At 62.0% G+C, this 55,259-nt stretch carries 60 protein-coding genes and 2 pseudogenes (2 of these 62 only partly in view); 55 read left to right on the top strand and 7 right to left on the bottom strand.

Annotated features, from left to right (window positions below; genetic code table 11):
• The 34 genes and pseudogenes from rpsG to dsbD form a co-directional block, all read left to right on the top strand.
• Positions 1-366, top strand: partial view of a 30S ribosomal protein S7 gene (rpsG, locus tag AAHK20_RS26070; protein WP_027797954.1) — the 3' portion only. Its footprint begins 105 nt before the window's first position; 366 of the gene's 471 nt are visible here — the last part of the coding sequence; its start codon lies off the left edge, out of view; the stop codon is at positions 364-366.
• A 124-nt stretch (positions 367-490) separates the two neighbouring features.
• Complete coding sequence (gene fusA, locus AAHK20_RS26065; protein WP_449184364.1) at positions 491-2,593, top strand: elongation factor G; 2,103 nt, start codon at positions 491-493, stop codon at positions 2,591-2,593.
• A gap of 48 nt (positions 2,594-2,641) precedes the next feature.
• Positions 2,642-3,832 carry an elongation factor Tu gene (gene tuf / locus AAHK20_RS26060; RefSeq protein WP_102645092.1) on the top strand — a complete coding sequence of 397 codons (1,191 nt, stop codon included), beginning with the start codon at positions 2,642-2,644 and terminating at the stop codon, positions 3,830-3,832.
• Between the two features lie 131 nt (positions 3,833-3,963).
• Positions 3,964-4,275, top strand: a complete 312-nt coding sequence (rpsJ, locus tag AAHK20_RS26055; protein ID WP_006998489.1) for a 30S ribosomal protein S10 — start codon at positions 3,964-3,966, stop codon at positions 4,273-4,275.
• Between the two features lie 199 nt (positions 4,276-4,474).
• A complete protein-coding gene (rplC, locus tag AAHK20_RS26050; RefSeq protein ID WP_449184363.1) occupies positions 4,475-5,134 on the top strand; it encodes a 50S ribosomal protein L3 in 660 nt (219 codons plus the stop codon).
• On the top strand, positions 5,134-5,754 hold the full coding sequence (gene rplD, locus AAHK20_RS26045) for a 50S ribosomal protein L4 (protein WP_136899562.1): 621 nt from the start codon (positions 5,134-5,136) through the stop codon (positions 5,752-5,754). The genes rplC and rplD overlap by 1 nt, the downstream gene beginning before the upstream one ends.
• Entirely contained in the window at positions 5,751-6,065 is a 315-nt protein-coding gene (gene rplW, locus AAHK20_RS26040) for a 50S ribosomal protein L23 (RefSeq protein WP_449184362.1), read from the top strand. The genes rplD and rplW overlap by 4 nt, the downstream gene beginning before the upstream one ends.
• Before the next feature lie 2 nt (positions 6,066-6,067).
• Positions 6,068-6,895 carry a 50S ribosomal protein L2 gene (gene rplB, locus AAHK20_RS26035; protein ID WP_449184361.1) on the top strand — a complete coding sequence of 276 codons (828 nt, stop codon included), beginning with the start codon at positions 6,068-6,070 and terminating at the stop codon, positions 6,893-6,895.
• Positions 6,896-6,905: 10 nt separating this feature from the next.
• The gene (gene rpsS, locus AAHK20_RS26030) at positions 6,906-7,181 is read left to right on the top strand and encodes a 30S ribosomal protein S19 (RefSeq protein WP_137334062.1); all 276 of its coding nucleotides are present in this window, start codon (positions 6,906-6,908) and stop codon (positions 7,179-7,181) included.
• A gap of 12 nt (positions 7,182-7,193) precedes the next feature.
• The gene (gene rplV, locus AAHK20_RS26025; RefSeq protein WP_004199272.1) at positions 7,194-7,523 is read left to right on the top strand and encodes a 50S ribosomal protein L22; all 330 of its coding nucleotides are present in this window, start codon (positions 7,194-7,196) and stop codon (positions 7,521-7,523) included.
• Between the two features lie 11 nt (positions 7,524-7,534).
• Positions 7,535-8,347 (top strand): 30S ribosomal protein S3, encoded by an 813-nt coding sequence (rpsC, locus tag AAHK20_RS26020; RefSeq protein WP_137334061.1) that lies wholly within the window; start codon positions 7,535-7,537, stop codon positions 8,345-8,347.
• 2 nt (positions 8,348-8,349) lie between these two features.
• The gene (gene rplP / locus AAHK20_RS26015) at positions 8,350-8,766 is read left to right on the top strand and encodes a 50S ribosomal protein L16 (RefSeq protein WP_121281878.1); all 417 of its coding nucleotides are present in this window, start codon (positions 8,350-8,352) and stop codon (positions 8,764-8,766) included.
• A gap of 10 nt (positions 8,767-8,776) precedes the next feature.
• The gene (gene rpmC / locus AAHK20_RS26010) at positions 8,777-8,971 is read left to right on the top strand and encodes a 50S ribosomal protein L29 (RefSeq protein WP_054918554.1); all 195 of its coding nucleotides are present in this window, start codon (positions 8,777-8,779) and stop codon (positions 8,969-8,971) included.
• Complete coding sequence (rpsQ, locus tag AAHK20_RS26005) at positions 8,968-9,240, top strand: 30S ribosomal protein S17 (RefSeq protein WP_102611090.1); 273 nt, start codon at positions 8,968-8,970, stop codon at positions 9,238-9,240. The genes rpmC and rpsQ overlap by 4 nt, the downstream gene beginning before the upstream one ends.
• 305 nt (positions 9,241-9,545) lie before the next feature.
• Complete coding sequence (rplN, locus tag AAHK20_RS26000) at positions 9,546-9,914, top strand: 50S ribosomal protein L14 (protein ID WP_012402188.1); 369 nt, start codon at positions 9,546-9,548, stop codon at positions 9,912-9,914.
• Between the two features lie 9 nt (positions 9,915-9,923).
• Positions 9,924-10,233, top strand: a pseudogene (gene rplX, locus AAHK20_RS25995) (50S ribosomal protein L24).
• A 16-nt stretch (positions 10,234-10,249) separates the two neighbouring features.
• Positions 10,250-10,789 (top strand): 50S ribosomal protein L5, encoded by a 540-nt coding sequence (gene rplE, locus AAHK20_RS25990; protein WP_449184360.1) that lies wholly within the window; start codon positions 10,250-10,252, stop codon positions 10,787-10,789.
• A gap of 7 nt (positions 10,790-10,796) precedes the next feature.
• Positions 10,797-11,102 carry a 30S ribosomal protein S14 gene (gene rpsN, locus AAHK20_RS25985; protein WP_137334059.1) on the top strand — a complete coding sequence of 102 codons (306 nt, stop codon included), beginning with the start codon at positions 10,797-10,799 and terminating at the stop codon, positions 11,100-11,102.
• A gap of 14 nt (positions 11,103-11,116) precedes the next feature.
• Positions 11,117-11,512, top strand: a complete 396-nt coding sequence (gene rpsH / locus AAHK20_RS25980; protein WP_007730595.1) for a 30S ribosomal protein S8 — start codon at positions 11,117-11,119, stop codon at positions 11,510-11,512.
• Positions 11,513-11,530: 18 nt separating this feature from the next.
• Positions 11,531-12,061 (top strand): 50S ribosomal protein L6, encoded by a 531-nt coding sequence (rplF, locus tag AAHK20_RS25975; RefSeq protein WP_449184359.1) that lies wholly within the window; start codon positions 11,531-11,533, stop codon positions 12,059-12,061.
• Between the two features lie 12 nt (positions 12,062-12,073).
• Complete coding sequence (gene rplR, locus AAHK20_RS25970) at positions 12,074-12,439, top strand: 50S ribosomal protein L18 (protein ID WP_137334056.1); 366 nt, start codon at positions 12,074-12,076, stop codon at positions 12,437-12,439.
• 14 nt (positions 12,440-12,453) lie between these two features.
• A complete protein-coding gene (gene rpsE / locus AAHK20_RS25965; RefSeq protein WP_137334055.1) occupies positions 12,454-12,972 on the top strand; it encodes a 30S ribosomal protein S5 in 519 nt (172 codons plus the stop codon).
• 15 nt (positions 12,973-12,987) lie between these two features.
• A complete protein-coding gene (rpmD, locus tag AAHK20_RS25960) occupies positions 12,988-13,170 on the top strand; it encodes a 50S ribosomal protein L30 (protein WP_004202755.1) in 183 nt (60 codons plus the stop codon).
• Between the two features lie 27 nt (positions 13,171-13,197).
• Positions 13,198-13,632 carry a 50S ribosomal protein L15 gene (gene rplO, locus AAHK20_RS25955; RefSeq protein WP_449184358.1) on the top strand — a complete coding sequence of 145 codons (435 nt, stop codon included), beginning with the start codon at positions 13,198-13,200 and terminating at the stop codon, positions 13,630-13,632.
• Positions 13,633-13,686: 54 nt separating this feature from the next.
• Positions 13,687-15,033: a preprotein translocase subunit SecY gene (secY, locus tag AAHK20_RS25950; RefSeq protein ID WP_449184357.1), complete on the top strand. Its 1,347-nt coding sequence runs from the start codon at positions 13,687-13,689 to the stop codon at positions 15,031-15,033.
• An 8-nt stretch (positions 15,034-15,041) separates the two neighbouring features.
• Positions 15,042-15,260, top strand: a complete 219-nt coding sequence (gene infA / locus AAHK20_RS25945) for a translation initiation factor IF-1 (protein ID WP_004521905.1) — start codon at positions 15,042-15,044, stop codon at positions 15,258-15,260.
• A 20-nt stretch (positions 15,261-15,280) separates the two neighbouring features.
• Positions 15,281-15,397 (top strand): 50S ribosomal protein L36, encoded by a 117-nt coding sequence (rpmJ, locus tag AAHK20_RS25940; protein ID WP_004199844.1) that lies wholly within the window; start codon positions 15,281-15,283, stop codon positions 15,395-15,397.
• Positions 15,398-15,438: 41 nt separating this feature from the next.
• Entirely contained in the window at positions 15,439-15,804 is a 366-nt protein-coding gene (rpsM, locus tag AAHK20_RS25935) for a 30S ribosomal protein S13 (RefSeq protein WP_137334052.1), read from the top strand.
• 28 nt (positions 15,805-15,832) lie between these two features.
• Positions 15,833-16,237, top strand: a complete 405-nt coding sequence (gene rpsK / locus AAHK20_RS25930) for a 30S ribosomal protein S11 (RefSeq protein ID WP_006052224.1) — start codon at positions 15,833-15,835, stop codon at positions 16,235-16,237.
• Between the two features lie 155 nt (positions 16,238-16,392).
• Positions 16,393-17,016: a 30S ribosomal protein S4 gene (gene rpsD / locus AAHK20_RS25925; protein ID WP_449184356.1), complete on the top strand. Its 624-nt coding sequence runs from the start codon at positions 16,393-16,395 to the stop codon at positions 17,014-17,016.
• A gap of 124 nt (positions 17,017-17,140) precedes the next feature.
• Entirely contained in the window at positions 17,141-18,118 is a 978-nt protein-coding gene (locus AAHK20_RS25920) for a DNA-directed RNA polymerase subunit alpha (RefSeq protein WP_137334050.1), read from the top strand.
• Positions 18,119-18,273: 155 nt separating this feature from the next.
• Positions 18,274-18,669, top strand: coding sequence for a 50S ribosomal protein L17 (gene rplQ / locus AAHK20_RS25915; protein WP_136899532.1), 396 nt, complete (start codon positions 18,274-18,276; stop codon positions 18,667-18,669).
• A 171-nt stretch (positions 18,670-18,840) separates the two neighbouring features.
• Positions 18,841-19,173: a divalent-cation tolerance protein CutA gene (cutA, locus tag AAHK20_RS25910; RefSeq protein WP_449184355.1), complete on the top strand. Its 333-nt coding sequence runs from the start codon at positions 18,841-18,843 to the stop codon at positions 19,171-19,173.
• Positions 19,166-21,022, top strand: a complete 1,857-nt coding sequence (gene dsbD / locus AAHK20_RS25905) for a protein-disulfide reductase DsbD (RefSeq protein ID WP_449184354.1) — start codon at positions 19,166-19,168, stop codon at positions 21,020-21,022. The genes cutA and dsbD overlap by 8 nt, the downstream gene beginning before the upstream one ends.
• Before the next feature lie 185 nt (positions 21,023-21,207).
• Here dsbD and hemB read toward each other — a convergent pair whose 3' ends face one another.
• Together hemB and yihA are read right to left on the bottom strand one after the other, a co-directional pair.
• Positions 21,208-22,206 (bottom strand): porphobilinogen synthase, encoded by a 999-nt coding sequence (hemB, locus tag AAHK20_RS25900; protein WP_449184353.1) that lies wholly within the window; start codon positions 22,204-22,206, stop codon positions 21,208-21,210.
• A gap of 247 nt (positions 22,207-22,453) precedes the next feature.
• Positions 22,454-23,104 carry a ribosome biogenesis GTP-binding protein YihA/YsxC gene (gene yihA, locus AAHK20_RS25895; RefSeq protein ID WP_449184352.1) on the bottom strand — a complete coding sequence of 217 codons (651 nt, stop codon included), beginning with the start codon at positions 23,102-23,104 and terminating at the stop codon, positions 22,454-22,456.
• Positions 23,105-23,403: 299 nt separating this feature from the next.
• Here yihA and AAHK20_RS25890 point away from each other — a divergent pair, with 299 nt between their 5' ends.
• The 5 genes from AAHK20_RS25890 to msrQ all read left to right on the top strand — a co-directional run bounded on the left by AAHK20_RS25890 (position 23,404) and on the right by msrQ (position 29,534).
• Positions 23,404-24,063 (top strand): c-type cytochrome, encoded by a 660-nt coding sequence (locus tag AAHK20_RS25890; RefSeq protein WP_449184376.1) that lies wholly within the window; start codon positions 23,404-23,406, stop codon positions 24,061-24,063.
• A gap of 114 nt (positions 24,064-24,177) precedes the next feature.
• Positions 24,178-26,439 (top strand): cytochrome c biogenesis protein ResB, encoded by a 2,262-nt coding sequence (locus AAHK20_RS25885; protein ID WP_449184351.1) that lies wholly within the window; start codon positions 24,178-24,180, stop codon positions 26,437-26,439.
• Positions 26,440-26,443: 4 nt separating this feature from the next.
• Positions 26,444-27,637 carry a c-type cytochrome biogenesis protein CcsB gene (ccsB, locus tag AAHK20_RS25880; protein ID WP_449184350.1) on the top strand — a complete coding sequence of 398 codons (1,194 nt, stop codon included), beginning with the start codon at positions 26,444-26,446 and terminating at the stop codon, positions 27,635-27,637.
• 170 nt (positions 27,638-27,807) lie between these two features.
• Positions 27,808-28,812 carry a protein-methionine-sulfoxide reductase catalytic subunit MsrP gene (gene msrP, locus AAHK20_RS25875; protein WP_449184349.1) on the top strand — a complete coding sequence of 335 codons (1,005 nt, stop codon included), beginning with the start codon at positions 27,808-27,810 and terminating at the stop codon, positions 28,810-28,812.
• A 26-nt stretch (positions 28,813-28,838) separates the two neighbouring features.
• The gene (gene msrQ, locus AAHK20_RS25870; protein WP_449184375.1) at positions 28,839-29,534 is read left to right on the top strand and encodes a protein-methionine-sulfoxide reductase heme-binding subunit MsrQ; all 696 of its coding nucleotides are present in this window, start codon (positions 28,839-28,841) and stop codon (positions 29,532-29,534) included.
• 113 nt (positions 29,535-29,647) lie between these two features.
• Here msrQ and lysA read toward each other — a convergent pair whose 3' ends face one another.
• Positions 29,648-30,910 carry a diaminopimelate decarboxylase gene (gene lysA / locus AAHK20_RS25865; protein ID WP_449184348.1) on the bottom strand — a complete coding sequence of 421 codons (1,263 nt, stop codon included), beginning with the start codon at positions 30,908-30,910 and terminating at the stop codon, positions 29,648-29,650.
• A gap of 9 nt (positions 30,911-30,919) precedes the next feature.
• A complete protein-coding gene (gene lptM / locus AAHK20_RS25860) occupies positions 30,920-31,246 on the bottom strand; it encodes an LPS translocon maturation chaperone LptM (RefSeq protein WP_449184347.1) in 327 nt (108 codons plus the stop codon).
• A 35-nt stretch (positions 31,247-31,281) separates the two neighbouring features.
• On the opposite strand from lptM, the gene cyaY reads away from it, so the two are divergent.
• The gene (gene cyaY / locus AAHK20_RS25855) at positions 31,282-31,599 is read left to right on the top strand and encodes an iron donor protein CyaY (protein ID WP_449184346.1); all 318 of its coding nucleotides are present in this window, start codon (positions 31,282-31,284) and stop codon (positions 31,597-31,599) included.
• A 62-nt stretch (positions 31,600-31,661) separates the two neighbouring features.
• Here cyaY and AAHK20_RS25850 read toward each other — a convergent pair whose 3' ends face one another.
• Positions 31,662-34,064 (bottom strand): penicillin-binding protein 1A, encoded by a 2,403-nt coding sequence (locus AAHK20_RS25850; protein ID WP_449184345.1) that lies wholly within the window; start codon positions 34,062-34,064, stop codon positions 31,662-31,664.
• A 250-nt stretch (positions 34,065-34,314) separates the two neighbouring features.
• Between AAHK20_RS25850 and pilM the strand changes: the two genes are divergently transcribed.
• The 12 genes and pseudogenes from pilM (at position 34,315) to ugpQ (ending at position 46,898) form a co-directional block, all read left to right on the top strand.
• Positions 34,315-35,292 carry a pilus assembly protein PilM gene (pilM, locus tag AAHK20_RS25845; protein ID WP_449184344.1) on the top strand — a complete coding sequence of 326 codons (978 nt, stop codon included), beginning with the start codon at positions 34,315-34,317 and terminating at the stop codon, positions 35,290-35,292.
• Positions 35,289-35,975, top strand: a complete 687-nt coding sequence (locus AAHK20_RS25840) for a PilN domain-containing protein (protein ID WP_449184343.1) — start codon at positions 35,289-35,291, stop codon at positions 35,973-35,975. The genes pilM and AAHK20_RS25840 overlap by 4 nt, the downstream gene beginning before the upstream one ends.
• Entirely contained in the window at positions 35,972-36,895 is a 924-nt protein-coding gene (locus AAHK20_RS25835; protein ID WP_449184342.1) for a hypothetical protein, read from the top strand. The genes AAHK20_RS25840 and AAHK20_RS25835 overlap by 4 nt, the downstream gene beginning before the upstream one ends.
• A complete protein-coding gene (locus AAHK20_RS25830; protein WP_449184341.1) occupies positions 36,892-38,517 on the top strand; it encodes a type IV pilus secretin PilQ in 1,626 nt (541 codons plus the stop codon). The genes AAHK20_RS25835 and AAHK20_RS25830 overlap by 4 nt, the downstream gene beginning before the upstream one ends.
• A 108-nt stretch (positions 38,518-38,625) precedes the next feature.
• Positions 38,626-39,177 carry a shikimate kinase gene (locus AAHK20_RS25825; protein WP_449184340.1) on the top strand — a complete coding sequence of 184 codons (552 nt, stop codon included), beginning with the start codon at positions 38,626-38,628 and terminating at the stop codon, positions 39,175-39,177.
• Positions 39,174-40,250 (top strand): 3-dehydroquinate synthase, encoded by a 1,077-nt coding sequence (gene aroB / locus AAHK20_RS25820; RefSeq protein WP_449184339.1) that lies wholly within the window; start codon positions 39,174-39,176, stop codon positions 40,248-40,250. The genes AAHK20_RS25825 and aroB overlap by 4 nt, the downstream gene beginning before the upstream one ends.
• 246 nt (positions 40,251-40,496) lie before the next feature.
• Positions 40,497-41,645, top strand: a pseudogene (locus tag AAHK20_RS25815) (deoxyguanosinetriphosphate triphosphohydrolase); the annotation flags it as partial.
• A gap of 135 nt (positions 41,646-41,780) precedes the next feature.
• The gene (ugpB, locus tag AAHK20_RS25810; RefSeq protein ID WP_449184338.1) at positions 41,781-43,106 is read left to right on the top strand and encodes a sn-glycerol-3-phosphate ABC transporter substrate-binding protein UgpB; all 1,326 of its coding nucleotides are present in this window, start codon (positions 41,781-41,783) and stop codon (positions 43,104-43,106) included.
• Positions 43,107-43,256: 150 nt separating this feature from the next.
• Entirely contained in the window at positions 43,257-44,141 is an 885-nt protein-coding gene (gene ugpA, locus AAHK20_RS25805) for a sn-glycerol-3-phosphate ABC transporter permease UgpA (RefSeq protein WP_449184337.1), read from the top strand.
• On the top strand, positions 44,138-44,983 hold the full coding sequence (gene ugpE, locus AAHK20_RS25800; RefSeq protein ID WP_449184336.1) for a sn-glycerol-3-phosphate ABC transporter permease UgpE: 846 nt from the start codon (positions 44,138-44,140) through the stop codon (positions 44,981-44,983). Before ugpA ends, ugpE begins: the two co-directional genes overlap by 4 nt.
• 29 nt (positions 44,984-45,012) lie before the next feature.
• Complete coding sequence (locus AAHK20_RS25795; RefSeq protein WP_449184335.1) at positions 45,013-46,098, top strand: sn-glycerol-3-phosphate import ATP-binding protein UgpC; 1,086 nt, start codon at positions 45,013-45,015, stop codon at positions 46,096-46,098.
• A gap of 44 nt (positions 46,099-46,142) precedes the next feature.
• Complete coding sequence (gene ugpQ / locus AAHK20_RS25790; RefSeq protein WP_449184334.1) at positions 46,143-46,898, top strand: glycerophosphodiester phosphodiesterase; 756 nt, start codon at positions 46,143-46,145, stop codon at positions 46,896-46,898.
• 80 nt (positions 46,899-46,978) lie between these two features.
• On the opposite strand, the gene AAHK20_RS25785 is transcribed toward ugpQ, so the two are convergent.
• Together AAHK20_RS25785 and AAHK20_RS25780 are read right to left on the bottom strand one after the other, a co-directional pair.
• Entirely contained in the window at positions 46,979-47,356 is a 378-nt protein-coding gene (locus AAHK20_RS25785; RefSeq protein WP_449184333.1) for an ElaB/YgaM/YqjD family protein, read from the bottom strand.
• Between the two features lie 242 nt (positions 47,357-47,598).
• Positions 47,599-48,321 (bottom strand): OmpW/AlkL family protein, encoded by a 723-nt coding sequence (locus tag AAHK20_RS25780; RefSeq protein ID WP_449184332.1) that lies wholly within the window; start codon positions 48,319-48,321, stop codon positions 47,599-47,601.
• A 187-nt stretch (positions 48,322-48,508) separates the two neighbouring features.
• Between AAHK20_RS25780 and AAHK20_RS25775 the strand changes: the two genes are divergently transcribed.
• From AAHK20_RS25775 to AAHK20_RS25765, 3 genes are all read left to right on the top strand, one after another.
• Positions 48,509-49,216 (top strand): transposase, encoded by a 708-nt coding sequence (locus AAHK20_RS25775; RefSeq protein WP_137334024.1) that lies wholly within the window; start codon positions 48,509-48,511, stop codon positions 49,214-49,216.
• 321 nt (positions 49,217-49,537) lie between these two features.
• On the top strand, positions 49,538-54,241 hold the full coding sequence (locus AAHK20_RS25770) for a glutamate synthase-related protein (RefSeq protein WP_449184331.1): 4,704 nt from the start codon (positions 49,538-49,540) through the stop codon (positions 54,239-54,241).
• A 100-nt stretch (positions 54,242-54,341) separates the two neighbouring features.
• Positions 54,342-55,259: the 5' portion of a glutamate synthase subunit beta gene (locus tag AAHK20_RS25765; RefSeq protein WP_449184330.1), read on the top strand. Its footprint extends 549 nt past the window's final position; 918 of the gene's 1,467 nt are visible here — the first part of the coding sequence; its start codon is at positions 54,342-54,344; its stop codon lies beyond the right edge, outside the window.

Here is a 55,259-nt window from a genome sequence, read left to right as displayed (position 1 = left end):
AAGTCGGTTGCCGAGCGCATCGTGTACGGCGCTTTCGAACAGATCCAGACCAAGGGTGGCAAGGACCCGCTGGAAGTGTTCACTGTCGCGCTCAACAACGTGAAGCCGGTGGTCGAAGTGAAGAGCCGCCGCGTTGGTGGTGCGAACTATCAGGTTCCGGTCGAAGTGCGTCCGTCGCGTCGTATGGCATTGGCGATGCGTTGGTTGCGCGAGGCTGCGAAGAAGCGTAGCGAAAAGTCGATGGCGTTGCGCCTGGCTGGTGAACTGACCGAAGCGGCCGAAGGCCGTGGCGGCGCGATGAAGAAGCGCGATGAAGTTCACCGGATGGCAGAAGCCAACAAGGCGTTCTCGCATTTCCGTTTCTAAGCCGTCGAACCCAGCGGCAACGGAAAAATATCCGGGCGGGTGCGCTTATCGGCGCCTCGCCCGTTTGTGTTAGGGCGCGGAAACTATATACATACTTTTCGCGTCATCCCAATAGAGGATCAAAGTGGCTCGTAAGACACCTATCGAGCGCTACCGTAATATCGGTATTAGCGCTCACATCGACGCCGGCAAGACGACGACGACCGAGCGCATCCTGTACTACACCGGCGTGAACCACAAGATTGGTGAAGTGCACGACGGCGCGGCAACGATGGACTGGATGGAGCAGGAGCAAGAGCGCGGCATCACCATCACGTCCGCTGCTACGACGGCCTTCTGGAAGGGCATGGGTAACAACTACCCGGAACACCGCATCAACATCATCGACACCCCGGGCCACGTCGACTTCACGATCGAAGTGGAGCGCTCGATGCGCGTGCTCGACGGCGCTTGCATGGTCTACTGCGCCGTGGGCGGCGTGCAGCCGCAGTCGGAAACGGTGTGGCGTCAGGCCAACAAGTACAAGGTGCCGCGTCTCGCGTTCGTCAACAAGATGGACCGCACCGGTGCGAACTTCTTCAAGGTCTACGACCAGTTAAAGACCCGCCTCAAGGCGAACCCGGTTCCGGTCGTGGTGCCGATCGGCGCGGAAGAAAACTTCACGGGCGTCGTCGATCTGCTCGAGATGAAGGCGATCATTTGGGACGACGCGTCGCAAGGCATGAAGTTCGACTACCGCGACATCCCGGCTGATCTCGTCGACACCTGCAACGAGTGGCGCGAGAAGATGGTCGAGTCCGCCGCTGAAGCGAGCGAAGAGCTGATGGAGAAGTACCTCGGCGGCGAGGAGCTGTCCCGCGCCGAGATCGTCAAGGCGCTGCGCGACCGTACGATCGCTTGCGAAATCCAGCCGATGTTGTGCGGCACCGCGTTCAAGAACAAGGGCGTGCAGCGCATGCTCGACGCCGTGATCGACTTCCTGCCGTCGCCGATCGACATTCCGCCGGTCAAGGGTGAGCTGGAAAGCGGCGAAGCGGCTGAGCGCAAGGCGTCGGACGACGAGAAGTTCTCGGCGCTCGCATTCAAGATCATGACCGACCCGTTCGTCGGCCAGCTGATCTTCTTCCGCGTGTACTCCGGTGTGGTCAACTCGGGCGACACGCTGCTGAATTCGACCAAGGACAAGAAGGAACGTCTGGGCCGTATTCTGCAGATGCACGCGAACCAGCGCGAAGAAATCAAGGAAGTGCGCGCCGGCGACATCGCGGCAGCCGTGGGCCTGAAGGAAGCAACGACGGGCGACACGCTGTGCGACCCGCAGCACCCGATCGTGCTCGAGCGCATGGTGTTCCCGGAGCCGGTGATTTCGCAGGCCGTCGAGCCGAAGACGAAGGCTGACCAGGAAAAGATGGGCCTGGCGCTGAACCGTCTGGCTCAAGAAGATCCGTCGTTCCGCGTGCAAACGGACGAAGAGTCGGGCCAAACCATTATTTCGGGCATGGGCGAACTGCACCTCGAAATTCTGGTTGACCGGATGAAGCGTGAATTCGGCGTGGAAGCGACCGTCGGCAAGCCGCAGGTGGCATACCGCGAAACGATCCGCAGCACGGCCGCGGACGTGGACGGCAAGTTCGTCAAGCAGTCGGGCGGTCGCGGCCAGTATGGTCACGCGGTCATCACGCTCGAGCCGAACGAACAAGGCAAGGGCTACGAGTTCCTCGACGAGATCAAGGGTGGTGTCATTCCGCGTGAATACATCCCGGCGGTCGACAAGGGTATTGCCGACACGCTCAAGAGCGGCGTGCTGGCAGGCTTCCCGGTCGTCGACGTGAAGGTTCACCTGACGTTCGGTTCGTACCACGACGTTGACTCGAACGAAAACGCGTTCCGCATGGCCGGTTCGATGGCGTTCAAGGAAGCGATGCGCCGCGCGAACCCGGTGATCCTCGAGCCGATGATGGCCGTGGAAGTGGAAACGCCGGAAGACTACATGGGCAACGTGATGGGCGACCTGTCGGGCCGTCGCGGCATCATCCAGGGCATGGAAGACATGGTTGGCGGCGGCAAGATTCTCCGTGCCGAAGTGCCGCTGTCGGAAATGTTCGGCTACTCCACGTCGCTGCGTTCGGCAACGCAAGGTCGCGCAACGTACACGATGGAATTCAAGCATTACGCCGAAGCGCCGCGTAACGTCTCTGAAGCGATCATCAGCGCGAAGTCGAAGTAATCAGTCGGCAAGTCATTCACCGAACAACTTTTTTGAAAGAAGAGAATCATGGCTAAAGGTAAATTCGAACGGACCAAGCCGCACGTGAACGTCGGCACGATCGGTCACGTTGATCATGGCAAGACCACGCTGACGGCAGCAATCACGACGGTGCTGACCGCGAAGTTCGGCGGCGAAGCGAAGGCGTACGACCAGATCGACGCGGCGCCGGAAGAAAAGGCGCGCGGCATCACGATCAACACGGCGCACGTGGAGTACGAGACGGCGAACCGTCACTACGCGCACGTTGACTGCCCGGGCCACGCTGACTACGTGAAGAACATGATCACGGGCGCGGCGCAGATGGACGGCGCGATTCTGGTGTGCTCGGCAGCAGACGGCCCGATGCCGCAAACGCGTGAGCACATCCTGTTGGCGCGTCAGGTTGGCGTGCCGTACATCATCGTGTTCCTGAACAAGTGCGACATGGTGGACGACGCCGAGCTGCTCGAGCTGGTGGAAATGGAAGTGCGCGAGCTGCTGTCGAAGTACGACTTCCCGGGCGACGACACGCCGATCATCAAGGGTTCGGCCAAGCTGGCGCTGGAAGGCGACAAGGGCGAGCTGGGTGAAGTGGCGATCATGAACCTGGCCGACGCGCTGGACACGTACATCCCGACGCCGGAGCGCGCAGTGGATGGCGCCTTCCTGATGCCGGTGGAAGACGTGTTCTCGATCTCGGGTCGCGGCACGGTGGTGACGGGTCGCGTCGAGCGCGGCGTGGTGAAGGTCGGCGAGGAAATCGAAATCGTCGGTATCAAGCCGACGGTGAAGACGACCTGCACGGGCGTGGAAATGTTCCGCAAGCTGCTGGACCAAGGTCAAGCGGGCGACAACGTGGGTATTCTGCTGCGCGGCACGAAGCGTGAAGACGTGGAGCGTGGCCAGGTTCTGGCCAAGCCGGGTTCGATCACGCCGCACACGCACTTCACGGCTGAAGTGTACGTGCTGAGCAAGGACGAAGGCGGTCGCCACACGCCGTTCTTCAACAACTATCGCCCGCAGTTCTACTTCCGTACGACGGACGTGACGGGTTCGATCGAGTTGCCGAAGGACAAGGAAATGGTGATGCCGGGCGACAACGTGTCGATCACGGTGAAGCTGATTGCGCCGATCGCGATGGAAGAAGGTCTGCGCTTCGCAATCCGCGAAGGTGGCCGTACCGTCGGCGCAGGTGTCGTCGCTAAGATCATCGAGTAAAATCGCTGGTTTGCTGTAGCAGTAGAAGTGGTGCCCGGGGCCGGGCGCCAGCTCCCCGCGAGAGCGTCCGGCCTCACGTTCTTTTTTAATCCGGCGGTGCAAGACCGCCTCGCTCTTTCCAAGGAATCGTCATGCAAAACCAGAAAATCCGCATTCGCCTGAAAGCATTCGACTATCGCCTGATCGATCAATCGGCAGCCGAAATCGTCGATACGGCAAAGCGGACTGGCGCAATCGTTCGTGGTCCGGTGCCCCTGCCGACCCGCATCCAACGTTTTGACATCCTGCGTTCGCCGCACGTCAACAAGACGTCGCGCGATCAGCTTGAAATCCGTACCCACCAACGCCTGATGGACATCGTCGACCCGACGGACAAGACCGTCGACGCGCTGATGAAGCTCGACCTGCCGGCCGGTGTGGACGTGGAGATCAAGCTGCAATAAGGCTTTCAGGCGCCGCTGGCTCAGGCCGATGGCGCTAAGTCATTGATTGCTTGCGGAAAACGAAAAGCCTCGCTATAATGCAAGGCTTTTCGCGCATTTGCGCAAAAAAGTCGCCGATTTGGCCCGTGCAATTGGGCTGAAAATCGGCGGCATTTTGTAAATTAGCCCCGACCAATCGCAGTCGGGAATGGAGAAAACGATGAGCCTTGGACTCGTAGGTCGCAAGGTTGGCATGACCCGTATCTTCACGGCTGAAGGGGATTCGATTCCCGTCACCGTGCTGGACGTGTCCGACAACCGCGTGACGCAGATCAAGACTGTTGAAACGGATGGTTATACCGCCGTTCAAGTTGCATTCGGTGAGCGTCGTGCTTCGCGCGTGACGAAGCCGCTGGCAGGTCATCTCGCCAAAGCCGGTGTTCAAGCCGGTGAAGTCCTCAAAGAATTCAAGATCGATGCCGCCAAGGCTGCCGAGCTTTCCGCTGGCGCCGTGATCGGTGTCGACCTCTTCGAAGTCGGCCAGAAAATCGACGTGCAAGGCGTGTCGATCGGTAAGGGTTACGCCGGTACCATCAAGCGCTACAACTTCGCGTCGGGCCGTGCTTCGCACGGTAACTCGCGTTCGCACAATGTGCCGGGCTCGATCGGTATGGCGCAGGATCCGGGTCGAGTGTTCCCGGGTAAGCGCATGACCGGTCACATGGGCGACGAGACGGTGACGGTGCAGAACCTCGAAATCGCTCGCATCGACGCTGAACGCAAGCTGCTGCTCGTCAAGGGTGCCGTTCCGGGTGCTAAGGGTGGCAAGGTTTTCGTGACGCCGGCTGTCAAGGCGCGTGCCGTGAAAGGAGCCAAATAATGGAACTTAAGCTCCTGAACGCAAACGGTCAGGAAGGTGCAGGTGTGACCGCGTCGGACGCAGTGTTCGGTCGCGACTACAACGAAGCGCTGATCCACCAGATCGTCGTGGCTTACCAAGCCAACGCACGCAGCGGCAACCGCGCGCAGAAGGACCGTGAGCAAGTCAAGCACACGACCAAGAAGCCGTGGCGCCAAAAGGGTACGGGCCGTGCTCGTGCCGGTATGTCGTCGAGCCCGTTGTGGCGCGGCGGTGGTCGCATCTTCCCGAACTCGCCGGAAGAAAATTTCTCGCACAAGGTCAACAAGAAGATGCATCGCGCAGGTCTCTGCTCGATCTTCTCGCAGCTGGCCCGCGAAGGCCGTCTGTCGGTCGTCGAGGACATCATCCTCGAAGCGCCGAAGACCAAGCTGCTGGCTGAAAAATTCAAGGCTATGGGTCTCGATTCCGTGCTGGTCATCACCGACACGGTCGACGAGAACCTCTACCTCGCGTCGCGCAACCTGGCCCACGTGGCGGTTGTCGAGCCGCGTTACGCCGACCCGCTCTCGCTGATCTACTTCAAGAAAGTCCTGATCACGAAGGCAGCGGTCGCCCAGATCGAGGAGTTGCTGTCATGAGCGAGATTCGCAAGAACGATCATCGTTTGATGCAGGTCCTGCTCGCGCCGGTGATCTCCGAAAAGGCGACGCTGGTGGCCGACAAGAACGAGCAAGTCGTGTTCGAAGTCGCGCCCGATGCCACGAAGCAGGAAGTGAAGGCTGCGGTCGAACTGTTGTTCAAGGTGGAAGTCGATTCCGTCAACGTCCTGAACGTGAAAGGCAAGGTCAAGCGTAACCGCTTTGGCGTTGGCCGCCGCAAGGACGTGAAGAAGGCGTACGTCTGCCTGAAGCCCGGCCAGGAAATCAACTTTGAAGCGGAGGCCAAGTAATCATGGCAATCGTGAAAGTTAAGCCGACTTCGCCGGGTCGCCGCGCGATGGTGAAGGTGGTCAACAAGGATCTGCATAAGGGCAAGCCGTTCGCACAGCTGCTCGAGCCGCAGAGCAAGGCCGCCGGCCGCAACAACAACGGTCACGTGACGACGCGCCATCAAGGCGGCGGTCACAAGCAGCACTACCGCGTTATCGACTTCCGTCGCACGAAGGATGGCATTCCGGCCAAGGTCGAGCGTCTCGAATACGACCCGAACCGTAGCGCGAACATCGCGCTCGTGCTGTACGCCGACGGCGAGCGCCGCTACATCATCGCGCCGAAGGGCTTGGTGGTGGGCCAACAGCTGCTGTCCGGTTCGGAAGCGCCGATCAAGGCAGGCAACACGCTGCCGATCCGCAACATTCCGGTCGGTACGACGATCCACTGCATCGAGATGCTGCCGGGCAAGGGCGCGCAAATGGCGCGTTCGGCTGGTACGTCGGCCATGCTGCTGGCTCGCGAAGGCGTCTACGCGCAGGTCCGTCTGCGTTCGGGCGAAATTCGCCGCGTGCACGTCGAGTGCCGCGCGACGATCGGTGAAGTGGGCAACGAAGAGCACAGCCTCCGTCAAATCGGTAAGGCAGGCGCGAACCGCTGGCGCGGTATCCGTCCGACGGTGCGTGGCGTTGCAATGAACCCGGTCGATCACCCGCACGGCGGTGGTGAAGGCAAGACGGCGGCAGGTCGCGATCCGGTAAGCCCATGGGGCACGCCGACGAAGGGCTATCGCACCCGCAGCAACAAGCGCACGACGACGATGATCGTCCAGCGCCGTCACAAGCGTTAAGGAGTAGGCAATGGCACGTTCAATCAAAAAAGGTCCGTTCTGCGACGCCCATTTGCTGAAGAAAGTTGAGGCGGCTGCAGCTTCGCGCGACAAGAAGCCAATTAAGACTTGGTCGCGTCGCTCGACGATCCTTCCGGATTTCATCGGCCTGACGATCGCCGTTCACAACGGCCGTCAACACGTTCCGGTGTACATCTCGGAAAACATGGTCGGCCACAAGCTTGGCGAGTTCGCACTGACCCGGACGTTCAAGGGTCACGCGGCCGACAAGAAGGCCAAGAAATAAGGGGCAATCAAGATGGAAGTGAAAGCAATTCATCGCGGTGCCCGCATCTCGGCGCAGAAAACGCGCCTTGTGGCTGACCAGATCCGCGGTCTGCCGGTCGACAAGGCGCTGAACGTTCTGACGTTCTCGCCGAAGAAAGCGGCTGGCATCGTGAAAAAGGTTGTGCTGTCGGCAATCGCGAATGCGGAGCACAACGAAGGCGCCGATATCGACGAGCTCAAGATCAAGAGCATCTACGTCGACAAGGCTGCATCGCTCAAGCGTTTCACCGCGCGCGCCAAAGGCCGCGGCAACCGCATTGAGAAGCAATCCTGTCACATCACTGTGACGGTCGGGAATTAAGGGGTCATACGATGGGACAGAAAATTCATCCGACTGGCTTCCGTTTGGCCGTCAGCCGCAATTGGGCGTCGCGTTGGTATGCGAACAACAACAATTTCGCGGCGATGTTGCAGGAAGACATCGGTGTTCGTGAATACCTGAAGAAGAAGCTGAAGAACGCTTCGGTCGGCCGCGTCGTCATCGAGCGTCCGGCGAAGAACGCTCGCATCACGATTTTCAGCTCGCGTCCGGGTGTCGTTATCGGCAAGAAGGGCGAGGACATCGAACTGCTGAAGTCCGAGCTGCAAAAGCGCATGGGCGTTCCGGTTCACGTGAACATCGAAGAAATCCGCAAGCCGGAAACCGATGCTCAGCTGATCGCCGATTCGATCACGCAACAGCTCGAGCGCCGGATCATGTTCCGCCGCGCGATGAAGCGTGCGATGCAAAACGCGATGCGTCTTGGCGCCCAAGGCATCAAGATCATGAGCGCCGGCCGTCTGAACGGCATCGAAATCGCTCGTACCGAGTGGTATCGCGAAGGCCGCGTGCCGCTGCACACGCTGCGTGCGGACATCGACTACGCAACCTCGGAAGCGAAGACGACGTACGGCATCATCGGTGTGAAGGTGTGGGTCTACAAGGGCGATACCCTGGGCCGCAACGACGCGCCGGTGGTGGAAGAAGTCGCTGAAGAAAAGCGTCCGCGCCGCAACGCACGTCCGGGTGGCGATCGCCGTCCGCGTCGTGATGGCGAAGGTGCGCCGGCAGGTGCTCGCCGCGGTGGTCCGCGTCGTAGCGGTGGTGCTGGCGGCGCCGGCGGCGACGGCAAGACTGGAGAATAACGATGCTGCAACCGAAACGCAGGAAGTATCGCAAAGAGCAGAAGGGTCGTAACACCGGTATCGCGACGCGCGGCAACGCCGTGTCGTTCGGTGAGTTCGGCCTGAAGGCTATCGGTCGTGGCCGTCTGACCGCGCGTCAAATTGAAGCGGCGCGTCGTGCAATGACGCGTCACATCAAGCGCGGTGGCCGCATCTGGATTCGCATTTTCCCGGACAAGCCGATCTCGCAAAAGCCGGCTGAAGTACGTATGGGTAACGGTAAGGGTAACCCTGAGTACTACGTCGCCGAGATTCAACCGGGCAAGATGCTGTACGAAATGGACGGCGTAACCGAAGAACTGGCGCGTGAGGCGTTCCGTCTGGCTGCAGCAAAGCTGCCGCTGAAGACGACGTTTATCGTGCGTCAGCTCGGCGCCTAAGGAGCAAATGATGAAGGCTTCTGAACTTCACCAGAAAGACAAGGCCGCGCTCGACAAAGAGCTGTCGGACCTCTTGAAGGCGCAATTCGGCCTGCGCATGCAACTCGCGACTCAGCAGCTCACGAACACGAGCCAGCTGAAGAAGGTTCGTCGCGACATCGCACGTGTGCGGACCGTCCTGACTGAGAAGGCGAACCAGAAATGAACGATAGCGTAAAAACCTCGCTCAAGCGGACGCTGGTCGGCAAGGTCGTCAGCAACAAGATGGACAAGACTGTCACCGTGCTGGTCGAGCACCGCGTGAAGCACCCGATCTACGGGAAGTACGTCGTGCGTTCGAAGAAGTACCACGCACATGACGATGCGAACACGTACAACGAGGGCGACCTCGTTGAAATCCAGGAAACTCGTCCGATCTCGAAGACGAAAGCCTGGACCGTGTCCCGCTTGGTCGAAGCCGCTCGCGTCATCTAAGGCTGCGGCAGCTTGAGTAGTAGAAGTAATTGAAATCGCAGTAGATTTCGCTTGCAAGACCGAGATTATTTGTTATAATCTCGGTCTTCCCTCTTTATGGGAGCCCCGTCGCGGGCGAAGTTGGTGGGGGAAGCGGATGGGCGCCATGCCTCTCCGAAGGATTCACCTGATTGCGATGGCGGGTTTCGTTTGCCGTCGCTGCTGTTCTGACCCAAGCAGCTGAGCAATGCAGTACGGCTGACGGGACCAAGACTGACCGGATGCGCCATGGTGGTGCAATCGGATTAAGTTGGGAAAGATAAACCATGATCCAGACCGAAACTCGGCTTGAAGTGGCCGACAACACGGGTGCACGTGAAGTCATGTGCATCAAGGTGCTCGGCGGCTCGAAGCGTCGTTACGCCAACATCGGCGACATCATCAAGGTGAGCGTCAAAGAGGCAACGCCGCGCGGGCGCGTGAAGAAAGGCGAAATCTACAACGCCGTGGTGGTTCGCACCGCTAAGGGCGTGCGCCGTCAAGACGGCTCGCTGATCAAGTTCGATGGCAACGCCGCCGTGCTTTTGAATACCAAGCTTGAGCCCATCGGCACCCGTATTTTCGGGCCGGTCACGCGTGAGCTGCGTAGCGAACGATTCATGAAGATCGTTTCGCTGGCGCCGGAAGTGCTGTAAGGAGCCGCGATGAACAAGATTCGCAAGGGTGACGAAGTTATCGTCATTACCGGCAAGGACAAGGGGCAAGCGCGGTGTCGTGCTGGCTGTTGGCGAAGATCGTGTGACGGTCGAGGGCATCAACCTCGTCAAAAAGCACGTGAAGCCGAACCCGATGAAGGGTACGACGGGCGGCGTGGAAGCCAAGACGATGCCGCTGCATATTTCGAACGTGGCTCTGGTCGACGCGAACGGCAAGGCCTCGCGTGTGGGCATTAAGGTCGAGGGCGACAAGAAAGTTCGCTTCCTGAAAACGACCGGTGCCGAGCTGAGCGCCTGACGCTGCGGAGTAAAAAATGGCTCGTTTGCAAGAATTTTACAAAGAGAAGGTTGTACCCGGCCTCATCGAGAAGTTCGGTTACAAGTCCGTGATGGAAGTGCCGCGTATCACCAAGATCACCCTGAACATGGGTGTCGGTGAGGCGATCGCCGATAAAAAGGTGCTCGAAAACGCCGTTGGCGATCTGACGAAGATCGCCGGGCAGAAGCCGGTCATCACGAAGTCGCGCAAGGCAATTGCCGGCTTCAAGATCCGTCAAGGTTATCCGATCGGTGCGATGGTCACGCTGCGTGGCCAGGCAATGTTCGAATTTCTCGATCGTTTCGTGACGGTTGCGCTGCCCCGCGTGCGCGACTTCCGCGGCGTGTCGGGTCGTGCGTTCGACGGTCGTGGCAACTACAACATCGGTGTGAAAGAGCAGATCATTTTCCCCGAAATCGATTACGACAAGATCGACGCGCTGCGTGGGCTGAACATCAGCATCACGACGACCGCGAAGACCGACGACGAAGCAAAGGCTCTGCTCGCCAGCTTCAAGTTCCCGTTCAGAAACTGAGGTTACCGTGGCTAAACTGGCACTGATCGAACGTGAAAAGAAGCGCGCCCGCCTTGCGGCGAAGTTCGCACCGAAGCGCACGGCGCTGAAGGCGATCATCGACGACCAAAGCAAGTCGGAAGAAGAGCGCTATGCAGCTCGTCTGGAATTGCAACAACTGCCGCGTAACTCGAATCCGACTCGCAAGCGTAACCGCTGCGCGATCACGGGCCGTCCGCGTGGCACGTTCCGCAAATTCGGCCTGGCGCGTAACAAGATTCGTGAAATCGCATTCCGCGGCGAGATCCCTGGCCTGACCAAGGCGAGCTGGTAATAGGAGAAACATAAATGAGCATGAGTGATCCTATCGCCGATATGCTGACTCGCATCCGCAATGCGCAGATGGTCGAGAAGGTTTCGGTGACGATGCCCTCGTCGAAAGTCAAGGTTGCGATCGCGCAGGTTTTGAAGGACGAAGGCTATATCGATGATTTCGCGGTGAAGGCTGAAGGCGCGAAGTCGGAATTGAACATTGCGTTGAAGTACTACGCTGGCCGTCCGGTTATCGAGCGCCTCGAGCGCGTCTCGAAGCCTGGTCTGCGCGTGTACCGCGGCCGTAACGACATCCCGCAGGTCATGAATGGCCTCGGCGTTGCGATCGTTTCGACGCCCAAGGGTGTGATGACCGATCGCAAGGCGCGCGCTACTGGCGTGGGCGGCGAAGTCATCTGCTACGTCGCTTAAGCCGAAGGGGAGAGAAACATGTCTCGAGTAGGTAAAAGCCCGATCGCGCTGGAAGGCGCCGAGGTGACCCTGAGCGACGCCCTCATCACGGTGAAGGGCAAGCTGGGCACGATCTCGCAAGCTACGAACAAGCTGGTGAAAGTGGTGAACGACAACGGCACGCTGAAGTTCGAGCCGGTTGGAGAGAGCCGCGAAGCCAACGCGATGTCGGGCACGATGCGCGCAATCGTTGCGAACATGGTGAACGGCGTCAACAAGGGTTTCGAGCGCAAGCTGACGCTGGTTGGCGTTGGTTATCGTGCGCAAGCGCAAGGCGACAAGCTGAACCTGTCGCTGGGTTTCTCGCACCCGGTGGTGCACCAAATGCCGGAAGGCGTGAAGGCTGAGACCCCGTCGCAAACGGAAATCGTGATCAAGGGGATCGACAAGCAGAAAGTCGGCCAAGTCGCAGCCGAAGTGCGCGGCTATCGTCCGCCTGAGCCCTACAAGGGCAAGGGTGTGCGCTACGCCGACGAGGTTGTGATCCTCAAAGAAACGAAGAAGAAGTAAGGGTGCGCAATCATGGATAAGACTCAATCTCGCCTGCGCCGCGCTCGTCAGACGCGTATCAAGATCGCTGAATTGCAAGTCGCGCGCCTGGCTGTGCACCGCACGAACACGCATATCTATGCACAAGTGTTCTCGCCGTGCGGCACCAAGGTGCTCGCCAGCGCATCGACGCTCGAAGCCGAAGTGCGTGCGGAACTCGCCGACAAGTCGGGCAAGGGTGGCAACATCGCTGCTGCGACCCTGATCGGCAAGCGTATCGCAGAAAAGGCCAAGGCCGCCGGTGTCGAATCCGTCGCCTTCGACCGCTCGGGTTTCCGCTACCACGGCCGCGTGAAAGCGCTGGCTGATGCTGCGCGCGAAGCCGGGCTCAAGTTCTAAGGGAAGAATTCGTCATGGCAAAGATGCAAGCGAAAGTTCAGGCTGACGAACGCGACGACGGCCTTCGCGAAAAAATGATTTCGGTCAACCGCGTGACCAAGGTGGTGAAGGGTGGCCGTATTCTCGGCTTCGCCGCACTGACCGTGGTTGGCGACGGTGATGGCCGCGTCGGTATGGGCAAGGGCAAGGCGAAGGAAGTGCCGGTCGCTGTCCAGAAGGCGATGGAACAAGCCCGCCGCAACATGTTCAAGGTGCCGCTCAAGAACGGCACGTTGCAGCACGAAGTGCACGGCAAGCACGGCGCATCGACGGTTCTCCTCGCTCCGGCGAAGGACGGTACCGGCGTGATCGCTGGCGGCCCGATGCGCGCAGTGTTCGACGTGATGGGCGTGCAGAACGTTGTGGCGAAGAGCCACGGTTCGACGAACCCGTACAACCTCGTCCGTGCAACGCTCGACGGCCTGCGCAAGCAGTCCACTCCGGGGGACATCGCGGCGAAGCGCGGCAAGTCCGTCGAAGATATTTTGGGCTAAGCCTAGGTGGTCACCATGTCTGAAAAAACTGTCAAAGTTCAGCTCGTCAAGAGCCTGATTGGGACCCGCGAATCGCATCGCGCAACGGTGCGTGGCCTGGGCCTGCGCCGACTCAACTCGGTCAGCGAACTGCAAGATACGCCGGCTGTGCGCGGCATGATCAACAAGGTTTCGTACCTTGTTAAGGTCATCGGCTAAGCGCTTCAGGCAATCAAGGAGTTGATAATGGAATTGAATAACCTGAAGCCGGCAGAAGGCTCGAAGCACGCGAAGCGTCGCGTGGGTCGCGGCATCGGCTCCGGCCTCGGCAAGACTGCTGGCCGCGGTCACAAGGGTCAGAAATCGCGTTCGGGCGGCTTCCACAAGGTTGGCTTCGAAGGCGGTCAGATGCCGCTGCAACGTCGTCTGCCGAAGCGTGGCTTCACGTCGCTCACGAAGGAATTCGTCGGTGAAGTGAATCTGGCTGATCTGCAAAAGCTGCCGGTCGACGAAATCGATCTGTTGGCTTTGAAGCAAGCGGGTCTGGTCGGCGAGCTGATCAAGAGCGCAAAGATCATCAAGACGGGCGAGATCACTCGCAAGATCGTCGTGAAGGGTCTGGGTGCGACGAAGGGCGCGCGCGCTGCGATCGAAGCAGCAGGCGGCTCGTTCGCCGAGTAATTGGCGCAGTCGAAAGCCGATTGCCGTCAATAGCATTTGCATCGGAGAAGGTACTTGGCTAACAGTCCGAGTCTCGCAAAACCCGGTCGAAGCACTGCGAAGTTTGGCGATCTGCGTCGGCGTGCAGTGTTCCTGCTGCTGGCGCTGGTCGTCTACCGCATCGGCGCGCATATTCCGGTGCCGGGCATCGACCCGGATCAGCTGGCAAAGCTGTTCCAAAGCCAGTCCGGCGGTATCCTTGGCATGTTCAACATGTTCTCGGGTGGCGCGCTTTCGCGATTCACGATTTTCGCGTTGGGGATCATGCCGTACATCTCCTCGTCGATCATCATGCAGTTGCTGGCGATCGTGTCGCCGCAGCTCGAAGCGCTAAAGAAAGAAGGTCAGGCGGGTCAGCGAAAGATTACGCAGTACACACGGGTTTTCACCGTAGTGCTGGCAACGTTCCAAGCTTTCGGTATTGCCGTTGCGCTTGAGAATCAGCCGGGCCTGGTGATCGATCCGGGAATGGTGTTTCGTTTGACGACGGTCGTGACGCTCGTGACCGGTACGATGTTCCTGATGTGGCTCGGTGAGCAAATCACGGAACGCGGCCTGGGCAACGGTATCTCGATCATCATCTTCGGTGGGATTGCGGCGGGCTTCCCGAATGCAATCGGCGGGCTGTTCGAGCTGGTGCGAACCGGTTCGATGGGGCCGGTCTCGGCGATCATCATCGTCGCACTGATTGCGGGCGTGACGTATCTGGTGGTGTTCATCGAACGCGGCCAGCGCAAGATCCTCGTGAACTATGCGAAGCGTCAGGTTGGCAACAAGATTTACGGCGGTCAGTCGTCGCATTTGCCGCTGAAGTTGAACATGTCGGGCGTGATTCCGCCGATCTTTGCATCGTCGATCATCTTGTTCCCGGCAACCATTCTGAACTGGTTCAGTTCGGGGTCGCGTAACAGCTGGTTCGCGGACACGCTGCACAACGTGGCCGAAGCTTTGAAGCCTGGCCAGCCTGTGTACGTGTTGCTGTATGCGTTGGCGATCGTGTTCTTCTGCTTCTTCTACACCGCACTGGTGTTCAACAGCAGGGAAACGGCCGACAACCTGAAGAAGAGTGGTGCGTTTGTTCCGGGTATCCGCCCAGGTGACCAGACCGCACGCTATATCGACCGCATCCTCACGCGTCTGACGCTGGCCGGTGCGATCTATATCGTGTTCGTCTGCTTGCTGCCAGAGTTTCTGGTGCTGCGCTGGAACGTGCCGTTTTATTTTGGTGGAACGTCGCTGCTGATTATTGTCGTCGTCACGATGGACTTCATGGCGCAGGTGCAGTCGTACGTTATGTCGCAACAGTATGAGTCGCTGCTCAAGAAAGCCAATTTCAAGGGCGGCAACATCCCGATGCGTTGAAAGGACTTATGGCCAAAGACGATGTAATCCAGATGCAGGGCGAGGTCATCGAAAACTTGCCCAATGCTACCTTCCGCGTGAAGCTGGAGAACGGCCATGTCGTGTTGGGGCATATTTCCGGAAAGATGCGGATGCACTACATCCGGATCCTGCCCGGCGACAAGGTGACGGTTGAATTGACGCCTTACGATCTGTCGCGTGCGCGGATCGTGTTCCGGGCGAAGTGACTTGAAAAAAGGGTAATATCATGAAAGTGATGGCATCGGTTAAGCGCATTTGTCGCAATTGCAAGATCATCAAGCGCAAAGGCGTTGTGCGCGTGATTTGCAGCTCTGATCCGCGCCACAAACAGCGTCAAGGCTGAACGCCGCGCTTTTGCTTGCGCTTTTTGTTTGAGGAAAAACAATGGCTCGTATTGCAGGGGTTAACATCCCGAACCACCAGCATACCGAAATTGGCCTGACGGCGATCTTCGGTATCGGCCGCACGCGCTCGCGCGATATTTGCGAAGCGGCTGGTGTGGCATTCTCGAAGAAGGTCAAGGATTTGACCGACGCAGATCTCGAAAAGCTGCGTGAGGAAGTCGGCAAGTTTGTCGTCGAAGGCGATCTGCGCCGTGAAGTGACGATGAACATCAAGCGCCTGATGGACCTCGGCTGCTACCGTGGCGTGCGCCATCGTAAGGGCCTGCCCCTGCGTGGCCAGCGTACCCGGACGAATGCCCGCACGCGCAAGGGTCCGCGCCGCGCAGCGCAATCGCTGAAGAAGTAAGCGGGACTGACAGTTACAGGAAAACGTAATGGCTAAGGCTTCGAACAACTCCGCGGCGCAACGCGTTCGCAAGAAGGTCAAGAAGAACGTCGCCGAGGGCGTGGTTCACGTTCACGCGTCGTTCAACAACACCATCATCACGATCACCGATCGTCAAGGCAACGCGCTTGCCTGGGCGACGTCGGGTGGCCAAGGCTTCAAGGGCTCGCGTAAGTCGACGCCGTTTGCAGCTCAGGTCGCAGCCGAATCGGCTGGCCGCGTGGCGATGGAATACGGCGTGAAGAACCTCGAAGTGCGGATCAAGGGCCCCGGCCCGGGCCGTGAATCGGCGGTGCGCGCATTGCATGGTCTTGGCATCAAGATCACCGCGATCTCCGACGTGACGCCTGTTCCGCACAACGGCTGCCGTCCGCCGAAGCGTCGTCGTATCTAAGACGCGCATTTGCAAATTGCCTGTTGTCGCCGATTGAGAAATATCGGCGCCGATGGGCCGTTTGCGCATTGATTGACTAAGCCCACCGTTCGGCCCAAAGGGTACGAACTAGCGCGGACGAAAGTTTGCGTGAATAAACATAGAAGGAATGCAACGTGGCACGCTATACCGGCCCGAAGGCCAAGCTGTCCCGCCGTGAAGGCACTGATCTCTTCCTGAAGAGCGCACGTCGCTCGCTCGCTGACAAGTGCAAACTTGACAGCAAGCCTGGTCAACACGGCCGCACGTCGGGCGCTCGTACGTCCGACTACGGCACGCAGTTGCGCGAAAAGCAAAAAGTGAAGCGCATCTACGGCGTGCTCGAGCGCCAGTTCCGCCGCTACTTTGCCGAAGCCGATCGCCGCAAGGGCAACACGGGTGAAAACCTGCTGCAATTGCTCGAATCGCGTCTCGACAACGTCGTCTATCGCATGGGCTTTGGCTCGACGCGCGCTGAAGCACGTCAGCTCGTGAGCCACAAGTCGATCGTCGTGAACGGCCAAGTCGCGAACATCCCGTCTCTGCAAGTGAAGGCGGGTGACGTGGTGTCCGTGCGCGAACAATCGAAGAAGCAAGCGCGTATTCTCGAAGCACTGTCGCTGGCCGAGCAAGGCGGTATGCCGAGCTGGGTTGCCGTCGACTCGAAGAAGTTCGAAGGCACGTTCAAGCAGATGCCGGATCGCGCAGACATCGGTGGCGATATCAACGAAAGCCTGATCGTCGAATTGTATTCGCGCTAATCGGATTAACGGCCGGGGTAACCTGATTGCGTTGCGCAAGGGGTTGCCTCGGCTGTTTATTTTCAGGTTGTTACCGGTCAGCCTTATCGGTGTAACGAGCCGAGGGTATTGAAGAGGAAAACCTATGCAAACCAGTTTGTTGAAGCCCAAGATCATCGCTGTGGAATCGCTGGGCGAGAGCCACGCGAAAGTGGTCATGGAACCGTTCGAACGCGGTTATGGCCATACCTTGGGTAACGCGCTTCGGCGCGTGCTGCTGTCGTCGATGTTGGGTTATGCGCCCACCGAAGTGACGATCGCAGGCGTCGTGCATGAGTACTCGACGCTCGATGGGGTGCAAGAGGACGTAGTCAACCTGCTGTTGAACCTGAAAGGCGTGGTGTTCAAGCTGCATAACCGTGACGAAGTGACGGTTACGCTGCGCAAGGAAGGCGAAGGCGTCGTCACCGCTGGCGACATCGAGCTCGCACACGACTGTGAAGTCATCAACCCGGATCACGTGATCGCGCATCTGTCGAAGGGCGGCAAGCTCGACGTGCAGATCAAGGTCGAGAAGGGCCGCGGCTATGTGCCGGGCAACGTGCGCCGCTACGGCGAAGAAACGGCCAAGATCATCGGCCGTATCGTCCTGGATGCGTCGTTCTCGCCGGTTCGCCGTGTGAGCTACGCCGTGGAAAGCGCGCGTGTCGAACAGCGTACTGACCTCGACAAGCTCGTGATGAACATCGAAACCAACGGTGTGATCTCGCCGGAAGAAGCGATCCGTCAATCGGCGCGCATTCTGGTCGATCAACTGTCGGTGTTCGCTGCGCTGGAAGGCACCGAAGCTACGGCGGAAGCGCCGTCGCGTGCGCCGCAGATCGATCCGATCCTGCTGCGTCCGGTGGACGATCTCGAGCTGACGGTTCGTTCCGCGAACTGCCTGAAGGCCGAAAACATCTACTACATCGGCGATCTGATCCAGCGTACGGAAAACGAGCTGCTGAAGACTCCGAACCTCGGTCGCAAGTCGTTGAACGAGATCAAGGAAGTGCTCGCTTCGCGTGGCCTCACGCTCGGCATGAAGCTCGAAAACTGGCCGCCGGCTGGTTTGGACAAGTAATCGGGCTTGTGCCCGCGACTGGCGATGACGCGGATTTTCCTTTAAAATCCGCGTCTTGCCTTTTTCTCTACCGGCCCGTGCGCTTTGCCGCTCTCAGCATGAGGGGCAAAGGCGATAGAAGAGCTGGATTAAAACTTTGAATCAAGGAAATTGAAATGCGTCACCGTCATGGTCTGCGGAAACTGAACCGCACGAGCAGCCACCGTCTGGCAATGCTCCGTAACATGTCCAATTCGCTGATCGAGCACGAAGTCATCAAGACCACGCTGCCGAAGGCGAAGGAACTCCGTAAAGTCGTCGAGCCGCTGATCACGCTCGGCAAGAAGCCGTCGCTGGCAAACCGCCGTCTGGCGTTCAACCGCCTGCGCGATCGTGACTCGGTCACGAAGCTGTTCGACGTGCTCGGTCCGCGCTTTGCGAACCGTCCGGGCGGCTACCTGCGTATCCTGAAGTTCGGTTTCCGTGTTGGCGACAACGCGCCGATGGCACTGGTCGAGCTGCTCGACCGTCCGGAACCGGTGGAAGCGGAAAACGTCCAAGAAGCTGAATAAGTGTCTCGGCGTAGGTAAAAAAGGGTCAAGCGCAGGCTTGGCCCTTTTTGTATTGGGGCGGCGCGTGGCGTATGCGCACCTTCGAACGCCGGGTTGAATCCGATCAAAGCGGCGTTGCGTATCGGGGTGTAGGATACGCGTGCCCGAGGGGCCGCTCTCGCAGGAGATTCCGTGACCCAGAATGTGATCCTGATACTGACGACACTGCCCGACGCAGCGGCGGCGCAGAAACTCGCCGATGGCGCGTTGAGCGCGCGCTTGGCCGCTTGCGTCACCGAATTGGGGACGGTGCGTTCCCGCTATCACTGGCAAGGCAAAATCGAATCCGCCGAAGAGATCCAAATGCTCTTCAAGACGAGTGTCGCGCGCTCGCTCGAGCTCGAACAATTCATCGAGGCGAACCATCCGTACGAGACCCCTGAAATCCTGTCCTGGCAGGCCACTGCATCGGCGGCTTATGGGCGATGGGTCACAGCCGAAACACAACGTCCTATCCATGTCTAACGTTTTTCGCGGACGCGCACATGCCGTTGCGCGCTTCTTGGTTTTACTCGTCGCTTGCCTGTGTGCATTCGTTGGAGCGGCGCCGGCCGCGCGAGCGGCGGATGATTTTCTCGATCCGTCGATCGCGTTCAAATTCAGCGCCAGCGAGCAGCCGGGCGAGGTGCTCGTCCACTTCAAAATCGCCGACGGCTACTACATGTACCGTGAGCGATTTGCATTCGCCGTAAAAAGCGGCACGGCGACGCTTGGTGATCCGCAGTTGCCCGCAGGGCACGTGAAATTCGACACGACCTTCAACAAGAACGTCGAAACCTACCGAAACGACCTGACGATCCGCGTTCCGGTCAAGCAGGCCGCCGGCCCGTTCGAATTGGCTGTGACGTCGCAAGGTTGCGCGGACGCGGGTATTTGTTATCCGCCGGCCGAGCACGCGTTTCGCGTCGATGGCGCGGCGCTGCATGCCGCTGCTGAGGGCGCGGCGCCGGCGACAACGACCACGACGGCCGTAACGGATCAAACCCCGTGGTACGAACGCGCGACGAGCGCCGATTACGCGCAGTCGCTGCTGGAGGGGGGCGGTTTTCTTGCGATCGTTGGGCTGTACTTCGTCGCCGGGATCGTGCTGAGCTTACTGCCGTGCTCGTACCCGATGATTCCGATCCTCTCGGCGATCATCATTGGCGAAGGCGCCAAGGTCACGCGGGCTCGTGGATTTGCATTGTCGCTCTCCTACGTGATCGGCATGGCGCTCGTCTATACCGCGCTCGGGATTGCTGCCGCACTCCTTGGGCAAAGCCTCGGAGCATGGCTACAGAATCCGTGGGTGCTCGGGGTGTTTGCGGTGCTGCTGTCGGTGTTTGCACTTTCATTGATCGCAGGCTTCGACATCGCGTTGCCGCAGCGCTGGCAAGATGGCGTGTCGCGCGCGACGGGGCGGCGCTCCGGTGGCAAGTTCGCCGCTGTGGCCGTGATGGGCGCGTTGTCGGCGCTGGTTGTCGGCGCGTGCATGACGGCGCCGCTCTTCGCCGTGCTCGCGTTCATCGCGCATACCGGCAATGCGGTGCTCGGTGGCGCCGCGCTGTTTTCGATGGGTATAGGCCTCGGCGTTCCGCTCCTGATTATCGGACTGGGCGCGGGTACGTTCTTGCCTAAGGCCGGGGCCTGGATGGACGGCGTCAAAGTTTTCTTTGGCGTTGTGCTGCTCGCGGCGGCCTTGTGGATCGTTTGGCCGGTGCTCGGCGCGTCGGCCCAAATGCTGCTTGGCGCGCTATGGCTGCTGATTTCCGCGGCGGCACTTGGCCTATTCACGCCGAACGCGGGTGGACCGTCTGTCTGGCGCCGTCTGGGGCGCGGAATAGGCGCCGCATTGGCGATTTGGGGGGCGGTACTGCTCGTGGGATTGGCCGCGGGCTCGACTGATCCGCTTCGGCCGCTTGCCGTGCTCGCGTCGCATTCCGCTGCGGATCCGGCGGTGGCCGCGCAGCAGGTTGAGCCGGCTTTCGCACCCGTACGCTCATCCGACGAACTCGATCATGTGCTGAAGACATCGGCGCGCCCGGCGATGCTCGATTTCTACGCCGACTGGTGCGTGAGCTGCAAGGAAATGGAGCGCTTTACATTCAGCGACCCGCGCGTGCATGCGCGGCTCCAGCAATTGAATCTCTTGCGTTCCGATGTGACGGCGAACAACACCGACGACCAGGCGCTGCTCAAGCGCTTTAAGCTCTTCGGTCCACCGGGAATCATCTTCTTCGATCAGAACGGCAACGAAACACTGCGCGTCGTCGGTTATGAATCGGCCGATGCGTTCTTGCGGACTCTGGATCGGGCCGCGGCTCCGCAGTCCTGAGCGTATCTCATCGTCGTTTGAATTCGGCGGCGGGGGCAAAGGGCGTTATGCGCGCTACGTCCGCAGTGGCAAGTGACCCGAAGGCAGGCACGGCCGTGAGCTCACCGCTCACTCCGTCCAAACGAAAAACGGCGGCACTCCGTGAGGAGCGCCGCCGTTTTTTCCTAACTATTCAGCCTAGCGAACTACTGTTGTGCGCGCAGCAGTCGGGCTGCGTCGAGCGCGAAATACGTCAGCACGCCGTCCGCACCTGCACGCTTGAACGCGAGCAGCGACTCCATCATCACCTTATCGTGATCGAGCCAGCCGTTCTGTGCGGCGGCTTTGAGCATCGCGTACTCACCGCTGACCTGATAGACGTACGTCGGGAAACGGAATTCGTCCTTCACGCGTCGTACGATGTCGAGGTACGGCATGCCCGGCTTGACCATCACCATGTCCGCGCCTTCCTCGATATCCAGGCGCACTTCGCGCAGGGCTTCGTCGGAATTGGCCGGGTCCATCTGATAGGTCATCTTGTTGCTCTTGCCGAGATTCGTCGCGGAACCGACTGCATCGCGGAACGGCCCATAGAACGCCGATGCGTACTTTGCAGCGTAAGCCATGATCTTCGTGTAGATGTGGCCTTCGCTTTCGAGCATTTCTCGAATGGCGCCGATACGGCCGTCCATCATGTCTGACGGCGCGACGATTTCGACGCCGGCCTCGGCCTGGGCGCGCGCCTGATCCACGAGAATTTCGACCGTTTCGTCATTGAGCACGTAGCCGGCTTCGTCGAGCACGCCGTCTTGGCCGTGGCTCGTGTAGGGGTCGAGCGCGACGTCGGTCAGCACACCCAGTTCCGGAAAGCGCTTCTTGAGCTCGCGGACGGCGCGCGGAATCAATCCTTCGGGATTGGCAGCTTCGCGGCCATCGGGCGTCTTGAGCGACGGCTCAATCGCCGGAAAGAGCGACAGCACCGGCACGCCGAGCTCGACGCATTGCTCGGCGACGCCCATCAGCAGGTCGACCGACACGCGCTCGACACCCGGCATCGACGGCACGGCTTGCCGTGCGTTCGTGCCCTCGGTGATGAACACCGGATAAATCAGATCGTTCGTAGTCAGCAGGTTTTCGCGCATCAGGCGGCGCGAAAAGTCGTCGCGGCGCATGCGGCGGGGGCGGTGATGCGGATAGAAGCTCATATGGAATGTCGTGAGTGGCGAGAAATACTGCGTCGGCCCTGGCGAAATTTTATTGAGACAATGGTATATGATAGCGATCGAGCGAGGCGCTTGGCGCCGAGCTCCCCGCTTCTCCTCCCTGAGCGGGTGCCTGTCGTTTTTCGATTAGGCTGTTAACCCGCCGTTTGTCGGCGGGTTTTTTTATGTGCGAAGGATGTGTCTCGCCGCTGCGTTGCGGCAGAAAGTTGCTCGCACAACATTCGGCCGGTCACTGCGCCTCGTCGTCGCCATTCTCTGCAGGCAAGAGCCAGCTTTCGATCAATTCATGCGCGTCTTCGAGACCGGTGCGCTTGAGCGCCGAAAAGAGTTGTGCGGTCAGCTCCCCCTCGTAGCCGGCGTCTTTATATTCCTTCAAGCCCTTCTGCGTCGCGCGCAGCGCGTTGATGCTCTCCTGTCGCGTCAATTTGTCGCACTTTGTCAGCAGCGTGTGGATCGGTTTGCCGGTTGGGGCGAACCACTCGATCATCCGGCGATCCAGATCGGTGAGCGGGCGGCGCGAATCCATCATCAGGATCATGCCGCGCAGCTGGGCGCGCGATTGCAGGTAGCTCGACAGCAGCGCCTCCCAGTGCGCCTTCGCGGCACCCGGCACTTCGGCGTAGCCGTAGCCCGGCAAGTCGACCAGATGGGCGACCGGCTCCTCGGCCGGGCCGACCGAGAAGTAATTGATATGTTGCGTGCGCCCAGGTGTCTTACTGGCGAACGCGAGGCGCTTTTGGTTGCAAAGCACGTTGATGGCCGTCGATTTGCCCGCGTTCGAGCGTCCCGCGAACGCAATCTCCGGCTGAGCCGTTGGGGGCAGATCGCGCAAGTGGTTAACAGTCGTGAAAAAGCGGGCTTGATGGAGCAGGAAGGCCATGGAGGGAACCAGAAAAGGAGACGCCGGATGGATGGGAACGAATGCGGGGCAAGCCCGACTGGCGTCTAGGCGATTAGCGAGTTATTGTACAATACGATGGTTTACTGAAGACCAGACGGGCGCTTGCGCGTCTCGAAACGCGTGGCCTCGCGGTAGATCGGTCGCCGTCGTATTTTGCAGAACCTCATAGGGGGAAATAGGCGGGCGCAGCTCGGCATTTCCTTGCTCCGTACGGAGTGGCATCGCTTGCGATGTCCTTGAGAGCACTCAATTCTCACAAGACGAAACCGGGTGTGCGAATGAATCGACTGTGCAAGTCTCTGATGGTGCTTCAAGTAACGGTAGCAGCAGGTTTGATGGGGTTGGCAGGGCAGTCCAGAGCGGCGGAAGCCGCCAAGCCGGATTTGAACCGGGGTCAGCAAATCGCCACGCAGGTCTGTGCCGCATGTCATGGCGCAGACGGCAATAGTGCCACTGGCGCATTCCCGAAGCTCGCGGGGCAGCATCAGGAATATCTCGTCAAGCAGCTCAAGGATTTCAAAGTGCAGGCGGGCGCGAAAGTCGCCGCGCGCAAGAATGACGTCATGGCGGGCTTTGCCGGCGCGTTATCCGATCAGGACATGATCAATGTCGCGGCCTATTTTGCCTCGCAGACGTCCAAACCCGGGTTCGCGCACGACAAGAACACTATTGCGCTGGGGCAGCAGATTTACCGCGGAGGCATCGCGGACAAGGGCGTGCCGGCGTGCGCAAGCTGCCATGGCCCGACCGGGCAGGGGATGCCGATCCAGTATCCGCGTCTGTCGTGGCAGTGGCAGGACTACACGGTCGCGCAGTTGACGGCGTTCCAGCAAGGTCCAGGCGCGCGCAACAACAACGAAGCGATGCATACGATTGCGTCCCGCTTGTCGGAGAACGAAATCAAAGCGGTCGCGGATTACATTGCGGGCCTGCATTAGCAGGCTCGTTCAAAATCAAGCCGGGTGAGAGAGCCCGGCAAGAACAAGAAAGGGTGGGGGCTCCGCTTCAAGGCGGTGCCCTTCACCCTTTTTTGCTGGTCAGTCGGAGTTTGAATGAGCGTCACCACGTCGGGTTATGAGATGAAGTCGGGCCAGCGGGCGCTCAAGAGCGCCGTCGAATTGCTGAGTTCGATGCGGTTCGCAATTGCTCTACTCGTGATCCTGTCGATCGCGAGCATCATCGGCACGGTGCTGACTCAGGACGATCCGTACCCCAACTACGTCAATCAGTTCGGTCCGTTCTGGGCCGATATCTTCCGCTCGCTGAGTCTGTACACCGTCTACAGCTCATGGTGGTTCATGCTCATTCTGGGCTTCCTCATCGTCTCGATCTCGCTGTGCGTGCTGCGCAATGCGCCGAAGATGATCGCCGACATGAAGAGCTGGAAGGACAAAGTGCGCGAAGGCAGCTTGCGCGCGTTCCATCACAAGGCCGAGTTCGGTGTGCACGGCACGCGCGCGAACACCGCGGCGACGCTCGGCACGCTCTCGGGTAAGCTCGGCTACAAATTCGTCACGCGCGAGAGCGACGGCGCCACGTTGATCGCGGCCAAGCGCGGTGCGATGACGAGGATTGGTTATATCTTTGCGCACCTCGCGATCGTCATCATCTGCATCGGCGGCCTCCTCGACAGCAACTTGCCCATCAAGCTGCAGATGTGGCTCTTCAACAAGACGCCGGTCGATACGAGCGCGGTCATCAGCGAAATCACGCCGAACCACCGTCTGTCGTCGTCGAATCCGACGTTCCGCGGCTATGCGTGGGTGCCGGAAGGACAACACGTGTCGACGGCGATCCTGAATCAGCCGAACGGCTCGCTGATTCAAGACTTGCCGTTCTCGATTCAGCTGAACAAGTTCATCGTCGACTACTACTCGACCGGCATGCCGAAGCTCTTCGCGAGCGACATCGTCGTGATCGATCACAAGACCGGCAAGGAGATTCCGGCGCGGGTCGAGGTGAACAAGCCGTTCGAGTACGACGGCGTGTCGATCTACCAATCGAGCTTCCAGGACGGCGGCTCGCAGATGACGATGACCGCCTGGCCGATGGTCGGCGACAACGCGAAGACCTATCCGTTCGGCGGGGCGATCGGGGCGTCGGCGCCATTGGGCGCATCGATGGCGGCAATTCCCGGCACGACCGGAGAGACGGTCGAATTCAGCGATTTCCGCGCGATCAACGTCGAAAATGTCACGGATGCGAACGGCAGCAACGACGTGCGCGGCGTCGCGCACAAGACGCTCGCCGAAGAGCTCGACCAGCGGCTCGGCTCGGGTGCGAAGACGCAGAATCCGCTGAATTTGCACAATATCGGCCCGTCGGTGCAATACAAGATCCGCGGCACCGATGGCCAGGCGCGCGAGTTCAACAACTACATGCTGCCCGTCGACGTGAATGGCGAGCGCATGTTCCTGGCCGGCATGCGTACGACGCCGAACGATCCGTTCCGCTATCTGCGCATCCCTGCCGACAGCGGCGGCACGCTCAAGGAATGGATGCAGTTGCGCGCGGCGCTCGCCAACCCGGCGCAGCGAGCTCAAGCTGCTCAACGCTTTGCCGAGCGCTCGGTGACCGATCAGAACGCTGCGCTGCGCGACCATCTGCAGGACAGCGCGCTGCGCGTTCTTACCCTATTTGCAGGCGCGGACAACGGTATCGGCAATGGCGCGGACGGCCGTCCGCTCGGCGGCTTCCAGGCGGTCGCGACCTTTATCGACCGTTCGGTGCCGAAGGATCAGCAGCAAAAAGCGGCGTCCTTGCTCCTGCGCATGCTTGAAGGCGCGACCTGGGACCTCTGGCAGATCGCGCGAGAGCAAGCAGGCGAGGCCGACATGAAACCCGACGCCGAAGCAACCCGCTTCGTCCAAAGCTCGATCAATGCGCTATCTGACAGCTTTTTGTATGGATCGCCGGTCTTCTTGCAGCTCGACTCATATAAGCAGGTGCAAGCTTCGGTATTTCAGTTGACGCGCGCACCCGGCAAAAAAGTGGTGTATCTTGGCAGCCTGTTGCTCGTGCTCGGCATCTTTTCGATGTTCTATGTGCGCGAGCGGCGACTCTGGTTCTGGCTCAAGGACACCGCCACGGGCACTTCCGTGGTGATGGCGATGTCGACGGCGCGCAAGACGCTCGACTTCGAAAAAGAATTCGCGCGCACGCGCGATGCAGTCGGGGCCACGCTGGGCGTCGCAGCTACGGAAGCTGCGGCTAATTCGGCCACGAATTCGACGGTCGAACCGTCCCGTGACGCAAGCGCTCCCCACGACAGAAGCGCCCCGCCATCCTCCGGTTCGCAGAATTCCACTCGGTAACATCATGGATTTGACACAAGTCTCCGCGTCTCAACCCAAGCCACGGCCCGCATCGGCGGCTACGCCTGGCTTCTACGACGAGCGCCCTTTCCTCAAGCGTCTTAACGCATTCGATTGGGTGTTCGCGCTCGCGATGGTCGCAGGAGCGGGGTTCGCGCTGTCGCGCTACCACGGCTTCATGAACTACTACGACAAGCTCGTGCTGGTGTGCTCGGTGCCCGTGTTCGTCGTGCTGGGGTGGCGCTGGAAGCCCGTGCGCTTGCTGATTGCGGGCATCGCCGTGCTGTCGCTGTTCGCGATTCAGACCTACCAGGGCGATCTGACGCGCGCGGATTCGGCGTTTTTTCTGAAGTATTTCCTGTCGAGCCAGTCGGCGATTCTTTGGATGAGCGCGCTCTTCGTGCTCGCTACGTTGTTCTACTGGATCGGCACGCTGTCGCGCTCGCCGTCGGGCGGCGCGATCGGCTCCAAGCTCACCTGGGCCGCAGTGCTGATGGGCTTCACGGGCATGATGGTGCGCTGGTACGAGTCGTATCTGATCGGCGCCGATGTCGGACACATCCCCATCTCGAATCTGTATGAAGTGTTCGTGCTGTTCAGCCTCATCACGGCGCTTTTCTATCTGTACTACGAGCAGCACTACAACACGCGTGCGCTTGGGGCGTTTGTCCTCTTGATCATCAGCGCCGCGGTCGGTTTTCTGATGTGGTACTCGATCTCGCGCGACGCGCAGCAGATCCAGCCGCTCGTGCCGGCGCTGCAAAGTTGGTGGATGAAGATCCACGTGCCGGCGAACTTTATCGGCTACGGTAGCTTTGCGCTGTCGGCGATGGTCGGCGTGGCGTACCTGATGAAAGAGCGCGGCGTGCTGGCCGACCGTCTGCCGGAACTCGACGTGCTCGACGACGTGATGTACAAGTCGATCGCCGTCGGCTTCGCGTTCTTCACGATCGCGACGATTCTCGGCGCGCTGTGGGCCGCCGAGGCCTGGGGCGGCTACTGGAGCTGGGACCCGAAGGAGACCTGGGCGCTGATCGTCTGGCTGAACTACGCGGCGTGGCTGCACATGCGGCTGATGAAGGGGCTGCGCGGCGCGGTCGCTGCCTGGTGGGCGCTGACCGGCCTTTTGGTCACGACGTTCGCGTTCCTCGGCGTCAACATGTTCCTGTCCGGCTTGCATAGCTACGGCAAGCTGTAATATTCGCCGTTCTGCCGCGACTAAAGACCGCCGAGTGCATTGCACCGGCGGTCTTTTCGTCTGGGGAGTGGATTTTTTGCATCCGATACGCTGCCCCGAACGGTATATAAAGCCGATGGGTCGAATGAGCATGCGCGGTCGGCCCGAACCGCCTACCAGGAGCTTTCAAGATGTGGACCAAGCGAGGACAGCGAATTCAATTGCGGGGCGACGACATCGCGGCAAGCGAGATCACGCCGCGCGCCGTATGGGAGAACCGGCGGCGCGTGCTCCAGCTGGCGGGCATGGCGGGTGTTGCCGCGGCGGGCGGCTCGTTCGGCATGAGCGATCCGGCGTTCGCCAACTACGAGTCGCCCGACGCCAAAGCGCAGAAGCTCGCAGCGAAGACCAATCCGAAGTTCGTCGTCGTTGACAAGGCCACTTCGTTCAAGGACATCACGACCTATAACAACTACTACGAATTCGGCACTGACAAGAGCGATCCGGCGGAGAACGCGCACACGCTGCGGCCGCGTCCGTGGCGCGTGAGCGTCGAGGGTGAGGTCAAGAACGCGAAGGTCTACGATATCGACGAGCTGCTCAAAGTCGCGCCGCTCGAGGAGCGCGTGTACCGGCACCGCTGCGTCGAGGGGTGGTCGATGGTGATTCCGTGGATCGGTTTCCCGCTTTCCGAGCTGATCAAGCGTGCGGAACCGACCGGCAACGCGAAGTACGTGCAATTCATCACGCTCGCTGACCCGTCGCAGATGCCTGGGCTCGCGCAGCCGATTCTCGACTGGCCGTATTCGGAAGGCCTGCGGATGGACGAAGCGATGAATCCGCTGACGCTGTTGACGGTCGGTGTCTATGGGCAAGTGCTGCCGAATCAGAACGGAGCGCCGATTCGCGTCGCCTTGCCGTGGAAGTACGGCTTCAAAAGCGCGAAATCGCTCGTGAAGATCCGCTTTGTCGAAAAGCAGCCGCCGACGAGCTGGAACACCGAAGCGCCGAGCGAGTACGGCTTTTATTCGAACGTGAACCCGAACGTCGATCACCCGCGCTGGAGCCAGGCGACCGAACGGCGTATCGGCGAGGACGGGTTCTTCACGCCGAAGCGCAAGACGCTGATGTTCAACGGCTACGGGGATCTTGTCGCGTCGATGTATCAGGGCATGGATTTGCGGAAATTCTTCTGAGCCAGGCGGCGCCGATCATGACCGACATGCAAACCACCATCACGAATCAAAGCAGCGGGAGTGCACGCCCCGCGAAGGCGGCGTCGGCGGCACGCCCGGCCGTGCGCAAAGGCGAACGCTGGATCGCACCCGCCAAGATCGCGGTTTTCATTGCGGCCTTATATCCGCTCGCTCGCATAGTGCTGTTCGGACTGACCGACCGGCTCGGCGCGAACCCGATCGAATTCATCACGCGCTCGACCGGTCTTTGGACGCTCGTCTTCCTCTGCATCACGCTGGCCGTCACGCCGTTGCGCCGTCTCACCGGCGTGAACGCGTTGCTGCGTTTTCGTCGCATGCTCGGGCTCTACGCGTTCTTCTACGCGACGCTGCACTTCACGACCTATATCTGGTTCGACAAGTGGTTCGATGTCGCCGCGATGCTGAAGGATGTCGGCAAGCGCCCGTTCATTACCGTAGGCTTTGCCGCGTTCCTGCTGCTGATTCCGCTCGCGGCGACGTCGCCACGCGCGATGGCGCGCAAGCTCGGCCGGCACTGGCAGTCGCTGCATCGCGCGGTCTACGCGATCGCCGGGCTCGCGATCCTGCATTTCTGGTGGATGAAGGCGGGCAAGCACGATCTGATCTTGCCGAAGATTTACGGTGCGATCGTGATCGCGCTGCTTGGCTGGCGCTTGCTTGTGTGGGTGCGCGGGCGGTTCTTCGAGCGCCAGCGGCTTTGACTCAAAAGCGGCTGACGCGCTTGGCTCCGCGATAAAGCGCGGCGATAAAAAAGCGGGGCTCATACAAGTGAGCCCCGCTTTTTTCCTTTTTGCTTCGCCGGTGCTGTGGCGCTTTACTTCGGCAGCACTGTTTCGCCGGCGAACAGTTCCTTCACGGTTTCACGTGCACGCACGATGTGCGCGTGATCGCCGTCCACCATCACCTCGGCGGCCCGCGGACGCGTGTTGTAGTTCGAGCTCATCACGAATCCGTACGCGCCGGCCGAGCGGATCGCGAGCAGGTCGCCCGCTTCGATCGCCAGTTGCCGGTCGCGGCCGAGCCAGTCGCCGCTTTCGCAGACGGGACCCACCACGTCATACACTTGCGCCGCCGCGTCGCGCTTGACGGCGGGTTCGATCGCGTGGAACGCCTGATACATCGCGGGGCGTGCGAGATCGTTCATCGCGGCGTCGACGATCGCAAAGTTCTTCTCTTCGCCCGGCTTCAGGAATTCGACGCGCGTCAGCAGGATGCCCGCATTGCCCGTTACCGAGCGGCCCGGCTCAAAGAACACCTCCCGGTGGCCGTGGCCGCGAGCATCGATGTGATCGAGCAGCGTCTTCACGAATTCGCTGATGTCGGGCGGCGTTTCCGTGTCGTACTGGATGCCGAGGCCGCCGCCGACGTCGACATGGTGAATCTTCGTGCCGTCCGCCTCGATCTGCTCGACGAGTTCGAGCAGTCGATCGACGGCGTCGAGATACGGGGAGATCTCGGTGATTTGCGAGCCGATGTGGCAGTCGATGCCGACTACGTGCAGGTTCGTCATCGCGGCGGCGGCGCGGTAAGTTGCGCGCGCCTCGTCGAACGCGACGCCGAATTTGTTGGCTTTGAGGCCGGTCGAAATGTACGGGTGCGTTTTCGGATCGACATCGGGATTCACGCGCAGCGAGACAGGCGCAGTCTTGCCCATCGACGAAGCCACCGCGTTGAGGCGATCGAGCTCCGGAATCGATTCGACATTGAAGCACTTCACGCCTGCGGCGAGGGCCTCGCGCATTTCGTCGGCGCTCTTGCCGACGCCCGAGAACACCGTGTTCGCCGCCTTGCCCCCGGCGGCGAGCACGCGCGCGAGCTCGCCGCTGGAGACGATGTCGAAGCCCGCGCCAAGGCGTGCGAACACATTCAACACCGCGATATTGCTGTTCGCTTTCACGGCGACGTGCACCGATGCGCGCCGGCCCGCGCACGCGCTCGCATAGGCCTCATAGGCTTGCGTTAGCGCCGCGCGCGAATAGACGTAGAGCGGGGTGCCGAATTGTTCGGCAAGCGAGACAGTGGACACACCTTCGGCGTGCAGCACGCCGTCGACAAAGGCGAATGCGGATTGACTCATGCGGTAGGACTATTGATCTTGAGACGAGCCCGAAGCGGGGCTGGACGCAGGCTTGGCGGCGCTCGGCGTCGTGCCGAGTTGGCTGTCCGGCGAAAGCGAGAGCGGGGTGGACGAGGTATCGGAAGCGGCGCCAGTCGCGCCGGACGCTGGTATCGAACCCGTTTCCGCATCCGGCTTGACGTCGGATGGGGACGGTTGCATCTGGTCCGTGGGCTTCTTCGGCAGCGGCGGGACGTTCGGCATGTAGAGCGGCCCGCGTTGCCCGCAGCCGCCAAGCGCAGCGGCGGTGAGAGCCAAAGCCGCTACAATCGCGCTCATCCTCAAAACGACTCGCATGACCGTCCCTGAAAAATTAATCGGTGGAGTTTAGCATGACCGACAGTGATTACCTGACCCGCGCGGAAGCCGTTCTGGCAGCGATTGAGCGCGCATCTGACGATATCGACGCCGATATCGAATTCGAACGCACCGGCAATGTTCTGACGCTCGAATTCGAGAACAAAACGAAGATCATCGTGAATCTTCAGCCGCCGATGCATGAGATCTGGATCGCGGCGAAGGCCGGCGGTTTTCACTTCAAGTTCGTCGATGGCGAATGGCGCGACACGCGCAGCGGCCAGGAATTCTTTACCGCGCTTTCGCAATATGCGTCGCAGCAGGCGGGGGAGCCTGTCGAGTTCCGGGAGTGACCGCACCGCGCACGGCTCGCCGATGTCCAGTCGGTACTTCAGCGAGCCGTTAGCTGCCCGCCTCAGCGGCCGCGGAACAGGTTCATGATGTCCTGCTTTTCCTGATCGCCCACTTGTTCCGGCATCGCTTGCGAGGCTGAATCGACGACTTCGCCATCGGCTGGGGCCTGATTGACGTCGACGCCCGCCACAAAGCCGTTGCCTGGCGTGAAATCGCTGAAATACAGCTCGCCGTCGATCGAGACGACGTCGTCCGGCATCGGCATCTTGTACTCGGGCACGCGCTTGAGCGTCTGCCCCATGTAGTCGATCCACACCGGCAGCGCGAGGCCGCCGCCGGTTTCGCGGTCGCCGAGGCTGCGCGGATTGTCGTAGCCGATCCACGCAATGGCCGTCAGCGTGTGCTGGTAGCCGGCGAACCAGGCGTCGCGCGAGTCGTTGGTGGTGCCTGTCTTGCCCGCGAGGTCGGTGCGCTTGAGCACGTTGGTTTTGGCTCCGGTGCCGCGCTGCGCGACGCTTTGCAGCAGGCTGTTCATGACGTACGCGTTGCGCCCGTCGATCGCGCGTGGGGCATTTTGCTCGGCGATGATCGGCTGCGAGCGGGCGAGAACGTTGCCGGATTGGTCGGTGACTTCAGCGATCAGATACGGATTGATCCGGTAACCGCCGTTCGCGAACACCGAATAGGCGCCCGCCATTTGCAGCGGCGTGACGAGACCCGCGCCGAGCGCCATCGGCAAATACGCGGGGTGACGATCCGCGTCGAAGCCAAAGCGCGTGATGTATTGCTGCGCGTACTTCGTGCCGATTTGCGACAAGATGCGGATCGACACCAAATTGCGCGACTTTTGCAGCGCCGTGCGCATCGTCATCGGGCCTTCGAAGCCGCCACCGTAATTCTTCGGCTCCCACGGCTGACCGCCGGTTTCGGCCGCGCTGAAAAAGAGCGGCGCGTCGTTGATGACGGTGGCGGGGCCAAGGCCCTTGTCGAGCGACGCCGAGTAGATGAACGGCTTGAAGCTCGAACCCGGCTGGCGCCACGCCTGCGTCACGTGGTTGAACTTGTTCTTGTTGAAGTCGAAGCCGCCGACGAGCGCGCGAATCGCGCCGTCCTGCGGCACGACCGAAACGAATGCGCCTTCGACTTGCGGCAACTGCGTGATCGCCCAACTGCCGTCGCTGTTCTTGATGAGGCGCACAATCGCGCCGGCCCGAATGCGCTGACTCGGCTGCGCGCGCGGACCGAGTGCGAAGGCGACGAAGCGCAGGCCATCTCCGGTGATGGTCGCCACATTGCCGTCGATGAAGGCCGCCTGCACCTCCTTCGGGTTGGCCGACGTCACGACCGCCGCAATAATTTCACCGTTGTCCGGGTGCTCCGCGAGCGCGTCGTCGATTGCCTGCTCGCGCTCGCTGGCGTCCGCGGGCAGTTCGATGAAGGCTTCCGGGCCGCGGTAGCCGTGACGCCGCTCGTAGTCCATCAGGCCGCGGCGAAGCGCGCGGTACGCGACATCCTGATCCGCCGAATCGATCGTCGTGACGACGTTCAGACCGCGCGAGTACGCTTCCTCACGGTATTGCGCGTACATCATCTGGCGCACCATTTCGGCGACGTACTCGGCGTGCACGCTAAATTCCCTGCCCAAGCCCTTGACGACGAGCGGCTGCTTCACGGCTTCGTCGTACTGCGCCTCAGTGATGTAGTGCAGCTCCAGCATCCGTTGCAGGATGTACTCCTGCCGCACCTTCGCGCGATTCGGATTGACGACCGGGTTGTACGCCGAAGGCGCCTTCGGCAAGCCGGCGAGCATCGCCGCTTCGGCGAGCGTGATGTCTTTCAGGTCCTTGCCGAAATAGACGCGCGCCGCGCTCGCGAAACCGTAGGCGCGCTGGCCGAGGTAGATCTGATTCATGTACACCTCGAGAATCTGATCCTTGGTCAGTTTCGACTCGATCTTGTAAGCGAGCAGCATCTCGTAGATCTTGCGCGTGTAGGTCTTTTCGCTCGACAGGAAGAAGTTGCGCGCGACCTGCATCGTGATCGTGCTGGCGCCCTGCGTCGCGTGGCCGTTGGTCAGTGCGACGATGCCGGCGCGCGCGATGCCGGTCAAATCGACGCCGCCGTGATCGTAAAAGCGCGCGTCCTCGATCGCGAGGACCGCTTTCTTGAGGTAGTCGGGCACGTCCTGAATGTGCACGATGTCGCGGCGCTCCTCGCCGAACTCGCCGATCAGGACGTGATCGGCCGTGTAGATGCGCAGCGGCACCTTCGGGCGATAGTCGGTGAGCGCGTCGAGCGATGGCAGGTTCGGGCGCGCGACCGCGAGCGCATAGCCGAGCACGAGCCCCACGCAGACGACGAACGCGGCGACGAGACCGGCAAAACCGAGCAGCAGCTTCAGCCACAGCGGATATTTGGATTTCTTGGGAGCGGTTGACCGGGACGATGGGGGTGAAGATTGCATACGGACACCAAAAAGCAGACTCGCGATTATAGCTGGCCGGGCCTGTATGCTTTCGAATCGCTTACTTGTTGCCGCCCACACCGCTGATTACCAATGTAGTGCTTCGGCGGGGCCTCGGAGCGCGCGCAATGTCGCGTTGGCCATTTGGCCGAGTGCCGCAGGCTCCCCCCTCTTTGCAGAATTCGTCAGGCGAATAGCACCTACGAACGCGCGCCCGAATGGTTCGGCGCGCATGCTGCAAGGAGGAGTCATGCCGATCACTAACACGCTGCTGCCCGCCAAACGCCGCTTCGCGGCGGGTATCGACCTGGGTCCGCGGGAAGTGCGGCTTGCCGTGTTGAGCCAACGACGGCGCGGGGCGGGGCCGGTGAATGTCGAGTGTCTTGCCGTGGCGCCGCTTGCCGGCGGGGCGATCGCGGGGGCGCAAATCGTCGATCGGGGCGCGGTGGCGTCGGCGCTGTGCGACGCTTTCGCGCAGCTTCCGCACAAGTACGCTACGCGCAAGCTGACCTGTGCGATGGCCGTGCCAGGGTCGGCGACGGTGGTGTCGTCGGTCGCGCTGTTGCGGCTCGCGCCGCGTACGCCGCGCGCCGCGCCCATGCGAGTTCTGGCCGGCATCGAGCCGGCCGTGATGGCCGAGGCCGAGCGCGTCGCCGGCATCGAGCGAGATGCGCTGGCAGTCGACTGGTTTATCAACGACACGCCAGGCGACGCGCCTTCGGTGACGATCGCCGCGACGCCGCGACAGCATCTCGAAGCCCGTGTCGAGGCGGCGGCTGCCGCCGGCATCGAATTGATCGCATTGGACGGCGAGCCGCCCGCCGCGCTGCGCGCGTTGCGGCATGCCGCCGAATTCGAGTTGAATCCACGCGAACGTTACGCCGCGTTGTGGGTAGGCGGTGACGGCGTGTACGGCTGGCGGATAGCGAATGACGTGATCGAGGCGCACATCCGATATCCCGCACCGGAGCATGACGACCTCGCGGACGCGTTGCGCGAACTGGCGGATGGCGGCGCGCTCGGCTGCGCGCTGCTCGGGGGCGAACTCGAGTTGCTCGGCAGCGTGGGGCTCGCGGTCGCCGATGTCGGCGATCTGCTGGGCTGCAGCGTCTTGCCGTTCGAATGCGGCGCGTTTTGCGACGGGTCGAGCCGGGTTCCCGTGGAGTTGCGTCAGGCGTCGTCTTTTGCCGTCGCGTTCGGACTGGCATTGCGCGGAGTTTTCGAATGACGGCACAGCAGTTGTGGAAATTGCGCGGACCGGGACAGTCGATGCACGGGCGTCGTGCGCATTTGGGCGGTTTCAATTTGTTGCCGTATCGGCGGCGCAATGCCCGTCGCGCGCGTCGGCGTTGCCTGATCGAGTGCTTGGTGGCGGTGCTGACCGGGTGCGCGGCGGTGACAGCGTGGGCGGGCTGGGAAGCGTTGGAGCGCGCCCGCCTGGACGCGAAGCGAGACGCGCTCGAAACGACGCTGGCGAGCCTCGGCGTGCCGCTTGCCGAGTACCGCCGACTCGAAGGCCAGCGAGAGGATCTGCACAAGCGCGCAGCACTGGCGCAAAAGCTGGCGGAACCGAGAGTGCGCTTGCTCGACCTCTTCGATACGCTGAGCCGCGAGACTTACCCGGGCATCGTCTTGCGCGAATTGAAGCAAACGGATCGGGAAATGATGCTTATCGCGCGCGCAACGGACAGCGATGCTTCATCCGCGTGGCTCGCGCGATTGAACGGCGTGCGCGGGATTCGGTCGGTGGACGTCGCCGATTTGCGGCACATAGCCGCGTCGCTCGGCAATGACGGCCTTGGTGTCGGCAGCGCAATCGAATTTGCCGCTCATCTGCGTTGGGACAGTGCGACAGCAAAGCCTATCGAGGACACGAGGCGTCGCGTGGACCACAAGGGGAGCGCACGATGAGCACGATTGCGGATCGTCTGTCGCGGCCGCACGGCGGCGTGGGGCTCGGCCGTCTTGCGGATTGGCTCTCGATTGCGCGCGAGCCGCTGGAGGCGTGGACTGGCACGCGGCGTTTGGCGGTCGGCGCGGTGATCGCCGTGGCGGTCTTCGCTATTGGCGTGTGCGTATGGGACGCAGCGGACGTGGGCCGGACGAGCGCCAGCCAGGCGGCACTGACGGATGTGGAGCAGCGCTTGTCCGTTGCGCGCACGGCCGTTGCGAGGCTTTCGGCTCTGCGTTCAGAAATGGCCCATGCCACGCCTTCGACCGATGATCGAGCCAGTTCGTCCGTCGGCTCGTCGGTCGGCAATTGGCACGCCGTTTCGACGCTGGCCGCACAAAGCGGCTTGACGCTGCGCGTGCTCGAGCCGGCCAAGCCCTATGGTGAAGGTATCGAGGCGGCGCGTCCGGTGCGCGTGGTCGCGCACGCGAATTTCGCCGGTTTGCTCGATTTCCTGCAGGGATTGCCGAGCCTGCCGGTGCTGGTCGTTCCGACTGATCTGCTCGTAAAGCACGATGCAGGCGATCTGTCGATCAGCATGACCTTGGCATTCTTCGACGCGCTGCCTTCGGCGCTCGCGACGTCTGGCGTCGCCGAATCAGCCCTGAACGAAGATGACGCCGATGAAGCGTGGTTCTTCGACCCGTTTGCCTCTGCGCCAGCGGCGCTGTCCAGCGCCGGATCGACACTGCACCTCGTCGGCTTGCTTCGCGAAGGCAAGCGCGGTCTCGCGTTGCTGGCTGAGGCGGATGGCGCGACCTCGCTCGAAACCGGGCAGTCGATCGGCGGCGAGAAAGTGACGCGGATCGACGATCGGGGGGTGACGTTGTCGAACGGCGCTGGCGTGCGGTTGCTTACATTGGCGGAGGATGCGCGATGATGATCCGCAATGGGATTCGATGGGGGATCGTCATCACGTGCTTCATGGCGACGGCGGCGCACGCGTCGGTTCAGCAACCTCCGCCGCTGCCTCCGTTACCTGCGCAGATGCCGCTCGACGATTCGGTCGGGCGGCGCGGGGCGTTGCCGTTGTTCACGAACGTGCGGGCGGAAGTTCCGAATCCGTTCGGAAGCGAAGCGGCGGAACCGCCGCGTGGCTTTACGTCGACGGATGCCGTCGAAGCGAGCGACGCTGCCGCCGCAGCAGCGACAAAGCAAACGCCAGGGGGCATGCCGACTGAACGCCCGAGTGGCGCCGAAGCGGCACCGCTCGAAGGTCCGCCGGTGCCGCTTGCACCCGCACAGCGCATGAGCCGCAGCGCGGGTGGTTCGAGCGATATCGATCCCGACGACAACAAGCCCATCACATTGAATTTCCAAAACGCCGAACTCGGCGCCGTGCTCGACGCGTTCGCGCGCTTCACGAACCTGAATATCGTCGCGAGCGAGCGCGTGCGCGGCTTCGTTTCGCTGCGCTTGAACCAGGTGCCGTGGCGCACCGCGTTCGACACGCTGCTCGACGTCAACGGCCTCGCGATGGAGCGGCGCGGCAACGTGATCTGGGTCGCACCGCTCGCTGATCTCGCGTCGCGTGAGCGGCTGCGCTTCGAAGCGCACGCTCGCGCTGCCGAGCTGGAGCCGCTGGCGAGCCGCACCTTCGAGCTGCATTACGCGCGCGCCGAGGATGTCGTACGGCTGTTGAACGCGCCGGGTGGCCAGCGTGTGCTGTCCAAGCGCGGTGCGGCCATGGCGGACCCGCGCACGAACCTCATGTTCGTGACCGACCTCGAAGCGCGTCTCGCGCAGATTGCCGAGCTACTCGCGTCGATCGACAGGCCGACGCGCCAAGTGCTGATCGAAGCGCGCATCGTCGAGGGCGAGCACGGCTTTTCGCGCGATCTCGGCGCGCGGCTATCGTTGCGCGCGACGCAAGACGGGGGGACGCCGCGGGGCTTCGTCGCAGGTGGCCAGGATGGCTCGATCTACGACCTGTCGGCGAGGGCGATCTCGGGTTTCGACGCCGCGACGGCCGGCTTCACGCTGTTCGCTGCACGCGCGACGCGGCTCTTGAATGTGGAACTGAGCGCGCTGGAAGCGGAAGGCCGCGGGCAGATCGTGTCCAGCCCGCGCGTCGTTACGGCGGATCGCATGAAGGCGATCGTCGAGCAGGGCACCGAAGTGCCTTATCAGGCGAAGGTGGGTAACGGCATGTCGGGCGTCCAGTTCCGCCGAGCCAGCCTGAAACTCGAGGTCGAACCGCAAATTACGCCGGCGGGCCGCGTGATTCTGGATCTCGACGTCGCGAAAGACAGCGTCGGCGAACAGACGGCCAACGGCCCCGCGATCAACACCAAGCACGTACAGACACGCGTCGAGGTGGAAGACGGGGGAACGGTGTCTATCGGCGGCATTTATGAGAGCAATGACAGGGATGATGTGACGCGAGTGCCGCTCTTGGGCAAAATACCCCTTTTGGGCGCGCTTTTTCGGCACCGCGCGCAGAGCGAACGACGCAACGAGCTGGTCGTTTTCATCACGCCACGCGTCGTCGAAACGCCTTGAACGAACCCTGAGCGGGCCGGCCGCTGTTCCGGCCCCATGCTCGACAAGGCAGGCGCTTTGCCAGTAAGCTGCGCCACGAACCACAGCAGATCAAGTCAGAGGAAACCGTTGCAAGCGCGGGATGCACACGCCAATGTATTTTTCGTAGGGCTCATGGGGGCAGGCAAGACCACCGTGGGCCGTGCGGTCGCGCGCCGTCTGGATCGGCCGTTCTTTGATTCGGATCACGAAATCGAGGCACGCACCGGCGCGCGCATCCCCATCATCTTCGAGCACGAGGGCGAAGGCGGCTTTCGCGACCGCGAGGCGGCAGTCATCTCCGACCTGACCGCGCGCGAGGGCATTGTGCTCGCCACTGGCGGCGGCGCGATCCTGCGCCCGGAAAACCGCGAATTCCTGCATACGCGGGGCCTTGTCGTCTATCTGCGCGCGAATCCGCACGACCTTTGGCTGCGCACGCGCAAAGACAAGAACCGGCCGCTGTTGCAGACCGAAGACCCGAAGGCCAAGCTCGAAGCGCTCTATAGCGTGCGCGACCCGCTCTATCGCGAATGCGCGCACTTCATCGTGGAAACGGGGCGTCCGTCAGTGAACGGTCTCGTCAACATGGTGCTGATGCAGCTCGAAATGGCCGGCATCACCGGACAGGCACATACATGATTACCGTCAACGTCGACTTGGGCGATCGCGCCTATCCCATTCATATCGGCACGGAACTCATCGGCAAGACCGAACTTTTCGCGCCGCACATCGCCGGTTCGTCGGTGATGATCGTGACCAACACGACGGTCGATCCGCTTTACGGCGACGTCCTGCGTCAAGCGCTTGCGCCGCTCGGCAAGAAAGTATCGACGGTCGTGCTGCCCGACGGCGAAGCCCATAAGAACTGGGAAACGCTGAACCTCATCTTCGACGCGTTGCTCACCGAGCACGCGGACCGCAAGACCACGCTGATCGCGCTCGGCGGCGGTGTGATCGGCGACATGACCGGCTTTGCCGCCGCCTGCTATATGCGCGGCGTGCCGTTCATCCAGGTGCCGACGACGCTCTTGTCGCAAGTGGATTCGTCGGTGGGCGGCAAGACGGGCATCAACCATCCGCTCGGCAAGAACATGATCGGCGCGTTTTATCAGCCGCAGGCCGTCATCGCGGACATCGCCGCGCTCTCCACGCTGCCGGCGCGCGAGTTGGCGGCGGGCGTCGCCGAAGTCATCAAGACGGGCGCGATTGCCGATGCCGCGTTTTTCGACTGGATCGAAGCGAACGTCGACGCGCTGAATCGCCGTGAGCCGGACGCACTCGCGCAGGCGGTCAAACGCTCGTGCGAGATCAAGGCGTCGGTTGTCGCGGCTGACGAGCGCGAAGGCGGGCTGCGCGCGATCCTGAACTTCGGCCACACGTTCGGTCACGCGATCGAAGCCGGGCTGGGCTATGGCGAGTGGCTGCACGGCGAAGCCGTCGGCTGCGGGATGGCGATGGCCGCGGATCTGTCGGTGCGTCTGGGCCATTTCGACGACGACGCTCGCAAGCGGCTCGTTGCCGTCATCGCCGCGGCGCATCTGCCGACGCGCGCGCCCGAACTCGGCGAAGCGCGCTATATGGAGTTGATGAAGGTCGACAAGAAGGCCGAGGCCGGCTCGATCAAATTCATTCTGCTGAAGCGTTTCGGCGAAACACTGATAACGATTGCGCCCGAGGACATCGTCCACCAGACACTCGCGGCAAGTCTCTGACGGCGCGTCGGCCCGTCTTGAGCTGGCCCATATCCGGCCTGCTCAAGTCCGCTTGGGCCATCTTGGCCTGGGCCATCGTGGCCGCGACGCGCAAACCATGATTCGGAGGGGGAGTGACCGGTGAGTGAAAAGCGCAGCGCAACGCTGAAAGAGTCGCACGACGAGTCGCACAAACCAGCAGCCGTTCGACCAAGCGATACGTCGCCCGTATCCGGCCAACGCAATGTAGGCGGAAACGCAGCCGTCTTCGCAGCCCCCACCGTCGCATCCCTCGAAGCTCACCTTGCGCCGTATGCGGCGCATTCGTCGCAATCGCGTGGCCGCCGCTACGCCGAACCGCCCCCCGAAGCGCGCACGGAATTTCAGCGCGACCGCGACCGCATCGTCCACTCCACCGCCTTTCGGCGCCTCGAATACAAGACGCAGGTCTTCGTCAATCACGAAGGCGATCTCTTTCGCACGCGGCTCACGCATAGCCTTGAAGTTGCGCAGATCGCGCGTTCGATCGCGCGGAATCTGCGCTTGAACGAAGACCTCGTCGAAGCGATTTCGCTGGCCCACGATCTCGGCCATACGCCGTTCGGGCACGCCGGGCAAGATGCACTGAACGAGTGCATGCGCGAGCACGGCGGCTTCGAGCACAACCTGCAAAGCCTCGCGGTCGTCGACGAACTCGAGGAGCATTACGGCGCGTTCAACGGCCTGAACCTCTGCTTCGAGACGCGCGAAGGCATCCTCAAGCATTGCTCCCGCGAGAACGCTCGCAAGCTCGGTGCGCTCGGCGAGCGCTTTTTGAACGGGCAACAGCCGTCTTTGGAGGCGCAGATCGCCAACATCGCCGACGAAATCGCCTACAACAACCACGATGTCGACGACGGTCTGCGCTCCGGGCTCCTGACGATCGAGCAGTTGGCAGAGGTTGATCTCTGGCAGCGGCACTACGAGGCCGCCAAGCGCGCTTATCCCGATCTCGAAGGGCGCCGGGTGGTCCACGAGACCGTCCGCCGGATCATCAACACGCTGATCGTCGACCTCATCGACGCGACGACGCGCAATCTGGTCACGCACGCGCCGGATTCGCTCGACGCCGTGCACGCCGCTCCGCCGCTCGTCGCGCATAGCGAGGAAGTCGCCGCGCAGGCCGTGGCGCTCAAGCGCTTTCTGTTCAAGAACCTGTACCGCCACTACCGGGTGATGCGGATGGCGAACAAGGCGCGGCGCGTGGTTACCGGCCTGTTCGGCGCCTTCACCGAAGATCCGCGCCTCCTGCCTCCCGCCTACCTGGCTGCGGACGAGACCCAGCAGCCGCGTCTCATCGCGCATTACATCGCCGGAATGACCGATCGTTACGCGCTGAAAGAATATCAACGACTTTTTGTCATAGACGACAACTAGACTGCGCGGAAACGTTTTCGAAACGTTTTCATCCGTTCGTATTTTTTATCCCGCAGGAGACCTAGGACGCCCGGCGCGCTGAGCCGCCGGCGTGCGCCGCGGGCCATTCGCGTCAATCAAAAGGAGAAGAAGTCGATGGGTTACAAGACGCTGTTCCGTTCACTGGCGCTCGGGGGAGCGCTGTTCGCCGGTGCGAGCCACGCCGCGTTCGCGGCTACGGAAATCCAGTTCTGGCACGCGATGGAAGCCGCCCTCGGCGAGCGCGTGAACGATATCGCCGCGCAATTCAACGCGTCGCAAAGCGACTACAAGATTGTCCCGGTCTTCAAGGGCACTTACGACCAGACGCTCGCGGCCGGCATCGCCGCCTATCGCAGCGGCAACGCGCCGGCGATCCTGCAGGTCTACGAAGTCGGCACGGCGACGATGATGCAGGCGAAGAAGGCCGTGCTGCCGGTGTCGGAAGTCTTCAAGCAGGCGGGCGTGCCGCTCGACCAAAAGGCGTTCGTGCCGGCCGTCGCCAGCTACTACAGCGATGCGAAGACGGGGCAGCTCGTGTCGATGCCGTTCAACAGCTCGACGCCGGTCCTCTACTACAACAAGGACGCCTTCAAGAAGGCCGGGCTCGATCCGAACCAGCCGCCCAAAACCTGGGATGAAGTCGCAGCGGATGCGGCCAAGCTCAAGGCGGCCGGCATGTCGTGCGGATTCACGACGGGCTGGCAGGGCTGGATTCAGCTCGAGGAGTACAGCGCGTGGCACGGCGCGCCGTACGCGAGCGAGGACAACGGCTTCGACGGCACGAACGCGGTGCTCGAATTCAACAAGCCGCTGCAGGTCGCGCACATCCAGTTCCTGCAAAACATGGCGAAGGCTGGCACGTTCACCTACGTGGGCCGCAAGGACGAGGCCGTGTCGAAGTTCTATAGCGGCGATTGCGGGATCGCGATGAACTCGTCGGGCTCGCTCGCGACGATCCGCAAGTACGCGAAGTTCGATATCGGCACTGGCATGATGCCGTACGACGCGAGCGTGAAGGGCGCGCCGCAGAACGCGATCATCGGCGGCGCGAGCCTGTGGGTGCTCGCGGGCAAGGACCCGAACGTGTACAAGGGCGTGGCCAAGTTCCTCGCGTATCTGTCGTCGGCGCCTGTCGCCGCCAAGTGGCATCAGGACACGGGCTACTTGCCCGTGACGACGGCCGCCTACGACCTGACGCGCCAGCAAGGCTTCTACGACAAGAACCCGGGCTCGGATACCGCGATCAAGCAGATGCTCAACAAGCCGCCGCTGCCGTACACGAAGGGGCTGCGTCTCGGCAACATGCCGCAGATCCGCACGATCGTCGACGAGGAGCTCGAGCAAGTCTGGGCGGAGAAGAAGACGCCGAAGGAAGCGCTCGATTCGGCATCCTCGCGCGGCGACGAGCTGCTGCGGCGCTTCGAGCAATCGGGTAGCTGATCGCGTCCCGGGCCGTTGCGGCGATAGGCCACTGCAGCTGTGGCTGGCTTTGAATGCGACGGCCCCGTGGTTTCAACGCAAGTAGTTTTCCCGAGGGGAAGCGCGGCACGCCGCCGCGCTTCGCGACGCCACCTTACTGACCGACCATCCATGCACCAACGTTCCCGCTTCGGCACGAGCGTGCTGCCTTATTTGCTGGTCGCGCCGCAGCTCGCGATCACCGCGCTCTTCTTTCTCTGGCCCGCCGGCGTCGCGCTTTGGCAATCGACGCAGACGCAAGACGCGTTCGGCACGTCGAGCCAATTCGTCGGCTTCGCGAACTTCGAACACTTGTTTGCGGACCCGCTGTATCTCGCGTCGTTCAAGACGACGCTCGTCTTCAGCACGCTCGTGACGGTTTGCGGGCTTGCCGTCTCGCTGCTGCTCGCGGCCTGCGCGGACCGCGTGACGCGCGGCTCGAAGGCTTACCGCACGCTCTTGATCTGGCCGTACGCGGTTGCGCCCGCGATCGCGGCGGTGCTGTGGTCGTTCCTCTTCAATCCGAGCATCGGCCTCGTGACGTTCGCGCTCGCGAAAGCCGGCATCGTCTGGAATCACGCTTTGAATGGCGGGCAGGCGATGTTCCTCGTCGTGCTCGCATCGGTCTGGAAGCAGGTCAGCTACAACTTCCTCTTTTTCTATGCGGGCCTGCAGGCGATTCCGCGCTCGCTGATCGAAGCGGCGGCGATCGATGGCGCAGGCCCCGTGCGGCGCTTCTTCGGCATCGCGCTGCCGCTTTTGTCGCCGACGAGTTTCTTCCTGCTCGTCGTGAACCTCGTCTACGCCTTCTTCGATACGTTCCCGGTCATCGACGCGGCCACCGGCGGCGGCCCCGCGCAAGACACGAAGACGCTCATCTACAAGATCTTCACCGAAGGCTTCCAGGGGCTCGACATCGGCAGCTCGGGTGCGCAGTCGGTCGTGCTGATGCTGATCGTCGTCGCGCTGACGGTCGTGCAATTTCGCTTCGTCGAACGCAAGGTGCAGTACGTATGATCGAAAATCGCAAGGGCTTCGACCTCTTCTGTCACGCGGTGTTGATCGCGGGCGTCGCGCTGATCGTGTTTCCGGTCTACGTCGCGTTCTGCGCGGCGTCGATGAGCGCGCAAGAGGTCTTTACCGTACCGCTGTCGCTCTTGCCGGGCACGCACTTGCTCGAGAACGTCGCGAGCGTTTGGACACATGGCAGCGGCGGCGCGGCGAGCCCGTTCGGCCGGATGCTCGTCAACAGTCTCGTGATGGCGCTCACGATCTCGATCGGCAAGATCGCCGTGTCGATCATCTCGGCTTACGCGATCGTGTTCTTTCGCTTTCCGCTGCGTAACACGGCGTTCTGGCTGATCTTCGTGACGCTGATGCTGCCCGTCGAGGTTCGCATCTTCCCGACGGTGCAAGTGGTGTCGTCGATGCATTTGACCAACAGCTACGCGGGCCTTACGTTGCCGCTGATCGCATCGGCGACGGCCACGTTCCTGTTTCGCCAGTTCTTCATGACGCTGCCCGACGAATTGATGGAGGCGGCGCGCATCGATGGCGCGGGGCCGCTGCGTTTCTTCTGGGACGTCGTGCTGCCTCTGTCGAAGACGAACATCGCGGCGCTCTTCGTCATCACCTTCATCTACGGCTGGAATCAATACCTGTGGCCGATCCTGATCACGAACGACCAGTCGCTCACGACGGCCGTGGTCGGCATCAAGTCGATGATCGCCACCGGCGACACCGCGACCGAATGGCATCTCGTGATGGCCGCGACGTTGCTCGCGATGTTGCCGCCACTCCTCGTCGTGATCGTGATGCAGCGCTGGTTCGTGCGCGGGCTCGTCGATACGGAAAAGTGATTCATGAATATCACGGAGAGAAAAACAGCATGGCAGCGTTGACTTTGAAGGGCGTGCGCAAGACGTACGACGGCAAGCAGATTGTGCTGCACGGGATCGACGTCGACGTCGCGGACGGCGAGTTCGTCGTGCTGGTCGGTCCATCGGGCTGCGGCAAGTCGACGTTGCTGCGCATGGTGGCGGGGCTCGAGAGCGTGTCGGAAGGCGAGATCGCGATCGGCGAGCGTGTGGTCAACACGCTCGAACCGAAGGATCGCGACATCGCGATGGTGTTCCAGAACTACGCGCTCTATCCGCACATGAGCGTGAAGGAGAACATGGCGTATGGTCTGAAGATTCGCGGCATCGAGCGCGGCACGATCGATTCGCGCGTCGCGGCGGCGGCGAAGATTCTCGAGCTCGAAGCGCTGCTGGAGCGCAAGCCGCGCGAATTGTCGGGCGGCCAGCGTCAGCGCGTCGCGATGGGGCGCGCGATCGTGCGCGAGCCGTCGGTGTTCCTGTTCGACGAGCCGCTGTCGAATCTCGACGCGAAGCTGCGCGTGCAGATGCGGCTCGAGATCCAGCGCCTGCATGCGCGTCTTGGCACGACGAGCCTTTACGTCACGCACGATCAGATCGAAGCGATGACGCTCGCGCAGCGCGTGATCGTGATGAATCGCGGGCACGCCGAGCAGATCGGTGCGCCGACCGAAGTCTACGAGCGCCCGGCGACCGTGTTCGTCGCGAGCTTCATCGGCTCGCCGGCGATGAACTTGCTGAAAGGCCGTCTTTCAGCCGATGGCGCGACGTTCGAAGTCGCGGGCGGCGGCCCCGCGCTGCCGATTGCGGGCGCGCCCGGCATCGGCCGCGAGATTGCCAACGGACGCGATTGGATTCTCGGCATCCGTCCGGAGCACATGACGCCGCAAACCGCGTCGGCGCATGCGCCGCTCACAGTTGACTCGTGCGAACTGCTCGGCGCCGACAATCTCGCACATGGACGCTGGGGCGAGCATGATGTGGCCGTGCGCTTGCCGCATGTGGAGCGTCCGGCACGCGGCGACACGCTGCCTGCCGCGCTGCCGGTGCAGCACCTGCATTTCTTCGATCCCGATACGGGCCGGCGCGCGTTTTGAAGCCACCTTTCGAAGCCATCGCGGCAACCACGGAACCATCGACGATGACTAGCAACACCTGGCCTTATCCGCGCGTGGTCGCGCATCGCGGCGGCGGCACGCTCGCGCCCGAGAACACGCTCGCCGCGATCGAAACCGGCGCGCGCCTTGGCTTGAAGATGATCGAATTCGACGCGAAGCTCTCGGCGGACAACATCGTATTCCTGCTGCACGACGACACGGTGAACCGCACGTCGAACGGACGCGGTGCGGCGGCGAAGCTGCGTTATGACGAGATCGTGACCCTCGATGCCGGCAGTTGGCGCGACGCACGCTTCGCCGGCGAACGGATGCCGACGCTCGAGCAAGTCGCCGCGCGCTGCGAAGCGCTGGGGCTCGCGGCGAATGTCGAAATCAAGCCGTGCGCGCGGCGCGATGTTCAGACGGGCCGGCTCGTGGCCGAAGAGGCGGCGCGGCGTTGGTCATCGTCGACGGTGCCGCCGCTCTTGTCGTCGTTCTCGTACGACGCGCTGGCCGCCGCACGCGATGCCGCGCCTGCGTTGCCGCGAGGGTTGCTGTTCGATGGCGTGCCCGCGGACTGGCGCGCGCAGACAGAGGCGCTTGAATGTGTCTCGCTGCACGCGAATCATCGTGAGCTGAACGAGCGGCTCGTTGCGCAGATCAAGGCGGCAGGTCTGTCTATTCTGGCTTACACCGTGAATGATCCCGAGCGCGCGCGGCTGCTTGGCGAGTGGGGCGTGGACTCGATCTGCACCGACCGCATCGATCTCATCGGTGCGGATTTCTTCGATCGGGCGTGACGCGGCATTAGAGAACGAAGAGGGCGCGCGTTGAGCGCAACGCTGCCCCTTTCGTATTCGACGCGCCTTCCATCTCGCATCTACCGCCCGCGCGAAAGCAGCGCCCCCGCGACGAGCGCTACGCCGCCGACAATCGCAAGCGCTTGCCACGGGTTTTCCCGCACGTAGTCGTCGGCGTCGGAGAGCACCACGGTCGCACGTGCGCGCACGCTATGCTGTGCGCCATCGAGACGAGCGCGCGCATCCTCCAGGCGTTTTTTCAATTGAGCGCGGAGTATGGCGGCATCGGCCTGCGTGCCGTCGGCGAGCGCTTGCTCGAGTTCGCCCAGCAGCTCGCGCATTTCGCCGCCGACGTCCTCGGCCGCGTGCCGGCTATACCGCGAGATGCGGCGCGCGTGCCGCTTGGTGCTGTTCCAGGAATCTCCGATGGCGTCTTTCGTGTTCGGCAAGGTTGTCATGCTGATCGCTCCGTCGGTAATGAACATGGATGGGATGTCAAAACCTCTTTTCAGCAACTTCGATGCCATCCCGCCCGGCACAAGCGCTCAAGGCGCTTGCCAAGCGGCCGCGGGTAGAAACTTCATCACGTCTGCCGATGCGCCGTCGAATTTACAACCTGTCGATATAAGCCGCGCCCAATAAAAAACGCCGCACGTTGTCGTGCGGCGGCACTCATGCAAGCCTAAAATTTCCGCTACGCTTAGAAGCGATAGCCGATCTTCGCGTAAGTGACGATCGGGTCCAGGCGGATCTTCGCTTGTGAGTTCACGGTGACTTTCGTCGGGCCCACATTCACGGTCTGGAAGTTTGCGGTCACGCTGACCGGGATGTACGAGATCGAAATGCCCGCGAACCAGTGGTCCGTGATGTTGTAGTTGAAGCCCAAATTAAACACAGGGGCCCACGAACTATCCGTGGAAACGCTGGTCGGACCACCATGTAGGAAGTCGGCCTGAAACTCGTTGTTGGTGATGGAGGCGTCGGTGAACCAGATGCGCGTCACGCCAATGCCGATATATGGACGGAGCTTCGCCTGCGGGCTCATGAAGTTCCACTTGAACAGCAGCGCCGGGCTCCATTGGCGCACGGTGCCGAGGGTGCCGAACTGCGAGAGCACACCAGAGCCTTGCAGAGAGAACTTCGGCGGAATGCCGAATTCGAATTCGGTGGCAAGGTGATCGGTAATGTTGTAGCCGATGCTCGTGCCCAGTGTGTCGGCGCTGTCGACACTGGCGCTGGTGCCCGCCACGTATTGATTGACCGGCGTGCCCCCAGTGCTAAGGATTTCCAGCGGGTCGCTGCTGCTTTGAGGTGATAGATGGAACCAGCCCGTCGTTACGTAAAAGGATCCGGCCGTCTGTGCATGGGCCGCCGTCATACAGGCGAGCGCCGCCGCCCCCGTGATGGCCTGTTTTAATTTCATGTGTGCTCCTCCATAAAAGGCCCGCTTATTATGAAGAGAAGGTTTGAATCAGACCATATGCGCCCGCTAGAGCTTTCTCCCTAAGCGCGGCGCGGTTTCTGGCTCAGCCGCGCCGCGCTTAAAGCGAACGTTGGTGCGGCTTTTCGGACCTTCGGGTAATTACCAACGCGACTAAACGGAATCCAGCATGGCACGCCTTGCACGTCTCTACGTTCCTGAACAGCCACAGCATGTGATCCTGCGCGGACTCGATCAACAGCCCGCGTTTGTCGACGACCAGGACTACGAGCTATTTATTGATTGCCTCAAGGCCGCCTCGCGCGATCATCGCTTGGCCATTCATGCCTATGTGCTGATGCCCGGTGCGGTGCAATTGCTGGTGACGCCAAGCGATGAGGCGAGCTTGCCCAAGGCGATGCAGGCGGTTGGCCGGCGTTACGTCGCGCACTTCAACCGGCGTTACGCGCGGCGCGGCACGCTTTGGGAAGGGCGCTACCGCGCGACTGTCATCGAAGGTGAGCGTTACTTTTTGCTTGCGAGCCGCGTGGTGGAAATGTGTCCGGTGCGGGCGCAGCTCGCCACGCTCCCCGAGGACTATCGCTGGTCGAGCTATCGGCATCACATCGGGCTGACGATCGACAGCCTCGTCACCGACCATCCGCTGTACTGGTCGCTCGGCAATACGCCGTTCGAGCGGCAGCGCGCGTACAAGGAGCTCTGCGAGCAGCCGCTCGACGAGCGTGAGGCCAGCCAGTTGCAGCAGGCCACGTTGAAGGGCTGGGTGCTCGGCGGCGATTCGTATCGGGAATGGGCGGCGCGAGCGGCGAACCGGCGCGTCTCGCCGTTGCCGCGCGGCCGGCCGAGAAAGGTCCGCGAGACGCCGCATACGCAATAGGCGGCGCCCGCCTCACGAGTGCGAAGGCCCAAGCGGCCCGGCGCGAAGAAACGGCATCCACGGGCGCCGTTTCTTTTTGCTCGTTTTTGATGCGGCCCCATTAAAACGAGATGATAATGCACCAGTTCGATAATTGGTGTCAGACCATCGCATTTTATTTGCTATTTCTTTGATTCGTCGCGTATATTCCGATTTCCGGCGGTTCCCAGGCGCACAACGCAGGAAGCCCGATCGCCCCCGCGGCTGCACACCGGCACAGCGAATGGCGGAACAACAAATGGTTTAACGGCCGCTTTCGGCCCCTCTCACACGGTGTCCCCCATGAACGACCCCCTGCAACCGATGCACTCGGTCCCCGCCGCGCAAGGTCTGTACGACCCGCAAAACGAGCACGACGCCTGCGGCGTCGGCTTCGTCGCCCACATCAAGGGCAAGAAAAGCCACGACATCGTTCAGCAAGGTCTGAAGATCCTCGAGAACCTCGACCACCGGGGCGCCGTCGGCGCCGATCCGCTGATGGGCGACGGCGCGGGCATCCTGATTCAGATCCCGGACGGCTTCTACCGCGAGGAAATGGCGCGTCAGGGCGTGACGCTGCCGCCCGCGGGCGAATACGGCGTCGGCATGATCTTTCTGCCGAAGGAGCACGCGTCGCGTCTCGCCTGCGAGCAGGAGCTCGAGCGCACGGTGAAGGCCGAAGGCCAGGTTGTGCTCGGCTGGCGCGACGTGCCGGTCGATCACGCGATGCCGATCTCGCCGACCGTGAAGGCGACCGAGCCGCTGATCCGCCAGATCTTCATCGGCCGCGGCAAGGACATCATGGTGACCGACGCGCTCGAGCGGAAGCTGTACGTGATCCGCAAGACCGCGAGCCACCGCATCCAGGCGCTCAAGCTCAAGCACGGCAAGGAATACTTCGTGCCGTCGTGCTCGGCGCGCACGGTGGTCTACAAGGGCCTGCTGCTGGCGGGCCAGGTCGGCGTGTACTACCGCGACCTGCAGGATGAGCGCGTCGTGTCGGCGCTCGCGCTCGTGCACCAGCGCTTCTCGACGAACACGTTCCCGGCCTGGGAGCTCGCGCACCCGTACCGGATGATTGCGCACAACGGTGAAATCAACACCGTGAAGGGCAACGTGAACTGGCTGAACGCGCGCACCGGCGCGATCGCCTCGCACGTGCTCGGCGACGACCTGCCGAAGCTCTGGCCGCTGATCTACCCGGGCCAGTCCGATACGGCGTCGTTCGACAACTGTCTCGAACTGCTTGTGATGGCGGGCTACCCGCTCGTCCACGCGATGATGATGATGATTCCCGAAGCGTGGGAACAGCACACGCTGATGGACGACAACCGCCGCGCGTTCTACGAATATCACGCCGCGATGATGGAGCCGTGGGACGGCCCCGCCGCGATCGCGTTCACCGACGGCCGCCAGATCGGCGCGACGCTCGACCGTAACGGCCTGCGTCCGGCGCGCTACCTCATCACCGACGACGACCTCGTCATCATGGCGTCGGAGGCGGGCGTGCTGCCGATTCCGGAATCGAAGATCGTCAAGAAGTGGCGTCTGCAGCCGGGCAAGATGTTCCTGATCGACATGGAGCACGGCCGCATCATCGACGACAAGGAACTGAAGGACAACCTCGCGAACGCGAAGCCGTACAAGAGCTGGATCGACGCCGTGCGCATCAAGCTCGACGAGATCGAGCCGAAGGCTGAAGACGTCGCGACGGAGCGCCGCGAAGCCGCGGCGCTGCTCGACCGCCAGCAGGCGTTCGGCTACACGCAGGAAGACCTCAAGTTCCTGATGGCGCCGATGGCGCAGCAGGGCGAGGAGGCCGTCGGCTCGATGGGCAACGATTCGCCGTTGGCCGTCATGTCGAACAAGAACAAGACGCTCTATCACTACTTCAAGCAGCTGTTCGCGCAGGTCACGAACCCGCCGATCGATCCGATCCGCGAAAACATGGTGATGTCGCTCGTGTCGTTCGTCGGCCCGAAGCCGAATCTGCTCGACACGAACAACATCAACCCGCCGATGCGTCTCGAAGTGTCGCAGCCGGTGCTCGACTTCAAGGACATCGCGAAGATCCGCGCGATCGATCAGTACACGGGCGGCAAGTTCAGCTCGTACGAGCTGAACATCTGCTACCCGGTGGCCTGGGGCAAGGAAGGCATCGAGGCGCGTCTCGCGTCGCTGTGCGCGGAAGCCGTCGATGCCGTGAAGTCCGGCTACAACATGCTGATCGTGTCCGACCGCCGCACCGATCGCGACAACGTCGCGATTCCGGCGCTGCTCGCCACCGCCGCGATCCATACGCACCTCGTGAGCCAAGGCTTGCGCACGAGCACGGGCCTCGTCGTCGAGACGGGCTCCGCGCGTGAGACGCATCACTTCGCGCTGCTCGCGGGCTACGGCGCCGAAGCCGTTCACCCGTACCTCGCGATGGAAACGCTTGCGCAGCTCGCAGCGGGCATGAAGGGCGACCTGTCGGCGGAAAAGGCCGTCTACAACTTCACGAAGGCGATCGGCAAGGGCCTGCAGAAGGTCATGTCGAAGATGGGCATTTCGACGTACATGTCCTACACGGGCGCGCAGATTTTCGAAGCGGTCGGGCTGGCTAACGATCTGGTCGAGAAGTATTTCAAGGGCACGGCGTCGAAGGTCGGCGGCATCGGCTTGTTCGAAGTGGCCGAGGAAGCGATCCGACTGCACCGCGACGCGTTCGGCGATGACCCGGTCCTCTCGACGATGCTCGATGCGGGCGGCGAGTACGCCTACCGCGTGCGCGGCGAAGACCACATGTGGACGCCCGATGCGATCGCGAAGCTCCAGCACTCGGCGCGCAGCAACTCGTATCAGACGTACAAGGAGTACGCGCACCTCATCAACGACCAGACCCGCCGTCACATGACGTTCCGCGGCCTGTTCGAATTCAAGGTCGCGCCGGCGAAGGCGATTCCGCTCGACGAGGTCGAGTCGGCGAAGGACATCGTCAAGCGCTTTGCGACGGGCGCGATGTCGCTCGGCTCGATCTCGACCGAAGCGCACGCCACCTTGGCGATCGCGATGAACCGTATCGGCGGCAAGTCGAACACGGGCGAAGGCGGCGAGGACGAGAACCGATATCGCAATGAGCTGCGTGGCATTCCGATCAAGAATGGCGACACGCTCGCGTCCGTGATCGGCTCGGAAGTCGTGCGCGACATCCCGTTGAAGGACGGCGATTCGCTGCGCTCGAAGATCAAGCAGGTCGCGTCGGGCCGCTTCGGCGTGACGGCGGAGTACCTGGCGTCGGCCGATCAGATTCAGATCAAGATGGCGCAAGGCGCGAAGCCGGGCGAGGGCGGTCAGTTGCCGGGGCACAAGGTGTCCGAGTACATCGGCAAGCTGCGCTACTCGGTGCCGGGCGTCGGCCTGATTTCGCCGCCGCCGCACCACGACATCTACTCGATCGAAGACTTGGCGCAGCTGATTCACGATCTGAAGAACGTGAACGCGTCGTCGAGCATTTCGGTGAAGCTCGTGTCGGAAAACGGTGTCGGCACGGTGGCCGCGGGTGTTGCGAAAGCGAAGGCCGATCACGTCGTGATCGCCGGCCATGACGGCGGCACGGGTGCATCGCCGCTGTCGTCGGTCAAGCACGCGGGCACGCCGTGGGAACTCGGTCTCGCCGAAACGCAGCAGACGCTGGTGCTGAACCGCCTGCGCGGCCGTATTCGCGTGCAGGCCGACGGCCAGATGAAGACCGGCCGCGACGTCGTGATCGGCGCGCTGCTCGGCGCCGACGAGTTCGGCTTCGCGACGGCGCCGCTCGTCGTCGAAGGCTGCATCATGATGCGCAAGTGCCACCTGAACACGTGCCCGGTCGGCGTCGCGACGCAAGATCCGGTGCTGCGCGCGAAGTTCTCGGGGCAGCCCGAGCACGTCGTGAACTTCTTCTTCTTCGTCGCCGAGGAAGTGCGCGAGATCATGGCGCAGCTCGGCATTCGCAAGTTCGACGACCTGGTGGGCCGCGCGGACCTGCTCGACATGAAGAAGGGCATCGAGCACTGGAAGGCGAAGGGGCTCGACTTCTCGCGCGTCTTCTATCTGCCGCAAGTGTCGGAAGACGTCGCGCGCAAGCACGTCGAGGAGCAGGACCACGGCCTCTCGCGTGCGCTCGACCACACGCTGATCGAGAAGGCGAAGGCCGCAATCGAGAAGGGCGAGCACGTGTCGTTCATCCAGCCGGTGCGCAACGTGAACCGGACGGTCGGCGCGATGCTGTCGGGCACGATCGCGAAGAAGTACGGCCACGACGGCCTGCCTGACGACGCGATCCACATCCAGTTGAAGGGCACCGCGGGCCAGAGCTTCGGGGCGTTCCTCGCCAAGGGCGTCACGCTCGACCTCGTCGGCGACGGCAACGACTACGTCGGCAAGGGTCTCTCGGGCGGCCGCATCATCATCCGTCCGACCAACGATTTCCGCGGCAAGTCGGAAGAGAACATTATCTGCGGCAACACGGTGATGTACGGCGCGATCGAAGGCGAAGCGTTCCTGCGCGGCGTCGCGGGCGAGCGCTTCTGCGTGCGCAACTCCGGCGCGACAGCGGTGGTGGAAGGCACCGGCGACCACGGCTGCGAATACATGACGGGCGGCACGGTCGTCGTGCTCGGCGAGACGGGCCGCAACTTCGCGGCCGGGATGTCGGGCGGCGTCGCGTACTTGTACGACCCGGACGGCACGTTCGCCGGCAAGTGCAACAAGTCGATGGTCGCGCTCGATCCGGTCCTGCAGCAAGTCGAGCAAGAACGCACGGTCGACCGCGCGCTGTGGCACGCGGGCCAGACCGACGAAGCGCTCTTGAAGGGGCTTGTCGAACGTCACTTCCAGTTCACCGGCTCGCCGCGTGCGAAGGCGCTGCTCGAGAATTGGGATGCGGCGCGCCGTCAGTTCGTGAAGGTCTTCCCGACCGAATACAAGCGCGCGCTCGGCGAACTCGGTGCGAAGAAGGCAGGCAAGGAAGCCATCGCCGCCTGATACGCATCCGTCGACCATCACCTGCGAATTGCGAAGCACCCGCCGCTTGAGCGGCGGGCGCCGATCCCCTCACCGATACAGAGATTGAGAAGAGAACCCCATGGGCAAGGCAACCGGTTTTCTCGAGTACGAACGCCGCCACGAGGCGTATGAAGCACCGCTCACGCGAGTGAAGCACTACAAGGAATTCGTCGCGGCGCTGACCGACGACGAAGCGAAGATCCAAGGCGCGCGTTGCATGGACTGCGGCATTCCGTTCTGCAACAACGGCTGCCCGGTGAACAACATCATCCCGGACTTCAACGACCTGGTGTTCCATCAGGATTGGAAGCACGCGATCGAAGTCCTGCATTCGACCAACAACTTCCCCGAGTTCACGGGCCGCATCTGCCCGGCGCCGTGCGAAGCGGCGTGCACGCTCGGCATCAACGCGGACCCGGTCGGCATCAAGTCGATCGAGCACGCGATCATCGATAAGGCCTGGGCCGAAGGTTGGGTCGCGCCGCAGCCGCCGAAGCACAAGACGGGCAAGAAGGTGGCCGTCGTCGGCTCGGGTCCTGCGGGTCTCGCGGTCGCGCAACAGCTGGCGCGCGCCGGGCACGACGTGACGGTGTTCGAGAAGAACGACCGTATTGGGGGTTTGCTGCGTTACGGCATCCCTGACTTCAAGCTCGAAAAGTGGCTGATCGACCGCCGCATGCGCCAGATGGAAGCGGAAGGTGTGACGTTCCGCGCCAACGTCTTCATCGGTAAGGATCCGCTTCCGGCGCACATCGGCAACACGGCGAAGGAAACCGTCACGCCGGCTGAACTGAAGGAACAGTTCGACGCCGTGGTGATCGCGGGCGGCGCGGAAACGCCGCGCGACTTGCCGGTGCCGGGCCGCGAACTCGCGGGCATCCACTACGCGATGGAATTCCTGCCGCAGCAAAACAAGGTCAACGCCGGCGACAAGGTGCCCGACCAGCTGCTCGCGAAGGGCAAGCACGTCGTCGTGATCGGCGGCGGCGATACGGGC

The sequence above is a fragment of the Trinickia camelliae genome (genome assembly GCF_053525655.1).
The sequence above is the reverse complement of the archived record's forward strand: the minus strand, read 5'-3'. Positions and strand labels throughout refer to the sequence as shown.

What these genes read in the sequence shown, in the direction of transcription:
- tuf (WP_102645092.1), top strand. Translation starts at nt 2,642, where the DNA reads ATGGCTAAAGGTAAATTCGAACGGACCAAGCCGCACGTGAACGTCGGC.
- rpsJ (WP_006998489.1), top strand. Translation starts at nt 3,964, where the DNA reads ATGCAAAACCAGAAAATCCGCATTCGCCTGAAAGCATTCGACTATCGC.
- rplC (WP_449184363.1), top strand. Translation starts at nt 4,475, where the DNA reads ATGAGCCTTGGACTCGTAGGTCGCAAGGTTGGCATGACCCGTATCTTC.
- rplD (WP_136899562.1), top strand. Translation starts at nt 5,134, where the DNA reads ATGGAACTTAAGCTCCTGAACGCAAACGGTCAGGAAGGTGCAGGTGTG.
- rplW (WP_449184362.1), top strand. Translation starts at nt 5,751, where the DNA reads ATGAGCGAGATTCGCAAGAACGATCATCGTTTGATGCAGGTCCTGCTC.
- rplB (WP_449184361.1), top strand. Translation starts at nt 6,068, where the DNA reads ATGGCAATCGTGAAAGTTAAGCCGACTTCGCCGGGTCGCCGCGCGATG.
- rpsS (WP_137334062.1), top strand. Translation starts at nt 6,906, where the DNA reads ATGGCACGTTCAATCAAAAAAGGTCCGTTCTGCGACGCCCATTTGCTG.
- rplV (WP_004199272.1), top strand. Translation starts at nt 7,194, where the DNA reads ATGGAAGTGAAAGCAATTCATCGCGGTGCCCGCATCTCGGCGCAGAAA.
- rpsC (WP_137334061.1), top strand. Translation starts at nt 7,535, where the DNA reads ATGGGACAGAAAATTCATCCGACTGGCTTCCGTTTGGCCGTCAGCCGC.
- rplP (WP_121281878.1), top strand. Translation starts at nt 8,350, where the DNA reads ATGCTGCAACCGAAACGCAGGAAGTATCGCAAAGAGCAGAAGGGTCGT.
- rpmC (WP_054918554.1), top strand. Translation starts at nt 8,777, where the DNA reads ATGAAGGCTTCTGAACTTCACCAGAAAGACAAGGCCGCGCTCGACAAA.
- rpsQ (WP_102611090.1), top strand. Translation starts at nt 8,968, where the DNA reads ATGAACGATAGCGTAAAAACCTCGCTCAAGCGGACGCTGGTCGGCAAG.
- rplN (WP_012402188.1), top strand. Translation starts at nt 9,546, where the DNA reads ATGATCCAGACCGAAACTCGGCTTGAAGTGGCCGACAACACGGGTGCA.
- rplE (WP_449184360.1), top strand. Translation starts at nt 10,250, where the DNA reads ATGGCTCGTTTGCAAGAATTTTACAAAGAGAAGGTTGTACCCGGCCTC.
- rpsH (WP_007730595.1), top strand. Translation starts at nt 11,117, where the DNA reads ATGAGCATGAGTGATCCTATCGCCGATATGCTGACTCGCATCCGCAAT.
- rplF (WP_449184359.1), top strand. Translation starts at nt 11,531, where the DNA reads ATGTCTCGAGTAGGTAAAAGCCCGATCGCGCTGGAAGGCGCCGAGGTG.
- rplR (WP_137334056.1), top strand. Translation starts at nt 12,074, where the DNA reads ATGGATAAGACTCAATCTCGCCTGCGCCGCGCTCGTCAGACGCGTATC.
- rpsE (WP_137334055.1), top strand. Translation starts at nt 12,454, where the DNA reads ATGGCAAAGATGCAAGCGAAAGTTCAGGCTGACGAACGCGACGACGGC.
- rpmD (WP_004202755.1), top strand. Translation starts at nt 12,988, where the DNA reads ATGTCTGAAAAAACTGTCAAAGTTCAGCTCGTCAAGAGCCTGATTGGG.
- rplO (WP_449184358.1), top strand. Translation starts at nt 13,198, where the DNA reads ATGGAATTGAATAACCTGAAGCCGGCAGAAGGCTCGAAGCACGCGAAG.
- infA (WP_004521905.1), top strand. Translation starts at nt 15,042, where the DNA reads ATGGCCAAAGACGATGTAATCCAGATGCAGGGCGAGGTCATCGAAAAC.
- rpmJ (WP_004199844.1), top strand. Translation starts at nt 15,281, where the DNA reads ATGAAAGTGATGGCATCGGTTAAGCGCATTTGTCGCAATTGCAAGATC.
- rpsM (WP_137334052.1), top strand. Translation starts at nt 15,439, where the DNA reads ATGGCTCGTATTGCAGGGGTTAACATCCCGAACCACCAGCATACCGAA.
- rpsK (WP_006052224.1), top strand. Translation starts at nt 15,833, where the DNA reads ATGGCTAAGGCTTCGAACAACTCCGCGGCGCAACGCGTTCGCAAGAAG.
- AAHK20_RS25920 (WP_137334050.1), top strand. Translation starts at nt 17,141, where the DNA reads ATGCAAACCAGTTTGTTGAAGCCCAAGATCATCGCTGTGGAATCGCTG.
- rplQ (WP_136899532.1), top strand. Translation starts at nt 18,274, where the DNA reads ATGCGTCACCGTCATGGTCTGCGGAAACTGAACCGCACGAGCAGCCAC.
- dsbD (WP_449184354.1), top strand. Translation starts at nt 19,166, where the DNA reads ATGTCTAACGTTTTTCGCGGACGCGCACATGCCGTTGCGCGCTTCTTG.
- hemB (WP_449184353.1), bottom strand. Translation starts at nt 22,206, where the DNA reads ATGAGCTTCTATCCGCATCACCGCCCCCGCCGCATGCGCCGCGACGAC.
- yihA (WP_449184352.1), bottom strand. Translation starts at nt 23,104, where the DNA reads ATGGCCTTCCTGCTCCATCAAGCCCGCTTTTTCACGACTGTTAACCAC.
- AAHK20_RS25890 (WP_449184376.1), top strand. Translation starts at nt 23,404, where the DNA reads ATGAATCGACTGTGCAAGTCTCTGATGGTGCTTCAAGTAACGGTAGCA.
- AAHK20_RS25885 (WP_449184351.1), top strand. Translation starts at nt 24,178, where the DNA reads ATGAGCGTCACCACGTCGGGTTATGAGATGAAGTCGGGCCAGCGGGCG.
- ccsB (WP_449184350.1), top strand. Translation starts at nt 26,444, where the DNA reads ATGGATTTGACACAAGTCTCCGCGTCTCAACCCAAGCCACGGCCCGCA.
- msrP (WP_449184349.1), top strand. Translation starts at nt 27,808, where the DNA reads ATGTGGACCAAGCGAGGACAGCGAATTCAATTGCGGGGCGACGACATC.
- msrQ (WP_449184375.1), top strand. Translation starts at nt 28,839, where the DNA reads ATGCAAACCACCATCACGAATCAAAGCAGCGGGAGTGCACGCCCCGCG.
- lysA (WP_449184348.1), bottom strand. Translation starts at nt 30,910, where the DNA reads ATGAGTCAATCCGCATTCGCCTTTGTCGACGGCGTGCTGCACGCCGAA.
- lptM (WP_449184347.1), bottom strand. Translation starts at nt 31,246, where the DNA reads ATGCGAGTCGTTTTGAGGATGAGCGCGATTGTAGCGGCTTTGGCTCTC.
- cyaY (WP_449184346.1), top strand. Translation starts at nt 31,282, where the DNA reads ATGACCGACAGTGATTACCTGACCCGCGCGGAAGCCGTTCTGGCAGCG.
- AAHK20_RS25850 (WP_449184345.1), bottom strand. Translation starts at nt 34,064, where the DNA reads ATGCAATCTTCACCCCCATCGTCCCGGTCAACCGCTCCCAAGAAATCC.
- pilM (WP_449184344.1), top strand. Translation starts at nt 34,315, where the DNA reads ATGCCGATCACTAACACGCTGCTGCCCGCCAAACGCCGCTTCGCGGCG.
- AAHK20_RS25840 (WP_449184343.1), top strand. Translation starts at nt 35,289, where the DNA reads ATGACGGCACAGCAGTTGTGGAAATTGCGCGGACCGGGACAGTCGATG.
- AAHK20_RS25835 (WP_449184342.1), top strand. Translation starts at nt 35,972, where the DNA reads ATGAGCACGATTGCGGATCGTCTGTCGCGGCCGCACGGCGGCGTGGGG.
- AAHK20_RS25830 (WP_449184341.1), top strand. Translation starts at nt 36,892, where the DNA reads ATGATGATCCGCAATGGGATTCGATGGGGGATCGTCATCACGTGCTTC.
- aroB (WP_449184339.1), top strand. Translation starts at nt 39,174, where the DNA reads ATGATTACCGTCAACGTCGACTTGGGCGATCGCGCCTATCCCATTCAT.
- ugpB (WP_449184338.1), top strand. Translation starts at nt 41,781, where the DNA reads ATGGGTTACAAGACGCTGTTCCGTTCACTGGCGCTCGGGGGAGCGCTG.
- ugpA (WP_449184337.1), top strand. Translation starts at nt 43,257, where the DNA reads ATGCACCAACGTTCCCGCTTCGGCACGAGCGTGCTGCCTTATTTGCTG.
- ugpE (WP_449184336.1), top strand. Translation starts at nt 44,138, where the DNA reads ATGATCGAAAATCGCAAGGGCTTCGACCTCTTCTGTCACGCGGTGTTG.
- AAHK20_RS25795 (WP_449184335.1), top strand. Translation starts at nt 45,013, where the DNA reads ATGGCAGCGTTGACTTTGAAGGGCGTGCGCAAGACGTACGACGGCAAG.
- ugpQ (WP_449184334.1), top strand. Translation starts at nt 46,143, where the DNA reads ATGACTAGCAACACCTGGCCTTATCCGCGCGTGGTCGCGCATCGCGGC.
- AAHK20_RS25785 (WP_449184333.1), bottom strand. Translation starts at nt 47,356, where the DNA reads ATGACAACCTTGCCGAACACGAAAGACGCCATCGGAGATTCCTGGAAC.
- AAHK20_RS25780 (WP_449184332.1), bottom strand. Translation starts at nt 48,321, where the DNA reads ATGAAATTAAAACAGGCCATCACGGGGGCGGCGGCGCTCGCCTGTATG.
- AAHK20_RS25775 (WP_137334024.1), top strand. Translation starts at nt 48,509, where the DNA reads ATGGCACGCCTTGCACGTCTCTACGTTCCTGAACAGCCACAGCATGTG.
- AAHK20_RS25770 (WP_449184331.1), top strand. Translation starts at nt 49,538, where the DNA reads ATGAACGACCCCCTGCAACCGATGCACTCGGTCCCCGCCGCGCAAGGT.